This window comes from Brachybacterium ginsengisoli, from assembly GCF_002407065.1.
Lineage (GTDB): Bacteria > Actinomycetota > Actinomycetes > Actinomycetales > Dermabacteraceae > Brachybacterium > Brachybacterium ginsengisoli.
Map to the genome: position 1 here is coordinate 2903270 of NZ_CP023564.1, position 56071 is coordinate 2959340.

Here is a 56071-nt window from a genome sequence, read left to right on the forward strand (position 1 = left end):
ACCGCCTCGACCCACTGGCCCACGAAGGTCGCCGGCGGCTGCTGGTTGTCGCCGTCCGGGCCGAAGCCGTGCACTCCCCAGTCCCCGAACTCGCCCCAGGTGAGGTAGCCGTGCAGGTCCGACCAGAAGTGCATGCGCTGCTCGAAGACCTTCTGGTGCAGGCGGGCGCCGTTGAACCCCGCCTCGAGGGACAGGCGGATGTCGTCGGTCATCGCCGAGTCGGTCGGGGAGGTCATGAACGACTCCTCCCAGTAGCCCTGGTCGAGCACCAGGCGCTGGAAGACCTTCTCGCCGTTGATCCGGAACTCGTGGTCGCGCAGCGAGGTCGAGCGCAGTCCCGCATAGGAGCGGACCTCGTCGAGCGCGCCGCCGTCCGCATCGAGCAGACGCACGACGAGCGCGTAGAGCTCGGGCGCCCCGGGGCCCCACACGCGCACCGCGTCCTCGGGGATCACCAGCTCGAGGTGCGGTGCGAGGTCGAGATCGGCGCGCACCTCGGCGCGGGCCACCTCGTCCCCGCCGGGGACGGAGGCGACGACCTCGAGGCGGGTGCCCGCGGCGGTCCGGGCCAGCGGCACGTCGAGCGCGAAGGAGCGCCCGCCGAGGGAGGGCAGGATGCGCAGCGAGCGGATCTCGTCGGCCGGGACGCCCTCGAGCCACACGCTCTGCCAGATGCCGGTGGTGCGGTGGTAGTTCGCGGCGGTGGGCCGGAACTCGTGGGACTGCTTGCCGCGCGCCTGCGGGACGCCGTGGGGGTCCCGGGCGCGGACCACGATCTCGATCTCGGCGCCGGGGCCGACGCCCTCGACCCCCGAGAGATCCGCGGAGAAACCGGTGAAGCCGCCGCGGTGACGGGCGACCTCGACCCCGTTCGCCCAGACCGTCGCGTCCTGGTCCACGGCCTCGAAGCGCAGGATCGGGCGCAGGCCCTCCCACTCGGCGGGGACGGTGACGGAGCGGCGGTACCAGACCGCCTCGAGGTAGTCGCGGTTCCCGATCCCGGAGGCCTCGGTCTCCGGGGCGAAGGGCACCAGGATCTCGGAGTCCAGGTCGCGCTCGAGCAGACCGCGGTCACGGCCGGAGTCGCCCTGATCGATCTCGAACTGCCAGGTCCCGTTGAGGGTGAGCCAGGTGGGGCGGTGCAGCTGGGGGCGGGGATGCTCGGGCCGTGGCACGTCGGTCACCGCGGAGAGCGGCGCGTCCAGCTGGGCGGCGAGCTCGTCCGCGCGGGCGAACAGGGCGGCCAGGGGCTCGGGCAGGGAGGTGGGCTGTGCGGTCACGGGGCGGCTCCAGAGAGGGATCGGCACTGATCGTTCCCGGCCATTCCATCGCATCCACACCAGGATTGCAACGTGAGAATGCAGGGTGGTCCCGCTGCGCTCCTCCCGCTGGGATCAGCCGGCGGCCCCCGTCGAGCCCCTCTCCACGAGCCGGTGACCGACCACCGTCTCGACACCGGTGCCCGTGCCGTCCCCGGGCGCGCCGAGAGCGGCGTCCAGCGCGGCGGCGACGAGTCCCTCGAGGTCCGGGGCGACCGTGGTCAGCGAGGGGCGGGACCAGGCGGCCTCCGGGATGTCGTCCCAGCCCACCACTGCGACCTCGCCCGGGACGTCCACTCCGTGCGCGACGAGGGCCGAGAGGGCGCCGAGCGCCAGCAGGTCGTTCCCGGCCACCACCGCATCCACCTCGAGTCCCTGGCGCAGCACCTCCTCCATCACGTCGCGGCCGGACTCGCGATCCCAGTCCGCCGCGGGCCGGACCAGCTCGGGATCCAGCGAGAGCCCCGCGAAGCGCAGGGCCGCGCGCATGCCGGCCAGACGGTCCGTGGCCGTCGAGCGCACCTCCGACTCGCCGCCGAGGAACATCACCCGACGCCTGCCCTGGTCGACCAGGAGGTGGGCGATGTCCGCCGCGGAGGCGACGTTGTCGATCGCGACATGGGAGACCTCGGCCGCGGCGGGCAGTCGCTCACCGAGGAGCACCACCCGATGGGAGCCGGTGTTCTGCAGATCGGCCGGGGTGAGCGCCCCCGGGGAGATGATCACCGCATCCACCGGCCGCGGGGTGTGGCCGCGCACGTGGGCGCGCTCGGTCCCGGCGTCGCCGAAGGAGACCTCGACGCTGACCGTGTACCCGCGCTCCTTGGCCGCGCCCTGCATCCGCTCGGCGAGGCGCGCGAAGTAGGGGTTCTGCAGCTCCGGCACCACGAGGGCGAGGGCGCGGGTGGGCCCGCCGCGCAGCTCCAGGCCCGCACGATTGGGCACATAGCCCAGCTCCTCGATCGCCTGCTTCACCCGGGCTCGGGTCTCCTCGCGCACGACGGGTCGTTCGTTGACCACGTTCGAGACGGTCTTCCACGACACCCCGGCGCGCTGGGCGACGTCCTTGATGCTCACGCGGCGCGCCATGCGTCCTCCTGGGGGTTCGATCCGGGAGTCAGATTCCTGCTCCTGCGCTCGAGGATAGCGAGCCGGTGGTATGTCACAACGGCGCGCCGTGCCGTCGCCACCGCGATGACCGCCGCGTACTGTGACCCGCAGTGCCGTCCTCCCGCCGCGGCACAGGTCCCGAGCGGACAGCCCCGATCCGGCACGACGCCCCGCGTCCTGCGCCGCAGGTCGGCAGGCTCCGCTGCGGTGACAGCGTCGGCCGAGGAGCACTGCCCCGTGCAGCGCGCCCGACGACGCCCCGGGTGGGATTGCACCACAGAGAACGGATCACCTCACGTGACCACCCCTGACTTCGCACGCCTCGGCGTGCCCACCGCCCTCACCGCCGCCCTGGCGCCGATGGGCATCACCACCCCCACCCCGATCCAGGCCGCGACCCTCCCGGACTCGCTCGCCGGTCGGGACGTGCTGGGCCGTGGCCGCACCGGCTCCGGCAAGACCTACGCCTTCCTGCTCCCCCTGGTCGCGCGCCTGATCGCCGAGCCGCGCAAGCGCGTGGCCCGTCGGCCGCGCTCCCTCGTGCTCGCCCCCACCCGCGAGCTGGCCTCCCAGATCGCCGACTCGCTGAAGCCGCTCGAGGCGGCCGCGGGCCTGCGCAGCGCCGTCGTCTTCGGCGGAGTGGGCCAGAACCCCCAGGTCAAGGCTCTCGCCGGCGGCATCGACGTGCTCATCGCCTGCCCGGGCCGTCTCCTGGACCTCATGGGCCAGGGCCACGCGGACATGAGCGCCATCGAGATCACGATCATCGACGAGGCCGATCACATGGCCGACATGGGCTTCCTGCCCATGGTCCGCAAGATCCTCGAGAAGACCCCGCAGCGCGGCCAGCGCATGCTCTTCTCGGCGACCCTCGACTCCGGCGTGAACAAGCTCGTCAAGCAGTTCCTGCACGAGCCGGTCACCCACTCGGCGGATCCGGCCACCAGCCCCGTCGGCACCATGGAGCACCACGTGCTCGAGGTCGACTCCGCCGCGCGCTTCGACGTGCTGCGCGACCTCGCCGCCGCCCCCGGCCGCACCATCATGTTCACCCGCACCAAGTACGGCGCGAAGAACCTCGCCCGCAAGCTCGCCGCCCGCGGCGTGGACGCGGTGGACCTCCACGGCAACCTCTCGCAGAACGCCCGCACCCGGAACCTCGAGGCCTTCGGCTCCGGCGAGGCGACCACCATGGTCTGCACCGACATCGCCGCCCGCGGCATCCACGTCGACGAGGTGGCCCTCGTGGTCCACGCCGATCCGCCCGTCGAGCACAAGGCCTACCTGCACCGCTCGGGCCGCACCGCCCGCGCCGGCGAGTCCGGCACGGTCATCACCGTGCAGACCCCGGACCAGAAGCGCGATGTCAGCGACCTGATGCGCAAGGCCGGCATCACTCCCACCCACCACGCGCGAGTGACCATCACGAGCCCCGTGCTCGCCGACCTCGCGCCCGGCGAGCGGGTCGAGACCCATGAGCCGCGCCAGCCCGAGGCCCCGCTGGACGAGGCCCGCCTGAAGGGCGAGCGCGGCGGCGGCCGCGGCCGTTCCGGCGGTCGCTCCGACGGCCAGGGCGGCGGTCGAGGACGCTCCGGCGGCGGGCAGTCCGGCCAGGGCGGTCGCGGTCGCGGCGGCGAGGGCTCCGGTCAGGGCGGATCCGGCCGTTCCGGCGGCCAGGGCCGCTCCGGTGGTCAGGGCCGCTCCGGTGGTCAGGGCCGCGGCGAGGGCGGCGGCCGTCGCGGCGGCCAGGGCCAGGGCTCGGGCGGCGGACGCCGTCAGGACCGCTCCGCCCCCAAGACCTACTCGACCAGCTCCGAGGGCTCCGGCTCCGGCAACACCGTGGGCGGCGGCCTCGCGGCCTTCTCCTCCGGGCGTCGCGGATGACCTCTTCGGCGGACTCCGCCGGTCCGACGACGAGCGGTCGTCGTCGGGCCGGCGCCCCGCGGGCCCACGGGATCGACGAGATCCTCGCCGCGGCGCGCGAGGGCGTGGACCGGGTGGAGCCCGGCGAGCTCGCGGCGCTGATGGCCGAGGGCGCCCACGTGGTGGACATCCGCCCGGCGCGGACCCGGGAGCCCGAGGGGCACCTGCCCGGCGCGACGGTCATCGACCGGCTCGTGCTGGAGTGGCGGCTGGACCCCGCGAGCGCCCACCGCATGGAGGGCGGCCCCTCGTACGAGGACCTCGTCGTGGTGGTCTGCAACGAGGGCTACTACTCCTCGCTCGCCGCCCGCGACCTGCGCGATCTCGGCTTCTCGCGCGCCACCGACCTCGTCGGCGGCTTCCGCGCCCATGCGGCGGCGGGGCTGCCGACCCAGGCGGAGCCTGCGCGCGAGGTGCTCTGAGCGGGAGCCTCAGCTCAGCTCGCGCTTGAGGATCTTCCCGGTCGCGGTCATCGGCAGGCTGTCCAGCAGCACCACCTCGCGGGGGTACTTGTAGGAGGCCATCTGCTCCTTGGCCCAGTCGCGCAGCCCCTCGGCGGTGAGCGCGGCGCCCTGCTCGAGGATCACGAACGCCTTCACCTCCTCGCCGAGGGCCTCATGGGGCACGCCCACGACGGCGGCGAGCGAGACGTCGGGGTGGGTGATGAGAACCTCCTCGACCTCCCTCGGGTACACGTTGTAGCCGCCGCGCACGATCATGTCCTTGGAGCGGTCGACGACGAAGTAGAAGCCCTCCGCGTCCCGCCGGCCCAGGTCGCCGGTGCGGAACCAGCCGTCGCGGATCACCGCGGCGGTCGCCCCGGGGCGGTCCAGGTAGCCGGTCATCACGTTGTGCCCGCGCACCACGATCTCGCCGACCACGTCCGCCTCCTCGATCGGTGCCCAGTCCGGGTCCCCGGGATCGATGATCCCCACCTCGACGCCCCATACGGGGAAGCCGATCGAGCCGGGCCGGGGCCGGTCGGCACGGGAGAAGCACGCCACCGGCGAGGTCTCCGAGAGCCCGTAGCCCTCCATGATCGAGATGCCGAGACGTTCGCGGGCGGCGGTGAGGATCTCCACCGGCAGCGGGGCCCCGCCGGAGACACCGAGGCGGAGCGTCTCCGCGAGGGCCCCGGCCGCTGCATCGTCCTCCACCGCGTGCAGCAGTCCCCACCACATCGTGGGGACGCCCGCGAACACGGTCGCCCGGTGCTCGAGGAGCAGCGCGAGCGCCTGCTCCGCATCGAAGCGGGGCAGCAGCACGAGGGTGGCGCCCATGGAGAACCCGGCGTTCATGTCCACGGTCGCGCCGAAGGTGTGGAACAGGGGCAGCGCGACCAGGTGGGTGTCCTCCCCCGGCCTCGACCCGAACAGCCGATGGCAGGTCAGGGCGTTCATGAGCTGGTTGGAGTGGCTGAGCTCTGCGCCCTTGGGCTGCCCGGTGGTGCCCGAGGTGTACAGCACCACGGCGGTGTCGGTCTCGCGGCGCTGCACGGTCGAGAAGGTCTCCTCCATCCCCTCGAGCACCTCGGCGAGCGTGGGCACCTCCGGATCGGGGCTCGCGGCCGACGGGTCCGCGGTCATCATCACCACGCGCGGCGGGGCGGCCGCGGCGCGGGCGCCCTCGAGGCCGTAGCGGCCGATGGGCAGCTCCTCGGTGCCCTCGAAGCAGAACAGCGCGACCGCGGAGGAGTCGTCGAGGTAGTAGGCGACCTCGCGGGACTTGTTGAGCACGTTCAGCGGGACCACCACGGCGCCGACCTTGAGGATCCCGAAGTAGACGATCGGGAACTGCGGCAGGTTCGGGCAGCTCAGCGCCACCCGGTCCCCGGGACCCACGCCGTAGGTGACCAGCAGGTTCGCCACCTGGTTCGCGGCGGCGTCCACCTCCGCGTAGCTCAGGCGGGTCCCTCCCGCCACCAGGGCGGTGCGGTCGGGATCGGTGCGGGCGCTGTCCTCCAGCACCACGGAGAGGTTGTACATGGGGCGCTCCTCGGACGACGGTGTCACGAACTGCGCACACGATACGCCGGGAGCCGGCCGCTGCTGCGTCACACCTGCCACTTCGTCACTTGCGCGAATGACGAAACGTTCGGGAGGATGACCCCGTGACCACGCCACCGCAGCACTCCCCCACCGAGCCGCAGCTCGCCGCGGCGGCGGACACCTTCGCGATGCTCGCGAGCCCCGCACGGCTCCACCTCGTGCAGCTGATGAGCACCGGCCGTCACGACGTCGGCGAGCTGGCGGAGAAGGTGGGCCTGAGCCTGCCCACCACCAGCCAGCACCTGCGCAAGCTGCGCCTGACCGGGATCGTCTCCGCGACCCGCGAGGGCCGCCACAGCTACTACACCGTCGACGACCCGCACGTGGTCGAGCTCGTCGAGCAGATCTTCGAGCACATCGCCCCCGACGGCTCCCTCGCCCCCGATCCGCCCCGCAAGGACCCCCGATGACCTCCGCCGCACCCCGCCCCGAGAAGGTCGACCTGCGCAAGTTCGCGTGGCTGTCGATCGTCGCCGCCATCGTCACGATCACCCTGAAGACCGGCGCCTGGGTGATGACGGACTCCGTCGGCCTGCTCTCCGACGCCGCCGAGTCGACCGTGAACCTGGTCGCCGCGGTGGTCGCCCTCATCGCCCTCACTGTCGCCGCCCGCCCCGCCACCGAGCGGTTCCTCTACGGCCGTGCGAAGGCGGAGTACTTCTCCGCGGCGGTCGAGGGCCTGATGATCTTCGTCGCCGCCGCGGTCATCCTGGTCACCGCCGTCGAGCGGTTCCTCAACCCGCGCCCGCTCGAGAACCTCGGCATGGGTCTGGTCATCGTGGTGCTCGCCTCGCTGGTCAACGGCGGGGTCGCGCTCGTGCTGCTGCGCGCCGGGAAGGCGCACAACTCCATCACCCTGCGGGCCGACGGCAAGCACCTCATGACCGACGTGGTCACGAGCGCCGGCGTGCTGATCGGCGTCGCGCTCGTGGCCCTGACGGGCTGGGAGCGGCTGGATGCGCTGGTGGCCTTCGCCGTCGGCGTCAACATCATCGTCACCGGCATCGGGCTGCTCGGCGAGTCCGTCTCCGGCCTGCTGGACAAGGCGCTGCCGGACGAGGACCACGAGATCATCACCGACGTGCTGCGCCGCCGCACCGACGGGACCATCACCTTCCATGGCCTGCAGACCCGCGAGGCCGGCCAGCAGAAGTACATGAACGTCCACGTGCTGGTGCCCGACGAGTGGACGGTCAAGGCCGGCCACGACTACATCGAGGGCCTCGAGCAGGAGCTGCGCGACTGCCTGCCGGACCTCACCGTGCTCACCCACCTCGAGCCGATCTCGGATCCCGCCTCCTACGCGGACATCCCCGAGCAGCACGTGCCGATCCACGGCGAGGACCACGACCCGACCCGGCCACCCCAGGCCTAGGATGATCCCCAGGACCGCGCCGGGGGAACGGACCGGGCGCCGAGCAGGGGGAGCAGGACGATGACGCAGACGCCGCAGCAGGGCGGGCACGCGATCCCGGGCGAGGTGGGGGCGGTGGGACGTCACGACGGATCGGCCCGCAGCTACGACCCGCTCGCCGGACCCGGCGCAGGAGCGCCGGGCCAGGTCGTGGCGTGGCGGCCCGTCGCCCCGCCCCCGCCGAGGATGGCGCCCCTGCCGCCCGCGGCCGAGAAGAGCGTGGGCATCGCCTTCCTGCTCACCTTCCTCTTCGGCCCGCTCGGGATGCTCTATTCGACCGTCACGGGCGCGCTGGTGCTGATCGCGGTGACCGTGGTGCTGGCGATCGTCGTCGGGATCGTCGTGGGCCTCATCTCGCTGGCCACCTTCGGCTTCGGAGCCGTCCTGGTGGTGCTCGCGCCGCTCGCGGGCGCTCCGATCTGGATCGCGAGCATCATCTGGGGCTGCCTCGCGGCCTCCCGCCACAACGAGCGGGTGCGCGCCCAGCTCTCCGGGGTCGGCCGCGCCGGGTACTGACCGTTGACGGGTGGCGTCACACACCGCCCCTCAATGAACGCTTATGGCGATACCTACTTGCCATTATGGCGTCTGATGCTCCACGCTGAGCGAGGCCCACCCGCCCGCAGCGTTCAGGAGATCCGTGTGACGAGCACGCCCACCCCCGTACGATCCCGCGACCTCGCCGAGCTCGCCGCCCGGCTCGAGGCGGAGCTCGGCCCCGACGCGGTGACCTCCGCCGTCGTCGCGCAGGAGACTGGGGGCGAGGAGCGCTTCGCGGGTGACCGCTCCGGCTCCGCCGCCGCCGGGACCCGCTTCCTGGTGGTCCTCCCCCAGGACACCGCCGGCGTCCAAGCCGCCCTGCGCCTCGCCCACGCCACCGGCACCCCGGTGGTGCCGCGCGGCGCCGGCTCGGGCCTGTCGGGCGGGGCGATCCCCGTCGACGGCGGGATCGTGCTGGGCCTGGAGCGCCTCACCGCGGTGCGCGAGATCGACGTGCTCGACGAGGTCGCGGTCGTCGAGGCCGGGGTGATCACCGCGGACCTCTCCGCCGCCCTGGCACCCCACGGCTTCTTCTACGCACCGGATCCGGCCAGCGCCCGCCTCTCCACGATCGGCGGGAACATCGCCACCAACGCCGGCGGCCTGCACTGCGCGAAGTACGGCGTGACCCGCGAGTCCGTGCTCGCCCTCGAGGCCGTGCTGGCCGACGGCACGCTGCTGCGCACCGGACACCGCTCCCTCAAGGGCGTCACCGGGCTGGACCTCACCCAGCTGCTGATCGGCTCGGAGGGGACGCTCGCCGTGGTCACCGCCGCGACGGTGCGCATCCGCCCCCTGCCCGTCGCGCGCCGCACCGTGCTGGCCCGCTTCGCCTCCGTCGAGGCCGCCGCCGGCGGGGTGAACGCGATCTCCCGCAGCCCCGTCCGGCCCGCCGCGACCGAGCTGATGGACGCCGGCACCCTGACGGACATCGATGCCAGCACCGGCTCGCTCCTCGCCGAGGGCGCCAGCGCGATCCTGCTCGTCGAGCTCGACGGCTACGGGGTGGACGAGCAGGTCTGCGACCTGACCACCGCCCTCGTCGGCGCGGGCGGCACGGTGCGGGAGATCCCGGACGAGGACGAGGCGGAGCACCTGTGGGAGCTGCGCCGCAGCGGCCGCGGGTTCAGCCCCGAGGTGCTGCGCCTCGGTGAGGACATCGCCGTGCCCAAGTCGCGTCTCGCCGAGATCTTCACCGCCCTGACCGAGATCGGCGAGCGCCACGGCGTGCAGACCTCCGCCCTCGCCCACGCGGGCGACGGCAACCTCCACCCCTGCCTGGCTCTGCCGCGCGAGGAGGCCGGGGAGGGCATCGAGGACGGCGTGCTCCCCGCCCCGATCCTCGCCGCGGCCGACGAGCTGGTCCGCGCGGCCCTCGACCTCGGCGGCACCATCAGCGGCGAGCACGGCATCGGCACCGCCAAGCACCACTGGCTGGACCTCGAGCTCTCCCCCGCCTCGCGGGCGCTGCAGCAGCGCCTGAAGTCCGCCCTCGACCCCGACCACCTGCTCAACCCCGGGAAGGCCCTGTGATGACCACGACCACCCGCTCCGCTCCCCACGATCTCCTCTCCGCGCTCGGCGCCCGCGAGGACCTCTCCCGCGGCTTCGGGAAGGCGAGCACGAGCCTGCCCGGCGCGATCCCTCTGCTCGGCGGCGCCCCCAGCGCCGACCTCCTGCCCCTCGCCGAGATCCGCGACGCGGCCGCGGACCTCACCGCCGACACTGAGGCGCTCGTCGGCGCCCTGCAGTACTCCCTGCCCCGCGGGATCAGCGGGCTGCGCCGGTGGATCGCCGAGCGCGAGGGCGTGGACCCCGAGCGCGTGCTCATCACCAACGGCGCCTTCCACGGCCTGTCGCTGCTCTTCGACGCACTGCTCGAGCAGGGCGACGAGGTCGCCGTCGAGGACCCGACCTACCCCCTGATCTTCCGCTCCCTGCAGCACAAGCAGCCGCGCCTGCTGCCCCTCCCGCTCGACGCCGAGGGCATCGACGCCGGCGCCCTCGAGGCGCAGCTGAACGCGGGCGCCCGGCCCAAGCTGCTCTACACCGTGCCGGACTTCCACAACCCCACAGGGCTCGTCACCTCCGCCTGGCGCCGCGAGCAGCTGGTGGGGATCGCCGAGCGGCACGGCCTGGTCATCGTCTCGGACAACGCCTACGCCGGTCTCGGCTTCCCCGGCACGCAGGAGGTGGCCGACTACCCGCTGGACTCGGACCTCGTGGTCCACGTGCGCACCTTCTCCAAGGTGCTCGGCCCCGGACTGCGGCTGGGCTGGCTGGTGCTGCCGCCGTGGCTCGTGGGCCCCGTGACGCGGCTGCGCGCGAACCAGGACCAGCACTCCTCGGTGCCGATCCAGGCGATCGTGGAGCGGATCGTCGGCGCCGGGGAGCACAGCCCGCGCGGCGGCGGCTTCGACGCGATCGCGCAGCGCTCCGCCACCGCCTATGCGGAGCGCTTCGACCTCGTGCACGGGATCCTCGAGGAGGGCCTGCCGGACGGGATCGAGGTCACCCATCGCACCGGCGGGATCTTCCTGTGGGCCCGGCTGCGCGATGCCGGCATCGATCTCCGGGCCGCCCAGGAGCTGGCCCGCACCCGCTACGGCACCGACGCGGTGCTGGGACGCTTCTTCCACCTCGGCGACCCCACGGACGACCGCGGCAGCCTGCGCCTGGGCATCAGCCATCTCCCGCCCGAGCAGCTGCGCCGGGGCGCCGAGCGCCTGCTCGAGGCGCTCACCTCCCCGGAGGCCCGGCGATGAGCACGCTCCCCTCCCGTCGGCACCTGCTGCAGGCCACAGGCCTGGGCGCGTTGGGTCTGGCCGCCCTGCCGCTGGCCGGCTGCGCCGTCGACGGGGCCCGCGCCGAGGAGCCCGAGGACGAGCTGAGCTTCCTCATCTCGAACCTCGACGGCGGCTGGGTGCCCTCCAAGAGCGCGATCTCCAGCTACGAGGCGAACGTGTGGCAGCAGCTCACCGACAAGCTGGTCCACACCGACGCCGAGGGCGCGGTCACCCCGTGGCTCGCGACCTCCTGGGAGCAGAACCCGGAGTCCACCGAGTTCGTGCTGCATCTGCGCGAGGGCGTCACCTTCTCCGACGGCACCCCGGTGGACGCCACCGCGGTGCTCGCGAACCTCGAGGCCTGGGCCGTCGGCCGACCGGACGAGGGGCTGCCCGCGGTGGGCCTGTTCCCCGGCGGCACCTACGAGGGCGCCGAGGCGCTGGACGACCTGACCGTGCGGGTCACCTTCACCGCGCCGACCCTCTCCTTCCTGCCCACGCTCGGGTACCACGGCTGCCAGCTGATGGCTCCCTCGAGCCTCGCCGGGAGCCTCGAGGAGCAGTCCGATCTCGCGTTCCAGATCGGCTCGGGCCCCTTCGTGCTGGAGAGCTGGGCGGCGGGCGACCACGTGCGCCTGGTGCGCCGCGAGGACTACGACTGGGCGCCCGAGGCGCTCGGCGCGAGCGGCCCCGCCCGCCTCGCGGCGATCACCTTCACCGTGCTGCCGGACGACACGCTGCGCGCCTCCGCCGCCCGCGCCGGACAGACGGACATCTCCTACAACGTGAACCCGCAGGTGCTGGACGCCTTCACGGAGGCCGGATTCCACATCGAGGTCCCCCGCTACCTGGGCTTCGTGCACGGCTACAGCCTCCGCACGGACGTCGCCCCCTTCGACGACGTGCGCGTGCGCCGGGCCATCACCCGCGGCATCGACCGCGCCGAGATCCTGCGCACCGTCTTCACCGACGCCTGGGAGCCCGCGACCAGCTGGCTCCAGGCCGGGGTGCCAGAGACCACCGATCTCTCCGAGCTGTTCGACCATGACCCCGATCTGGCCGCCCAGCTCCTGGACGAGGCGGGATGGACGAGCCGCACGGCCGACGGGATCCGCACCCGGGACGGGGTCGAGCTCTCGTTCACGATCTTCCCCACCCCCTACCTCACCGGCTCCGTGCCGGAGGCGGAGCTGATCAGCCAGCAGCTGGGCCGGCTCGGGATCCGCGTGCACACCCAGAAGCTCGACATCCCCAGCTACACCGAACGGGTCACCAACGACCCCGCGCAGGGCCTGGTGGAGGTGACCCGCAGCTTCGTGGACGTGGGCACCGTGGCCGAGGTGATCACCGACCAGGGCGAGGACTGGTTCGCCGTCGGCTCCACCGACGCCGACCTGGTGCGGCTGCGGGACGAGGTCGCCGGCGCCGCCAGCCGGAAGGAGCGGGCGGGCCTGGTCGAGGAGCTCTCCCGCCACGTGCTCGAGCAGGCCTACTTCATCCCCCTCGAGCAGAACGTGCAGCGGATCTACGTGCAGTCCCCGCAGCTGCGCGGCGAGCGCTTCAACGCCGTCGCGATCCCCACGTACCACGCGGCCACCAAGGAGAAGCCATGAGCGCCGCCGTCTCCCCCACCGGTCTCGCCGGGACCGTGCCCGCCTCCGCCGCGGCCTCCGCCCGGCGCTACGGGGCCTTCGCGCTGCGCCGCACGGGGCGCGCGGTGAGCGTCGTCCTGCTCGCCTACGTCGCGGTGTTCCTGGTGCTCGCCGCGATCCCGGGCGATCCGATCTCCGCCCAGCTCGACAACCCCCAGGCCGGCTACACCGACGCGCAGAAGGAGCAGCTGCGCTCCTTCCACGGCCTGGACCGGCCGGTGCTGGTGCAGCTGCTGGTGGCGCTCGGCAACGCGGTGCGCGGTCAGTTCGGCCTCTCGCTGTCCACCTCGCAGCCGGTCACCACCGTCATCGGGGACGCGATCCCCTCCACCCTCGCCCTGGCCGGCACGGCGCTGCTGCTCGCGGTGCTGATCGCCGGGACGCTCGGCCTGCTCACCCGCCTGCTGCCGACGGGCCGGGTGAACGACCTGGTGCGCACCCTGCCCACCCTGTTCCTATCCACCCCGAACTTCCTCATCGGCCTCGTGCTGATCCAGGTCCTCGCCGTCCAGCTGGGCTTGTTCAGCCTGGTCGACGCCGACAGCCCCGCCTCCACCCTCGCCGCGGCGCTGACCCTCGCGATCCCCGTCTCCGCGCAGATCGCGCAGGTGCTCATCACGGCGCTCGACGACTCCGCCGCGCAGGACTACGCCGAGGTGGCGATCGCCCGGGGCCTGCCGCCGGGCCAGGTGGTGCTGCGGCACCTGCTGCGCCCCTCCCTGCTGCCGACGGTCACCGTGGTGGGACTCGTGATCGGGGAGGTGCTGGGCGGGTCGCTCATCACCGAGACGATCTTCGGCCGCACCGGGGTGGGCACCGTGGTGCAGAAGGCGGTCTCCTCCCAGGACGTCCCGGTGCTGCTGGTCGCGGTGGTGCTCTCCGCGACGGTGTTCGTGGTGGTGAACCTCGTGATCGACCTGCTCTACCCCCTGCTCGACCCCCGGCTGCGCACCTCGGAGGTGTCCCGATGACCACTGCCGCCCTGACCCCGCGCGCCGCCCGGATCACTCTCGAGCGCCGGGTGCCCGTGACCGTGCTGCTGGCCGGGGCGGTGCTCGCCGTGGTGCTGCTGTGGTCGCTGCTGCCGGGCCTGCTCACCACCCACGATCCCGCCGCCGGGAACCCCGACGACAAGTTCATCGCCCCCGGTGCCCAGTACTGGCTGGGCACGGACCACCTGGGCCGTGACCTGCTCACCCGGATCATCCACGGCTCCGCCTCGTCGATGACCAGCGCGCTGATCGCGGTGGGCATCGGGGTGGTGCTCGGCGGCCTGCTGGGCCTGCTGGGCGGCTATCTCGGCGGCTGGGTCGACGCGGTGATCGGCCGGGTCGTCGAGGTGCTGCTGGCGATCCCCGGGTTCCTTCTGGCCGTCGTGGTGGTGACCGCGCTCGGCTACGACACCCGCAATGCGGCGATCGCGACCGGGATCTCCGCCGTGGCGGTGTTCGCCCGGCTGATGCGGGCCGAGGTGCTGCGGGTGCGCACGAGCGTGTTCATCGAGGCCGCACGGGTCACCGGCGGCTCCGCGGCGCACGTGCTGCTGCGGCATGTGCTGCCCAATGCGCTGCGCCCGGTGCTCTCGCTCGCGATACTGCAGTTCGGGATCGCGATCCTGGTGATCGCGGGGCTCGCGTTCCTCGGCTACGGCGACCCGCCGCCCGCCTCGGACTGGGGACTGCTCGTCGCCGACGGCCGCGAGCACCTGCTGCACGCCCCCTGGCTCGTGATCGCCCCGGGCCTCGTCATCGCCGTCGTCGTGCTGTCCGTGAGCCGGATCAGCAGCTGGTTGGATCAGGAGAGGAACCGATGAGCATCGAGAAGACCCCCGCCCCCGCGGAGCCCGCCGCACCGCTCCTGCAGGTCGACGCGCTGAGCGTGGCCTACGGGCGCCACGAGGTGGTCCATGAGGTGTCCTTCGCCGTCGGCGCCGGCCGGGCGCTGGCCCTGATCGGCGAGTCCGGTTCGGGCAAGTCGACGATCGCCCGCGCCGTGCTGCGCCTGCTGGGCTCCCGCCGCGCGAGCGTCGAGGGCTCGATCGCGGTGCAGGGCCGGGAGCTGACCACGCTGCGGGAGCGGGAGTTCCTGCCGCTGCGCGGACGGGTGCTGGGCTTCGTGCCGCAGGATCCCGGCTCCTCCCTGAACCCGGTGCGGACCATCGGCGCGCAGGCGCTCGAGGCCGCGGCCCTGGTGCCCGGCGCGCGCACCCGCCAGGAGCGCGAGGCGCTCGTGGTGCGGGCGTTCGAACGGGTGGGGCTGCCGGATCCGGAGCGCCTCGGCACCGTGTTCCCCCACCAGCTCTCGGGCGGTCAGCTGCAGCGGGTGCTCATCGCGCTCGCGATCCTGCCCGGGCCGCGGCTGCTGGTCGCCGACGAGCCCACCAGCGCCCTGGACGTCACCGTCCAGAAGCAGATCCTGGACCTGCTGGACTCGCTGCGCACCGAGCTGGGCATCGGGATCCTCCTGATCACGCACGATCTCTCGATCGCCGCCGAGCGGGCCGACGAGGTGGTGGTGCTGCGCGAGGGCCGGGTGCAGGAGGCGGGTGCGACCGCCGAGGTGTTCGCCGCCCCGAAGACCGCGTACACCCGCTCCCTGCAGGCCGACGTGCCGGGGCTGAACCCGGAGCGCTGGGCGTCCGAGCGCGCCGAGCGGGACGCCCGCCACCCCATCGAGGACGCCCCCGTGCAGGTCTCGCTCGAGGGGGTCTCGCGCACCTTCCGCTCCCGCGACCGCACGGTGACGGCCCTCGCGGACATCTCCCTGTCGATCCCCCGCGGCCGCACCCATGCGCTGGTCGGCGAGTCCGGCTCCGGCAAGTCCACGGCGGCCCGGATCCTGCTGGGGCTCGAGCGGGCCGACGCCGGCACCCTGCACGTGGGCGGCCGACAGGTGGTGCCCGACGACGCCCGCTCCCTGCGGGAGCTGCGCCGCCACCTGCAGATCGTCCACCAGAACCCCTTCACCTCGCTCGACCCCCGCTTCACGGTGGAGCGCATCGTGCGGGAGCCGCTGGAGCGCTACCGGGTGGGCGACCGCGCCGAGCGCCACGAGCGCACCCGCTGGGCCCTCGCGGCGGTGGACCTCTCCGAGGAGCTGCTGGGCAGGCGCCCCGGCGCGCTCTCCGGCGGACAGCGCCAGCGGGTCGCGATCGCCCGCGCCCTCGCCCTGCGACCCAACGTGCTGGTGCTCGACGAGCCCACCAGCGCCCTGGACGTCACCGTGCAGGCCGGGATCCTCCAGGTGCTCTCCACGCTCCAGCGCGACCTGGGCCTGACCTACCTGTTCATCTCCCACGACCTGGGGGTGGTGCGGCAGTTCGCCGACACCCTCACGGTGCTGCGCCGCGGGGAGGTGGTGGAGTCCGGGCATGTCACCGAGGTGTTCGCCGCGCCCCGCGAGGAGTACACCCGCGTGCTGATGGCCGCCGTGCCGTCCCGGCGGGACCACGAGCACGGCCGGATCCTCCCGGCGGTGACCGCATGACCGAGAGCCTCACCTGGGAGCGCACGACCTGGGGCGATCCTCGCGCCGAGGTCCTGCTCGCGGCGATGGACGCCGAGATCTCCCCGCGCTACGCCGCGCTGCGCGGCACCGCCGCCCCACCCGCCCCGCCGAGCGGGGAGGACGTCGATCACGTGCTGCTGGCGCTCGTGGACGGCGTCCCGGCCGCGACCGGCACGCTACGCCGGCTGCCGGACCGCTGGGAGGTCAAGCGGCTGTTCATCGCCGCCGCCCACCGCCGTCGCGGACTCGCCGGCGCCGTGCTGGAGCGGCTCGAGGCCTCCGCCCGCGAGCTGGGCGCCCAGGAGGTGTACCTCCAGACCGGCAACCGCCAGCCCGAGGCGATCGCGCTCTACGAGCGGACGGGCTGGGAGCGCGTCGAGGTGTACTCCCCTTACGACCCGACCGACGGGATCAGCATCTGCTTCCGCAAGCCGCTCACGGCCGCGGTGCCCCGCTGAGGGCTCGGCTCCCTCAGCCCAGCAGCTTGATCAGCCGGGCGTCGGAGGCGGCGAGGGCGGAGCGGTCGTGGGTCGAGCCGGAGACGAGCAGCTCGTCGGCCGCGGTGCTCTCCTTCAGGGCGCCGACGCGCGCGCGGATCGTCGCCTCGGAGCCGGCCCACGCGGTCTCCAGTCCCTGCTCGAGCCGGGTGCGCTCGTGAGCGGAGAGGTCACGGACCTGGATCGCGGCCGGTGCCTCCAGGGGCGGGAAGGCGCCGGTGACCCGGGAGCGGACCATCGCCCAGACCTCCGGCAGGGCCAGCTCGCGGGCTTCGGCGTCGGTGTCCGCCACCAGCAGGTCCATCGACAGCATGACGTGCGGCGCGCTGCCCCGGTCAGGGCGGAAGGTGCGGCGGTACTCGTCCAGCCGTGCGGGGAGGTCCTCGGCCAGGAGCACCGGGCCGCCGAGCACCACCCCGAGCCCGAGCTGCGCCGCGGTGGCCAGCCCGGAGCCGGTGGCGAGCAGGTGGATCGGCGGCGGGAGCTCGGTCCGGGGTCGGGCGGTGACGGGAGCGGTGCCCGCGAGGTGGTCCCGCACCGCGCTCACCTCGGCCGAGAACTCCTCCTGGCTCGCCTCGAGCCGGCCCAGCGCCTCCCGCACCGGCGCCGTGTAGCCCAGCGACCTGCCGAGCCCCAGATCGATACGGCCGGGGAAGAGCGCCTGGAGCATGAGGAACTGCTCGGCGACCACGAGCGGACGATGGTTGGGGAGCATCACCCCGCCGGAGCCGAGACGGATCAGGCCGGTGCGCGAACCGATCGCGGCGAGCAGCACTGCGGGCGAGCCGCTGGCGATGCCCGGCACGGCATGGTGCTCGGCCACCCAGAACCGGTGATACCCCAGTTCCTCCGCAGCGATCGCCCGCTCGACCGAGTGCTGCAGGGCCTCGCCCTCCGAGTGCCCCTCGCGCGTGCGGGTGCGGTCGAGCAGGGAGAGCCTCATGCCGTGATCAACGCCGCCGCCGCCCGGATCCTTCCCCCGTGGGACGTCGAATGGATCTCACCGCCGGGAAGGACCATCACCCCAGGTCCGTGGATAGCCTGAGCGTCATGACCACCCCTCACGTGCCCCTGTCCCTCCTCGATCTCGTCCCGATCTCCGAGGGGATGAGCACCCGCGAGGCGATCGACGCCTCGATGGAGGGGGCCCGCGCCGCGGACCGCCTGGGCTACGAGCGGCTCTGGTACGCCGAGCACCACAACACCGCGAGCCTCGCCTCGAGTGCGACCTCGCTGCTCATCGACCGCGCCGCCTCGCTCACCGAGCGGATCCGCGTGGGCTCCGGCGGGATCATGCTCCCGAACCACTCCCCGCTCGCGGTGATCGAACAGTTCGGCACGCTCGTGCAGTTCCACGGCGAGCGCATCGACCTGGGCCTGGGCCGCGCGCCCGGCACGGATCAGCTCACCGCCCAGCTGCTGGCCCGCACCTCCGCGGAGCCGGCCGCGTTCGTGGCAGCGGTCGAGCAGATGCGCGCCTGGTCCCAGGAGGAGACCGGCGGCGGCCTGCCGATCACGGCGGAGGTCGCCCGCGGCACCGAGGTGCCGATGTGGATCCTCGGCTCGACCGCCAACGGAGCCCGACTCGCGGCCCAGCTCGGCATGCCCTTCTCCGTCGCCTCGCACTTCGCGCCCTTCCAGTACCTGCACGCACTGGACGTCTACCGCGAGGCCTTCGACCCCGACGCCGAGTCCGCCCAGATCGAGGCTCCGCGCACGATGGTGGGCGTGAACCTCGTGATCGCCGAGACCGACGCGGAGGCGCAGCGGCAGTTCAGCACGCTCCAGCAGATGTTCCTCGGCGTCGTCACCGGGCAGCGGCAGAAGCTCCAGCCGCCGCGGCCGATCGAGGAGGTCGCCGCCGGGCACCTGCTCTCCCAGGTCGAGCAGACCCTCTCGATCCGCGCCGTCGGCTCCCCCACCACCGTGGTGCGCCAGCTCGAGGAGATCGTGGCCGCCACCGGCGCCGACGAGCTGATCCTCACCGCCTACCACTACGACCCGGCGGACCGGCTGAAGGGCCTCGAGCTGCTGGCCGAGGCCTGGGGACTGTGAGGCAGGGGCCCGCGATCCGTCGCATACCGGCCCCATGCCCCCCGCGCCCCTGACCTCCTCCGTCGGCCGCGCCCGCGGCGGGCCTATGGCGACGTGAAGTGGCGATATAGCCAGCGCTCGCTGCTATCGGCCCTCCCACGACATCTCGCCGACCCGGGGGGCGACATGTGAGGTCCCTCAGCGGCGTCCGAGCCGCAGCCGGGCGGTGACCGTCGCGTGGTCGCTGGCCGCACGTCCCTCGAGGCGGTGGAGCCGGGCGGCGTACTGCTCGACCTCGAGGCCCTGGGCGAGGATCCAGTCGATCCGCACCGCGCCCACCTCGGGCTCGCCGTAGTCGGGGAAGGTGCCGATGTCCTCCCCGACGTGCTCCGCGGCGGTCTCGTGGGCGTCGCCGAGCCCGGCGTCCCGCAGCACGCTCCAGGGGGCGCTGTCCCCGCCCGCGGCGTTGAAGTCGCCCATCAGCACGATCGGTGCATCGCCCGCCGCCTCCCGCAGGCGCTCGGCGAGCAGCTCGGCGCCCTTCTCGCGCGCGACGGGACCGGCGTGGTCGAGGTGGGTCACCGCGATCACCAGCTCCGCGTCGCTGGCCCGGTCCCGCACCCGGGCCCAGACGGCGATGCGGGGGCAGTGCCCGTCCCAGCCGAGGGAGCCGATGAGGGCCGGCTGCTCCGAGAGCCAGAACTGGTCCCAGTCCAGCAGCTCGAAGCGGTCCCGGCGCAGGAACAGCAGGTTGTGCTCGCCGCGCCCGCCGCCCTCGCGGCCGATGCCGAGCCGCAGATGGGTCGCGCCGAGCGCCTCGTCGAGCACGGGGATCTGCGAGGCGAGGACCTCCTGGGTGCCCACCACGTCGGCGTCCGCCTCGCGCAGCAGGGATGCGAGCACCGGCGCCCGCTCGGCCCAGTGATCGGGCTCCCCGGGCCGGGTCTCCGTGCTGTGGTAGCGGATGTTCTGGGTGAGGATCGACAGGCTCATCCGGCCATCCTTCCGCACCGGGGTCCCGTGCGACAGGGGTCCTGCCCATCACGCGGGAAAGCACGTCGTCGGCGCGGGCCGAGGTCGCATACTTCTCCCATGAGCCCACTCGTCCTGCAGTCCGACTTCGGCCTCGACGACGGAGCCGTCAGCGCCATGTACGGCGTGGCCGTCGGCGTCTCCTCCACGCTGCGCATCCACGACGTCACCCACAACATCCCTCCCTACGACATCTGGGAGGGCTCCTACCGCCTCGCCCAGGTGCTCACGTACTGGCCGGAGGGCACGGTGTTCGTCTCCGTGGTGGATCCCGGGGTGGGCACCGAACGGCTCTCGATCGTGGCCCGCACCCGCACCGGGCACTTCGTGGTCACCCCGGACAACGGCACCCTCACGCACCTCGAGGCGATCTTCGGCATCGCGGAGATCCGGGAGATCGACGAGACCCGCAACCGCCGCCCCGGCTCCGAGGAGTCGTACACCTTCCACGGCCGGGACATCTACGCCTACACCGGGGCGCGCCTCGCCTCCGGCGCGACCACCTTCGAGGAGATCGGCCCCGGCGTCGACGTCTCCTCGATGGTGAAGCTGCCCGCGCACGCCCCCGAGCGGCAGGGCGAGAAGGTGGTCGGCATCATCGACACCCACGACGTGCGCTACGGCTCGCTGTGGACCTCGATCCCCCGCACCCTCTTCCGCGAGCTGGGCGTGGAGCACGGCGGGCGGGTCACCGTGCGGATCCAGCACCACGGCTCCGTGGTGCACGCCGCCCAGCTCACCTATGCGCACAGCTTCGCGGCGGTCGAGGTGGGCGAGTCGCTGCTGTACGTCAACTCCCTGGACCGCATGGCGATCGCCATCAACCGCGGCCACTACGCCCGCGCGTTCTCCCTGGGCAGCGGCGCCTCCTGGCACGTCAGCCTCGACGCCGCGCGCTGACCTCCCCTCCCCTCTCCCCGAAGGAACCCCCATGACCCGCACCTCCCCCGTGACCCAGGTGGTCGCGATCGGCATCGGCGCCGCGCTGTTCTTCGTGCTGGGCCGCTTCGCCGCGATCCCCTCGCCCGTCCCCAACACCTCGATCAACATCCAGTACGCGGTACTCGCCGTGTTCGCGGTGCTCTACGGCCCGCTGGTGGGCGCGCTGGCGGGCTTCATCGGCCATCTGCTCATCGACGTCACCGGCTACGGCGTCTGGATCAGCTGGGAGCTCGCCTCGGGCGTCTTCGGCCTGGTCGTGGGCGCGCTCCTGCTGCGCAACGCGATCCAGGACGGCGAGTTCAGCAAGGCCTTCGCCGTGCGTTTCTCCCTCGCGGTGGTGCTCGCCCATGCGGTCGCCTGGCTGGTGGTCGCCCCGCTCGGCGACGTGCTGTTCTACTCCGAGCCGGCGAACAAGGTGTGGGTGCAGGGCATCCTCGCGTTCTCGGTGAACACGGTGACGACCCTCGTGCTCGGCCTGCTCGTGCTGTCCGTCTACGCCCGCACCCGCACCCGCACCGGATCCCTGACGCACGAGCAGTGACCACTCCGCCGTCCCCACCGCTGATCGAGCTGCGCGGGTACTCCTTCCAGTACCGCGCGCAGTCCGAGCCGACCCTCCACGACATCGACCTGGTGATCCGTCGAGGGGAGAAGGTGCTGATCGTGGGCGCCTCCGGGTCGGGCAAGTCCACGCTGCTCAGCGCGATCAACGGCCTGATCCCCCACCACCATCGGGGCACCGCCACCGGCACCCTCCGGGTGGGCGGGACAGACCCCGCCGAGGTCCCGCTCGTGGAGACCGCGCGCGTGGTGGGGACGGTGCTGCAGGACAGCAACAGCCAGTTCGTGGGGCTCACCGTCGCCGAGGACATCGCCTTCAGCCTCGAGAACCAGCAGGTGCCGCGCAGCGAGATGCCGGAGCGGATCGCACGCGCCGCCGAGCTCGCCGGCATCGGCGACCGGCTCTCCGACTCCCCGCACGAGCTCTCCGGCGGGCAGAAGCAGCGCGTGGCCGTGGCGGGCGTGCTGGTCGACGACGTGGAGGTGCTGCTGCTCGACGAGCCGCTGGCGAACCTCGACCCGGCCAGCGGCCGCGGCGCCGTCGAGCTGATCGACGACCTCCATCGCGACAGCTCCCGCACCGTCGTGATCGTCGAGCACCGGCTCGAGGAGGTGCTGCACCGGGACGTGGACCGGATCGTGCTGATGGACGCGGGGCGCATCGTCGCCGACGACCCGCCCGCGGAGATCCTCGCCTCCGGGCTGCTGGAACGCCACGGCATCCGCCCCCCGCTGCACATCGCCGCCCTGCGCTACGCGGGGGTGCCGGTGCGCGCGGAGCAGCGGCCGGCGCGCAGCACCGACATGGAGCTCGACGAGGACCAGGTCGCGGCCGTGCGCCGCTGGGTCGCCGACGGACCGGGCCGCCGGGATCCCGTCGCAGTCGCCACCGGCGGCGCTCTGGACATGGACCAGCTGCGGTGCGAGATCCCCGTCGGCCCCGAGCGGACCCGACTCGCCCTGGCGGGGATCAACGCACGCATCACGCGCGGCGAGATGGTGGGGGTGCTCGGCTCGAACGGCGCCGGGAAGTCGACCCTGGCCCGGGTGATCTGCGGCTTCGAACGGGCGACCGGAGGGCAGCTCCGCATCGGCGGGATCGACGCCGGCGGATGGAGCCTCGCCGAGCGCGGGCGGCATGTGGGCTTCGTGCTCCAGGAGCCGGGGCAGATGATCTCCCAGCCGCTGGTCATGGAGGAGATCGGCCTGGGCCTGCGGGCGCAGGGCCTCGGCGAGGAGGAGATCACCCGCCGCACCGCCGCCGTCCTCGAGACCTGCGGGCTGCGCCCCTTCCGCTCCTGGCCGGTCTCCGCGCTCAGCCACGGGCAGAAGAAGCGCGTCACGATCGCCTCCGTGCTCGCCCTGGAGCCGGAGGTGCTGATCCTCGACGAGCCCACCGCCGGGCAGGACTTCGCCCACTACACCGAGTTCATGGACTTCCTGCGCCGCATCCACCACGCCGGGACCACGATCGTGCTGATCACGCACGACATGCACCTCGCTCTCGAGTACACCGAGCGCGTGCTGGTGCTCTCCGAGGGCCGTCTGCTGGCCGACGAGCACCCCGCCGTGGTCCTCACCGACCCCGAGCTCACCGCCCGGGCGGACCTGGTCACCACCGGGCTGCACGACCTCGCCCGACGCTGCGGGCTCGCCGACCCGGATCTGCTGGTGCGCCGCTTCGTCGCCGCGGATCGCACGGCGAGGGAGGTGGCTCCGTGAGCGCACCGCTGCTGGGCTACATCGACCGCCCCGGCCCCCTCCACGCCCTGTCCGGGGTGTCCAAGCTGATGCTGGCCCTGTCCGTGGTGATCGGGGCGATGACCGGCTTCGACCTGCGCTACCTGCTGGCCGTCTCCGCCGGGTCACTGGTGCTGTGGGGCATCTCCCGGGTGCGGCTGAAGGACCTCGCCGTGGTGCTGTGGCTGATCGCGCTGTTCATGGTCCTGAACAATATCGGGATCTTCCTGTTCGCCCCCGGCTACGGGGCCGAGCTGTTCGGGACCGAGCATGTGCTGCTGGACGGGCCCTGGCGCTGGGACGTGACCGCCGAGCAGCTGGTCTACCAGCTGGCGGTGACCGCGAAGTACTTCGCGGTGCTGCCCTCGGTGCTGCTGTTCGTGGCGACCACGCGCCCGCCGGAGTTCGCCTCGTCGCTGGCCCGGATCGGCGTGCCCGCCCGCTTCGCGTACGCCGTCTCCCTCGCCCTGCGCTACATCCCCGACGTCCAGCGGGAGTTCCGCACCATCTCCCAGGCCCAGCAGGCGCGCGGGATCGACACCTCTCGCGGGGTGGGGCTCGGCACCCGGATCCGGAACCTCTCCTCGATCCTGATGCCGCTGCTGCTGGGCACCTTCGACCGCATCGAGCAGGTCTCCGCGGCGATGGAGCTGCGCGGATTCGGTCGCAAGCGCGGCCGCACCTGGCTGGTGCGCACACCGCTGCGCGGCCGCGACGCGATGGTCATCACCGTCGCGGCGGTGCTGTTCGTGGCGCCGATCGTGCTGGTGGTGGTCGACGGCGGGCGGTTCTGGAACCCGTTCGTGTGAGCGGCCGGGGCTGACGCGTCGGCGCCACTCCGGCTCCTGATGGTCGGGAACGGGCGCTGGGGCGAGCACTGCGGCAGATATGGCATACCGGTCGCCCCTGCGCCACTTGTCGACCACAGCCTGTCGACCACAGCCTGTCGACCACGGCGCCAGCCGGCGCGGGCGTCTCCCGGGAGCGCCGGGAGCGCGTGGCGGCTCAGCCGGTCGCGAGCACGCCCCGGATCGCCTCGAGAGTGGCGGGGATGCCGGTGCGCGCGGCCTCCTGGCGCACCTGGATCTCCTCCTCCGCGCGGTCCCCGTACCGCTCGGCGAAGACCTCCTCGAAGTACGCGGTAGTGCGCGTGTACTCGGTGAGCTCGGTGCCGCCGTCGACCGCACGCATCCGGTAGCCCCACTCGGCGCGGCCGGGACCGACGGACCACCCGAAGTGCTCCCCGGGCACGTCCGCGATCACCTCGGAGACCGTCTCCCACTCCCGCTGCGGGGTGCGGTTGTGGCCCACGAAGCGCGCACCGCGCCCGCGCCGCTCGTCCTCCCACTCGCAGCGGTGGCACTGCGGGCTCCACTCCCCCGTCCGGGTGACGTCGCTGACCAGCGCGTGCACCTCCTCCGGGGTGGCGGGCACGATGATCGATTCCTGGAGCTCGTAGGTCATGGATCCATGGTGCACCGTCCGCACGCAGCGACGAGCCCCGACCCTCCGGAGAGGATCGGGGCTCGTGGCGGTCGGTGCGCTGCGCGTCAGAACGGGCAGGTGGACCGGACGTCGCTCCACGTGAGGCCCGCCTGCGGTCCCGGGCAGACGAACTGGTCGTAGCGGGTGTCGTCGTCCACGAAGCGCTTGAGCCAGGCGATGCTGGTGCTCGCGATGTCCGTGTTCGAACGGTTCGGCGCCAGGTGGGAGGCGCCGCGCAGCTCGACGTACGCCTTGTCGGTCGACTCCGGGATCCCCTCGTACAGCGGCACCGCGTGCGTGCGCACCGAGGCGACGGTGTCGTTCTGCGCGCCGATCACGAGGGTGGGCGTGGTGATCTCCGGCCAGGTCTTGTCGAGGTTCCACGGGGTCATCGCCACGGCGGCCTTCAGCTCCGGCCGATCCTTCGCGGCCTCGAGCGTCCCGCCCCCGCCCATCGAGTGCCCCATGACGGCGAGGCGCTGCGGATCGATGCGATCGCTCACGGAGCTGCTCCCGGTGAGGTGGTCCAGGGCGGCCAGCAGCTGGTCGCCGCGGGCGGCCGGCTGGTCGTAGCGGGAGTTCGTGTCGATGGTGAAGACGACGAAGCCCTGGGAGGCCAGGCGCGGCCCGAGCCAGGCGATCGACGACTCACCCGCGGTGTACCCCGGCGAGATCACGACCGCTCCGAACGTGCCCTCGGCGGTGCTGGTCGGGTAGTAGATCGTGCCGCCGCCGAAGCCGCGCACGCTCAGGGAGGAGACGCTCGTCGAGTCGACGTCGAAGCTGCCGCGCACGGCCTCGATGCTCGACTGCGTGGGATCGGGACCTCGCTGATGATCGTCGGCGGCGAAGGCGGCGGTCTGGGTCAGGGAGAGGGTGCCCAGCATGACGACCAGGGCGGCCATCAGGGTGCTGATCCTGCGGGTCTGTGCGTGCATGGATCCTCCTCGGAGGCTCGGGGAAAGGGGGTTCGGCCGGGACGCTCCGCGGTGCGACGCCGCGCCGGATTTAACTCTACCGAGTGGTAGAGCTAACCGCCAGGGGTGTCTCGGTGGTCGAGCGGGCGCTGCGGTGGTATATCGGGAGGATGACCGACAGCACCGACCGACGCCGGCTCCGCTTCGAGCATCGACGCGGGGAGATCCTCGAGGCCGCCACCTCGCACGTCCTCTCCCACGGCGTGGGGTCCCTGTCCCTGCGCCGGCTCGCCGAGGCGGTGGGCGTCAGCCATGCCACCCTGCTGCACCACTTCTCCCGCCGGGAGGTGCTGGTCGCGGAGATCGTGGACGCCGCGATCGCCGGCGCCCTGAACCAGCCGGACCTCGCGGAGAAGCAGGGAGGGGAGCCGCTGCGCGAGCTGTGGGCGAGGAGCCGATCGCCGCAGGGAGCCGCGTACGTGCGGCTGTTCATCGAGCTGACGGGCATCGCGGCGTACGGCGACGCCGTGGTCCGGGACGCGGTCTCGCGCTCGATGCGCGAGCGCGCGCAGACGATGGCGGCCGGGCTCCGCCGGGACGGCTGCCCTCCCGAGGAGGCCGAGGCGATGGCGGGCTGGCTGCTCGGCGCGATGCGCGGGCTCATGGCCCAGCTGCTCGTCACCGGTGACGAGCAGAGCGCGGATGCCGCCTTCGAGGACCTGCATCGGATGGTCCTGCTCCGGGCGTCCTCCTGGCGGGCCGACGGGAGCGCCTGAGAGCGTCGGCGCCCGCCCCGACGGCGACGAGCCCCGACCCTCCGGAGAGGATCGGGGCTCGTTCGGTGCTCGGGGGCGAGCGGCGGATGTCAGCCGTGAGGCTGAGTCGATCTGCTGGTCTCCTACCGGCTCGCTTCGCTCGCCAGCACGTCGACCAGCGAGATCACATCATGCCGCCCATGCCTCCCATGCCGCCCATTCCACCCATGTCGTCGCCGCCGCCGACCGGAGCGGGCTCCGGCTTGTCGGCCACGACGGCCTCGGTGGTGAGGAACAGGCCCGCGATGGACGCCGCGTTCAGCAGCGCCGAGCGGGTGACCTTGACCGGGTCGATGATGCCGGCGGCGAGGAGGTCCTCGTACTCGCCGGTCGCGGCGTTCAGGCCCTGACCGACGGGCAGGCCCTTGACCTTCTCCGCGACGACGCCGCCCTCGAGACCGGCGTTGACCGCGATCTGCTTGAGCGGTGCCTCGATGGCGACCTTGACGATGTTCGCACCGGTGGCCTCGTCACCCTCGAGGGTGAGCGTGCCGAAGGTGTCCGCACCGGCCTGCAGCAGCGCGACGCCGCCACCGGCGACGACGCCCTCGTCCACAGCGGCCTTGGCGTTGCGCACGGCATCCTCGATGCGGTGCTTGCGCTCCTTGAGCTCCACCTCGGTCGCCGCGCCGGCCTTGATGACGGCCACGCCGCCGGCCAGCTTCGCGAGGCGCTCCTGGAGCTTCTCACGGTCGTAGTCCGAGTCCGAGTTCTCGATCTCGGTGCGGATCTGGGAGACGCGACCGGCGATGCGCTCGGCGTCGCCGGTGCCCTCGACGATGGTGGTCTCGTCCTTGGTGACGACGATCTTGCGAGCCTGGCCGAGCTGCTCGAGACCGGCGGTCTCCAGCTTGAGGCCGACCTCCTCGGCGATGACCTGGCCGCCGGTGAGGATGGCCATGTCCTCCAGCATCGCCTTGCGGCGATCGCCGAAGCCCGGGGCCTTGACGGCCACGGACTTGAAGGAGCCCTTGAGCTTGTTGACGACCAGGACCGCGAGGGCCTCGCCCTCGACGTCCTCGGAGATGATCGCCAGCGGCTTGCCCGACTGGATGACCTTCTCCAGCAGCGGCAGCAGGTCCTTGACGGAGGAGATCTTGGAGGACAGCAGCAGGATGTACGGATCCTCGAGGACCGTCTCCTGACGATCGGCGTCGGTGACGAAGTAGGGCGAGATGAAGCCCTTGTCGAAACGCATGCCCTCGGTCAGCTCCAGCTCGAGGCCCATGGTGTTGGACTCCTCGACCGTGATGACGCCTTCCTTGCCGACCTTGTCGAGGGCCTCGGCGATGAGCTCGCCGATGGCCGGGTCGGCCGCGGAGATGGCGGCGGTGGAGGCGATCTGCTCCTTGGTCTCGATCTCCTTGGCCTGCGAGAGCAGGGTCTGGGAGACCGCGGCCACGGCCTGATCGATGCCGCGCTTGAGCGCGATCGGGTTGGCGCCGGCGGCGACGTTGCGCAGGCCCTCCTTGACCAGGGCCTGAGCGAGGACGGTGGCGGTGGTGGTGCCGTCGCCTGCGATGTCGTCGGTCTTCTTGGCGACCTCCTTCACCAGCTCGGCGCCGATCTTCTCGTAGGGATCGTCGAGCTCGATCTCCTTGGCGATCGACACGCCGTCGTTGGTGATGGTGGGTGCGCCCCAGGACTTCTCGAGCACGACGTTGCGACCCTTGGGGCCGAGGGTGACCTTGACGGCGTCGGCGAGCTGGTTCATTCCCCGCTCGAGGCCGCGCCGGGCCTCCTCGTCGTATGCGATGAGCTTGGCCATTGTGGAATCTCTCCCGTGTGGTGTGGTGTCCACCCGACCCTGTGCCCGCGACGGACGAGCACCACCGCCGTGTTCATGTCCCACGGCGACGACACCCTCACGGGGCCGGAATGTTCGTGGCCGGCGCGACGGTGTGCCGTCGGCCGATCATGCCTCCGGGAGCGGGAGCTGGGCGCGCGGGGCGCTGTCACTCTCGTTGCCCGAGTGCCAGAACATCATAAGCACTCGACGGCGGAGAGTGCTAACTCTGCGCTGACGGCGGACAGCGTCGGGGGATCAGCCCTCGCCGTCGTCCGCGCCCTCCTCGGGCATCTCGACGGACACGAAGGTCACTGCGGCGTCGTACTCGTCGCTCTGGCGCGCCTCGCCGGCGCCGACGGAGTCCGCGAGGGCCTGAGCGGTGCCCGCATCCGCCTCGTCGCGGTAGAACACCACGGACTCCTCCTGGGAGTTGTCGGCGGTGGAGAGGCTGATGTCCTCCCAGCCGTCCTCCTCGAGCGCGGACTCCCAGGCTCCGGCCAGCCCGTTGATCCCGCCGGCGTTGACCACGAGCACGGGGGTGGACTTGTCCGCCTCGGGGGCGGGCTCCTCGGAGGGCTCGGCCTCGGTCGCCTCGGCGGAGGACTCCGCCTCCTCGGACGCGGCGGCGGTGGGGTCGTCGGCCCGATCGTCGCCGTCGCCCCCCATGCTCCCGATGAAGAAGAGGAGCACCACCAGCAGCACCGCGGCGGCGCCGATGATGATGATGTACAGCAGGTTCTCCCGCCAGAACGGCAGCTCGGCACGATGCGCGCCGTGGAAGGACACGGCGTCGGCCTCGTCGTCGAAACGGTCCGGGGGGTACGGATACTGGGAATCAGCCACGGACCCATTAAACCCGCTCCGGCGGACCCGAGCGGGGAGCACACGCCCTGGAACCCTGACGCTCACGCCACGCGGTGGCTTCCATCGGCGCCCGCGGCACCGGTTCCGGAGGTGCGCCGGCCGCGCAGGCGGTGCACGAGAGCTGGGGCGGCGCGCAGCGCGGACGGCTCGTCGAGCAGGGTGTTCAGCCGCACGTAGTACGCCACCTTGGAGATGCCGATCTCCTCACGGATCGCCCGCTCCTTCGCTCCGACGTAGCGGAAGGTCCTGGACTCCAGGTCCAGGATCCGACGATCGCGCGCGCTGAGCTCGTCCGCCTCACCGGGCGGACCGGAGGGGTCGGCGCACGGGAGCCGTTCGGCGGGATCTGCGGGCATGGAACGAGACTACGACCTGCGGCGGGCCTGGTCCGAGGGGCGCGCCGGATGCGAGACTGGGGTCATGCCGACGCCCCTTCCCGAGACCCTCTCCCCCGACTGGGCCGAGGCCCTGGCCCCCGTCGAGGGCCGGCTGCACGAGCTCGGGGGCTTCCTCCGCGCCGAGGTCGAATCCGGCCGCGGCTACCTCCCCGCCGGGGAGCTGGTGCTGCGCGCCTTCACCCGTCCGATGGCGGAGGTGCGGGTGCTGATCGTGGGCCAGGACCCCTACCCCACCCCGGGGCATCCGATCGGGCTGTCCTTCGCGGTGGCCCGCGAGGTGCGCCCGCTCCCCCGTTCGCTGGGCAACATCTACACCGAGCTCGAGAGCGACCTCGGGATCCCCCGCGCGCCGCACGGGGACCTCGGCGCCTGGCAGGACCAGGGGGTGCTGCTGCTGAACCGCGTGCTCACGGTCGAGCCGGGCGCGCCCGCCTCGCATCGTCGGCGTGGCTGGGAGGAGATCACCGAGCACGCTCTGCGCGCCCTGGTGGCCCGCGGCGGACCGCTGGCGGCGATCCTGTGGGGCCGCGATGCGCAGTCCCTGATCCCGCTGCTGGGCGATGTGCCGTATGTCGCCAGCCCCCATCCGAGCCCGCTGTCGGCCTCGCGCGGGTTCTTCGGGTCCCGCCCCTTCTCACAGGTGAACGCCCTGCTCGAGCAGCAGGGAGCGGCCCCGATCGACTGGCGGATCCCCGACTGACGCCGCACGTCGCCGGGCCTGGGAACCCGTCAGAACGCGGATCGACGGGCCGTGAGATGTGCCCGAGGGCACTTCTCCCCCGTGTGCGCCCGAGGCTCGATGTGCCATTCTCAGGGGTCGGCACGCGCCCCGGGCACCGGATCCGGGAGCGGCCGGAAGCACGTGACGAAGGGAGACCGCGGTGGCAGAGCCCCGTTCAGCGGCACAGGAGGCGAGCGATCCGAGCACCAGACCAGAGCGCCTCGTCGAGCTCACCGAGAAGCATCCGCAGCTGCAGAAGCTGATCGTCCTGAACCCGTCGTGCCCGGAGGTGGCGCGTCAGTGGATCCTGGCGACCAACCCCTGGGCGAAGCAGGCCTACGAGGCGAGCCTCGCCTCCGAGCAGGAGGAGCCGGACGAGCCGGAGCCCGACGAGTCCTCCGTCTGGGGCGACCTCGGCGCGAGCTCGGCCGCCGTCACCGACACGGCCCCGCAGGAGATCCCGGAGGAGGCACCGACCTCCTCGGTGCGCATCGCCCCGGATGCCGGGGTGGTGCCGCTCGGCGCGTCCTCCCCTGTCTCCCCGGCACCGGTGTCGCCCGCCTCCGCCCCGCCGCCCGTCGCGGCAGCAGCGCCGACGAGCAGCACCGCTCCTGTCGCCGCTGGCGCCGCGGGCGGCGCAGGGGGCGCCGTGGCATGGACGCCCGAGGGCGAGCCGGACGACGGCTCCCGCACTCGTCGCCGCACCTGGTACGCCTGCGGCGGCTGCCTGCTGCTCGCGCTGCTCCTGGTGATCCTCATCGCGCTCGTCGGCCGTGCCTGGCTGGGCGGGGACGACGACGAGTACCAGCGCGACAGCTCCACCACCGCCCAGGAGTCCCCCTCCGAGGAGCCGACGGAGAAGCCCACGACAGCGGAGAGCACCACCCCGGATCCCGTCTCCCCCGCCCCTGAGGACGCGCGCGAGATGACCGAGCTGCGCTCCCCGACCGGAAACATCTCCTGCATGCTCGAGAAGGATTCCGTGGCCTGCTCCGTCAAGGAGCGCGACTACGGGCAGAACGGTCAGGAGGACTGCTCCGAGGGCCCGTTCTCGGTCCAGGTCTCCGGCGGCGAGACCTCTGCGGCCTGCGGCTCCTCGTTCCTGAGCGACTCCGCCGAGACCCTGCAGTACGGGGAGAGCGCGAAGAACGGCTCCATGGCCTGCACCAGCCGCTCCGAGGGCATGACCTGCTGGAACACCATCACCGGCAAGGGCTTCATGGTCAACAGGGCCGAATACGACACGTTCTGACCCGGCGCGGTAGGCACCGCGCACAGAACTACAGCAGCCCCTCGCCGGGGCGCATCCGCAGGGATGCTCCTACCGGTGAGGGGCTGCTTCTCGAGCTGGAGACGGGAATCGAACCCGCAACCACCTGTTTACAAGACAGGTGCGCTACCGTTGCGCCACTCCAGCGAGCGGGACCGGCCGACGGATCGACCGGTCCCGACGAGTGTAGAGGGCTTGCTCAGCCCTGACCGCCATCGGACGCGCCGCCCGCATCCGAGGCGCCGCCCGCGTCCGAGGCCGACGAGCCGCCGGCCTCGAGCACGGCCTTGCGCAGAGCGCCCTGCTCGTTCCACGTCTCGAACTGGGTGCCGTCGATCTCGACGTAGGGGGTCCCGCTGGCCTTGTCCGCCGCATACGGCTCGGCGACCTTGCGGACCCACGGCATGTACTTCTTCGAGTCGACCGCGTCCTTGGCGGACTCGTCGGCCCCTGCCTCCTGGGCGTAGGACCAGAGCTGATCATCGGTCAGCCCCGCCGAGCCCTCCGCCGGCTGGTTCTGGAAGAGCAGCTGCTGGAACGTCCAGGCCGCCGCGGGGTCCTGCTCGTAGATCGCCACGAAGGTGCTGGCCGCTCGGGACGAGTAGTCGCCGGTGGTCGACTGGGGATCCAGGAACCGTCGCGGCACGATGTGCACGGTCGCCTCCTCGTCCTCGACGATCGTCTGGAGGTCCTCGCCGTTGAGCTGCTCGAACTGCCCGCAGACCGGGCACATGAAGTCCAGGTGGATCTCGAGGACCGGCTTCCCGGAGCCCTCGGGCGCCCCGAAGCTCAGGTAGGTCTGGTCCTCGCTCATCCCGGCGGGCGACGCGATCGGGCCGGCGGGCCGGGTCGCCTTGTACACGTAGTACCCGGCGATCGAGAGGAGCAGGAGGGCGATCACGGAGATCACCGCGATCACGACGATGCGCACTGTGCGCTGCCGGGAGAGCTCAGCCTGGCGCTGCTTGCGCAGGGCCTCGCGCTGCGCTTCGCGGCGCTCCTGCACTGACTGGGACGGACCGGAGGCGGCCATGGAATCTCCTCGACCCGGACGGGCTGCGATGGGTGACGTGACGGGCTGAGCCTACCGGCCGATGTCTGGGAGCACCTGGGTGTCGTCGGCCACGTCCGGCGCCGGTGAGCTCACCGTCTCCAGATCGCGATGTCGTCCAGCCGGGGACCGTTCGGGAAGGGGAAGTAGTCCACCATCCCCTCCCTGGCCAGCACCGTCGTGATCACGGCACCGAGCAGCAGGAGCAGCAGCACCAGCACCACGGAGCCCCACAGACGGTCCGGCGCGGCGGCGTCGAGCATGCGATGGGCGCCGTTGCGGGTGGTGAGGCTTCCCAGCCCCACCCAGGTGATCACGAGCGTGATGAGCATCGCGAGCGCGAAGACCACCCCGTTCGGCGGCGGCGTGCCGCGCAGCAGGGTCCACCCCGCATCGAGCGCGATGCCCACCAGCAGCCCGAGGATCAGCGGCAGCAGCGCCTGCAGCGCGATCTCCAGCAGGGCGAGGCAGGCGCGGAACGGGCTGGCCAGGCCCGCGGCCCAGCTCGGGCCGGAGCCGGTCGCGCCGCGCATCCGCTTGGCGCTCACGCTGCGGTGGGTCCGCTCCCAGGTGCGGGCCATGGTGCCCAGCACCAGCAGCAGGACCAGGGACATGTAGGGGGCCACCGCGGCGAGTGCCACGATGAGCAGGTGCCCGAGCCACACCAGCAGCGGCCGGCGCGGCGGCGGCTCGGGCCAGACGCCCTGCATCCCCGCCGGGCCGGCGACCTGAACCTGCCCGCCCGGACCCCACTGCGCGGGCGCGGGCTGCTGGGCGTGCAGGTTCTGGGCATGCAGGTTCTGGGCATGCGGCTGCTGGTCGTACGGGTTCTGGTGCGGCTGCGTCTGCAGGTGCTGGGGGGACGACTGCTGGGGCTGCGGCGGGGAGTGCTGCGGCGGCACCACGGGCAGCGCCATGGTGGGCGGCCCCATCACCGGCAGCGCCTCGGTCACGGGCTCCGACGGCGTGGCGATACGTGGCAGCGCCTCGGTGGGCTGGTCCGCGGGGGCGGCGGACCCGGCGCCGGCGGAGCGGCCGGGCGGGGCGGGCGGGGCGGGCGGGCCGGAGGGAGTGGACGAGGCCGCGTCGACGGCGGGCAGCACCGCGGTGCGCTCCTGGTGGTCCTCCACCGGCAGCACCGTCGTCTCCGGGTCCGCGTCCTCCGCGCTCTCCTCGCGCTCCGCCACGGGCAGGGCGGTGGTGCTCGATCCGGTCTGCAGCATCTCGGTGTCGCCGGGGTCGTCGTAACGGGTCAGGTCGAGCGCGGCGAGGCCCTCGAGCAGCTCGGCGGGAGCGGTGCGCTGCGCGGGATCGGCGTGCAGCGCTCCGCGCAGCCAGGCCGCGAGCTCGGTGGGGACGCCGTCCACGTCGAGCTCCCCGCGGTCCGCGCGCAGGAACACCAGATCGGCCCGGCCGCTGCCGTAGGGCTCCCGCCCGGTGGCGGCGAAGGACAGCAGCGCCGCCCAGGCCCACCAGTCCCCCGCCTCGCCGGTGTGGTCCGTGCGGATCACCTCGGGGTCGAGGTAGGCGGCGGTGCCCATCACGAGGCCCGTCGAGGTCAGCCGTGACTCCTCCGCGGCGATCGCGATGCCGAAGTCGATGATCACGGGGTCCAGCCGGTCGCCGTCGGGGTCGAAGCCGGCGAGGTCGTGCTCGGTGGCGCCGCGCAGCATGACGTTGCTGGGCTTGAGATCGCGGTGGATCACCCCGGCGTCGTGGATGGCCCGCAGGGTGTCCCCCATGACCAGGCCGATCTCGCGCACCGCCTCGGGATGCAGGCCGCCGTGGGAGCGCACCGCGTCCTCGAGGGTGGGGCCGGGGATGAACTCGGTGACCACGAAGGACTCGGAGGAGTCGAGCTCCGCATCCAGGATCCGCACGATGTTGTCGTTGCGCACCAGCTTCTGAGCCGTGACCTCGCGGGCCAGCCGTTCGCGGGCGCGGGCGTCATCGGCGATCTCGTGGCGCAGCAGCTTGATGGCCACATCGTTGCCGTCGGCGTCCTGCGCCCGGTAGACGATCCCCATCCCGCCCGTGCCGATGCGGCCGAGGATCTCGTAGCCGGATTCCTCGGCGAGCGCGGCCAGGCGCGGATCGCGCTCGGCGCGTCGGGGCGTGCGGGGCGTGGGCATGACCGCCATGCTACGAGGCCCCGGCTCCGGGGAGGGCCGGCTTCACCGCTCCCCCACACAGTGCGCACGCGCTCCTGACCACCTGAGGCCCTCCCCACGGGCCCGGCATCATGAGACGATCAGCCCGCGGCGCGGTGGGCGCCGCTCCGCCGAGGCCGAGCCGCCCGGCGGCCACGAGCCACGGAAGGCCCCGATCTCATGCGTTCGAATCTCTTCGATGCGTCCAACCAGGAGCGCCAGACCACCGACCGGTGGGCGCTGCAGTCCAACAAGATGCTCCGCTGCTCCCTGACCCCGCAGTCCCCGGAGATCATCTCCTCGGCGGGCGCAATGGTCGCCTACCAGGGGCAGATGGACTTCTCGTACCAGGGCTCCGGCGGCGGCATGAAGCTGCTGAAGAAGATGGCCACGGGCGAGGGCGGCAACATGATGCGCACCCGCGGCCACGGCGAGATCTTCTACGCCCGTCAGGCCAACGAGATCTTCCTGATCCAGCTCGAGGGCGAGGCCCTCACCCTGAACACGAAGAACATGCTCGCCTTCGACAGCTCCATCCAGTGGGACATCAAGTCCCTGGGCGGCGCGGGCTTCATGGCCGGCGGCCTGTTCAACCTCTTCCTCCAGGGACAGGGCATGGTCGCGGTGACCTCCGACGGCCCGCCGATGCTCCTGGACTGCTCCCAGCAGCCCACCTTCGTGGACCCGCAGGCGGCGGTCTGCTGGTCCGCGAACCTCCAGCCGCAGATCAAGAACGACTTCAAGATGGGCTCCCTGATCGGACGCGGCTCCGGCGAGTCCTTCCAGCTGGGCTTCCACGGCCCGGGCTTCGTGGTCGTCCAGCCCTCCGAGGGCATGCCGGTCACCGCCGCTTCCTGAGCACGGGGCCGCGACCCCGTGTCTACGATATCCCGGTGACCTCCACCCCTCAGGCCCTGGTCGACGAGCTCGCCGCTCTCGGCCCCCGGGGTCGACGGCGCGCGGCCGAGGCGTCGGAGACGATGATCGCCTCCGACGTCTCCGCCGCGCCGCCCTCCCTGGACCCCGTGCCTGTGGTCCTGGACGACGCGTCCTGGACCGAGCTCTCCTGCGGGCTCGTGCAGCGGGTGCGGCTGCTGGATGCGCTGTACGCCGATCTCTACGGCCCCCGGACCGTCCTGGCCAGCGACGTCGCCCCCGTGGGCGAGCTGCTGGGCGATCCCGGCTACCTCCGCTCGGCCCTGGGGATCCCGGCCCGCGGCGCCCACCATCTCTTCGCGCTGACCAGCACCGTGGCCCGCACGGCCGACGGCGCCTGGGTGGTGCTCGAGGACACCGTCGACGTCCCCGACGGCGCCGGCCTCGCCCTCGAGCTGCGGCGCGTGCTCTCCCGCTGTGCGCCGAGCCTGTACCGCAGCACGGAGCTGCGCCGCCTGCACCCCTTCTTCGACACGGTCCGCACCACCCTGCACGACCGCATCCGGGCCGACGGGCGGGCAGGTCGCACCGTGGTCCTGACCCGCGACGACGCCGATCCGATGCGTGCCTTCGACCACAGCTGGCTCGCGAACCTGCTGGGCGCCCCGGTGGTCTCCGTCGCGGATCTGCGCACCGGCACCGGGGCGCTCACCCTGCGCCTGCCCGGCCAGGACTCCGACCACGGCGACGCGGTCGACGCGGTCCTGCGACTGATCCCCTCCCCGCTTCTGGACCCCCTGGATCTCGGGCCCACGCCGCTGGGCGGCGTGACCGGTCTCGTCGAGGCGGCGCGCTGCGGCGACGTGGAGGTCCTCAACCCCCTCGGCGCCGGCCTGCTCGAGAGCCCCGCGCTGCGCGCCGCCCTGCCCGACCTGTGCCGGGAGCTGCTCCACGAGGACCTGCAGCTGCGCCCGGCCGACCCCTCCGAGGAGCTCGAGCTCGCGGGCGCGCTCAGCCTGGATCCGGCCGGGGGCGACCAGCTGGTCGAGCGCCCCGTGACGCTGCGCATGCTGGTGATGGCGGGCCCCGACGGCTACGAGGTGCTGCCCGGCGGCGTCGCCACCACCGTCGACGACGGACCCGCCGTGCTCAAGGACGTCTGGGTCACCGTGCCCGAGACCTCGGCGACCCCGGGACGAGAGGAGGCGGGCGGCCGGCTCGACGAGGCGCTCGCGCCGTCGGCCGTGCTCGCCTCCTACCCCGCCATGACCCGGTCCATCGGCTCGGACCTGTTCTGGTTCGGCCGGTACCTCGAGCGGGTGGACGCCACCGCGCGGCTGCTGCGCACCGTGCTGGACACCTCCAACGACCTCGGATCCGAGCGCAGCCCGTCGGCCCGCACCGCCCAGCAGGTCCTGCTCGGCGCCGTCACCGACATCACCGCCACCGCCCCCGGCTTCCACGCCCTGGACGTGCGCGACGCGGAGCAGATCCTCACCGAGATCTCGGGGCTGCTCACCGATGTGGGCCGTCCCGGCTCCCTGGCGCAGTCCTACGCCGCGCTCGCGCAGACCACCCGCACCCTGCGGGATCTGATCTCCGACGACGTCTGGCCCGTGATCGCCCGGATGCGTGGACGCTTCCGCACCTTCGACGGCGCCGATCAGGCTCCGCTGGAGCAGGGGCTCACCGACATCGTCGACGGCTGCCTGACCCTCTCGGGCGCGGTCGCCGACTCGATGCCGCGCACGCTCGGCTGGGACCTGATGGAGGCGGGACGCAAGATCGAGCGGACGCTGAGCCTGCTGGCGCTGCTGCGCGCCACCCTCGGGCATCGGCGCACCCGCGCGACGGAGGCCCGGATCGCCGGGGCGGTCGCCCAGATCACCGAGTCGGGCGCGAGCTACCGCCGCACGTACCACGCGGCCGTGCAGGCGGAGCTGCTCCTCGAGCTGATGCTCGACGACTCCACCCTGCCGAGGTCGATCGCCTTCCAGCTCGACCGCCTCAGCGGCGCCCTGGACCGGCTGCCCGAGGTGAGCCCGGCCCCCGACCTGCGCGCCCCGCTCATCGCGCTGCGCAGCCGGATCACGTCGTGGGAGCCGCGCGAGCTGCTGCGCCGCCTGGAGGAACCCGGGGAGGTCGCGGGATCCGCGGCGCCGACGGTGCTGCTCGCCGAGATCGACGCCGCCACCGACTCCCTGCGCGAGCTGGCCACCGCGCTCGAGAACCGCTTCTTCCACCCGTCGGAGTCCACCTCACCGTGGGGAGTCGATGATGTCTGAGACGCACGGACACGCACCCGAGGGGCCCGCCCGGCATCGGCCGCTGATCCCTCTGCGCGAGGAGGGCGCGGAGGCGATCGAGCCGATCCACTACCGGGTCCATCACCTCACCTCCTACCGCTACGCGAAGCCCGTCTCGCGCAACTTCGGCCGCGCCCATGTGGAGCCGCGCGCCACCCCGTACCAGCGGGTGCTGTCCCACGAGGTGGTGGTGGACCCCGCGCCCGCACGGCTGACCGCGCACACCGACTTCTACGGGAACTCCTCCACGTACCTGCTGGTGGACGCCCCGCACGACCATCTCGACGTGCACTCCCACGCCCGGGTCACCGTCGCCGAGCGGCGGTACCCGCTGGAGCAGATGTCCCGGCCCTGGGAGCTGTGCACGCCCGAGCACTGGGGCCCGCTGATGCCGATGGACGCTCTGGACTTCGTCCATCCCTCGCCGCGGATCCCCGCCGGGACCGCGGCCCGCGAGATCACCGAGCAGGTGTTCACCCCGGGCCGTCCGATCGGCGAGTGCCTGGCGGAGCTCACCGCGCTGATCCACTCCGACTTCACCTACGCCTCGGGCGCCACGACCGTCGCCTCCACCCTCGAGGAGGTGCTCGCCGCACGGCACGGGGTCTGCCAGGACTTCTCGCACGTGGGCGTGGCGGCGGCGCGCGCGGCCGGGCTCGCGGCCCGGTACGTCTCCGGCTATCTGCGCACGGCGCCCTCGGCCGAGGGAGCGCTGGGCACGCAGCCCGCCGGGGAGATGGTCGGTTCCGCCGCCTCGCACGCCTGGCTGAGCGTGCTGGTGCCGGGCACCGGCTGGGTCGACATCGACCCCACCAACCGCACCTTCGTCGACCAGCGCTTCGTCACCACCGCCTGGGGGCGCGACTACGCGGACGTGCCGCCGCTGAAGGGCATCGTGGTGGGCCCGCCCGGGGCCACGAGCACGCTCGGCGTGGCCGTCGGCGTGGTGCCCGAGCCGGCACCGGGCGGCCCGGCGGACTGAGCCGCCCCGGGCACGTCGGGACCCTCACACCGGCCGGGCCCGCCGCGATTTTCGCGTATAGAGTGGTGCGGAAATCTGTGCAGTGCGGTGCAGGGTCCCTCCAGGCGGGGCCCGCACCCGACCCCCGGCGCCGACGCGCCACGAGACCGAGGTGAGATGTCCTCCTCCCAGCAGCCCTTCCGTCTGGCCGTGATCGGCTCCGGCCCCGCCGGCGTGTACGCCGCCGAGACCCTGCTGCGCACGCCGCAGGTCAAGAACGGGGAGCTCGAGGTCTCCATCGATCTGTTCGACCGCCTCCCGGCGCCGTTCGGCCTGATCCGCTACGGCGTGGCCCCGGACCACCCGCGGATCAAGGGCATCATCACCGCGCTGCAGCGCATCCTGGGTCGCGGCGACATCCGCTTCCTGGGCGACGTCGAGTTCGGCACCGATCTCACCGCCGAGGACCTCCGCCGCCACTACGACGGGGTCATCTTCGCCACCGGCGCGCTCAAGGACGCGGACCTCGACGTACCCGGCATCGAGCGGGAGGGATCGCACGGCGCCGCGGACTTCGTGGCCTGGTACGACGGCAACCCGGACTACCCCCGCACCTGGGAGCTGGACGCCGAGCAGGTCGCCGTGATCGGCAACGGCAACGTCGCCCTCGACGTGGCGCGCGTGCTGTCCAAGAGCGCCGACGAGCTGCTGCGCACCGAGATCCCGGCGAACGTGTACGAGGGCCTGCAGGCGGCGGCGACCACCGACGTGCACGTCTTCGGCCGGCGCGGCCCCGCCCAGACCAAGTTCTCCCCGCTCGAGGCCCGCGAGCTCGCCCACCCCCGGGGCCTGCAGGTGGTCATGGACCCGCGCGATCTCGAGCAGATCACCGAGGCCGAGTGGGCCGCGATCACGGCCGACAAGCGCACCGACCAGGTCGTGCAGACCTTCGTGGGCTGGCTCGAGGAGCAGCAGCGCCGCGAGGCCGCCGGCGAGGAGCCGACGGACCGCGAGGGCGGCCCGGTCAGCCGTCGCCTGCACATGCACTTCTGGCACCGCCCCGTCGAGGTCCTCGGCGAGGACGGCGAAGGCGGCCGCGTCACCGGCATGCGCTTCGAGCGCACCCGGCTGGACGCCGAGGGTCGCGTCGAGGGCACCGGCGAGATGGTCGACTACGAGCTCGGCGCCGTCTACCGCGCCGTCGGCTACCACGGCTCCGAGCTGCCCGGCATCCCCTACGACGCCGCGCGCGGCGTGATCACCAACGCCGCCGGTCGCGTCACGGGCGCCGACGGCGCCGTGATCCCCGGCGTCTACGCCAACGGCTGGATCAAGCGCGGCCCCGTGGGCCTGATCGGCGCGACCAAGTCCGATGCGCTGGAGACCATCGCCTCCCTGCTCGAGGACATCGACGCCGGGACCCTGCCCGTCGCCCCGGAGCGCGAGGAGGACGCGATCCTGCGCCTGCTCGAGGACCGCGGCGTGCAGTACACGACCTGGGACGGCTGGACGGCGCTGGACGAGCACGAGAAGGCGCTCGGCGCCGCCGCGGTGGACGCCGACGGCGAGCCCCGCGCCCGGATCAAGGTCGTCGAGCGCGAGGAGATGGTGCGCGTCTCCCGCGCCGGGCAGCCGCAGCCCGCCGACGTCTGAGACCTGCCCCACCGCACCCACGAGCGGGGACCGCGCCGCCTGCCGGCCCGGTCCCCGCTCGTCGTCGTCCTGATCACAGCCGCTCTTGTGCCATGGTGCGGAACCACTATTGTGGAGTGAGTATTCCACTACAGAGAGGTCCCTCATGCGCAGCGTGTCCTACACCGAGTTCGGCGAGCCGGCCAATGTCCTGACGACCCTCGAGGCCGACACCCCCACCCCCGGAGCCGGCGAGGTGCTGCTCCGCCTCGCGCTCAGCCCGATTCACCACCACGACCTGTGGACGATCCGCGGCACCTACGGCGTGCGCCCCGAGCTGCCCGCCGTCCCGGGCAGCGAGGCCGTGGCCGTCGTCGAGCGGCTCGGCGAGGGCGTCGACTCCGTCGCCGTCGGCGACCGCGTGGCCGCCACCGCGACCCCCGGCACCTGGTCCGAGCTGTTCCTCGCCCCCGCCACCTCGCTGCTCCCCCTCCCCGCGGAGCTGCCCGACGAGGCTGCCGCCCAGCTCGTCGCCATGCCCTTCAGCGCCCTGTCCCTGCTGGAGCACCTCGACCTCGCCCCCGGCCAGGTGCTCGTGCAGAACGCGGCGACCGGCGCCGTCGGCCGACTGGTCGCCCAATTCGCCCGCGCCCGCGACCTGCGCGTGATCAGCCTGGTGCGCCGCAGCAGCGGCATCGAGGAGCTCGCGGCACAGGGCATCGGAGACGTCGTCGCCACCGACCAGGAGGACTGGGAGGAGCAGGCCCGCACCCTGATCGGCGACGCGCACGTCGCGGCCGGCCTCGACTCCGTGGGCGGCGAGGCCGCCTCCCAGGTGCTCTCCCTGCTGGGCCAGGGCGGACGTCTGGTCGTCTTCGGCGCGATGGGCGGCACCACCATGGCGCTCCCCTCCGGACCGATCATCTTCCGCGATCTGAAGGTCGAGGGCTTCTGGGGCGCCCAGGTCTCCGCCGCGATGAGCACCGAGACCCGTCGGCGCCTGATCGGCGAGATCATCGCCCGCCTGCTCTCCGGCGAGGTCACCCTGCCCACCGCCGGCGTCTTCGGCCTCGACGAGGTCGTCGCCGCCGTGGACGCGACCCTCACGGACGGCCGTCAGGGCAAGGTCCTGCTGCGCGCCTGAGCGCGGCGCACGGACGAGGGCCCCGCCGGGAGCGATCCCGGCGGGGCCCTCGTGCTCGCCTGCGAGCTCAGTCGTCGGAGACGGTGACCGTCACCGGGATGTTGCCGCGGGTGGCGTTGGAGTAGGGGCACACCTGGTGGGCGGCGTCGGCGAGGGCCTGGGCGGTGTCGTGATCGAGATCGGGCACGACGACCTCGAGCTCGACGGCGAGCGAGAAGCCGCCGGCGTCCTCGGAGCCGATGGTCACGCGGGCGCCGACGCTCGAGCCGTCGATCGCGACCTTCTGCGAGCGGGCGACGGACAGCAGCGCGGAGTGGAAGCAGGCCGCGTACCCGGCGGCGAAGAGCTGCTCGGGGTTCGCGCCTGCGCCGCTGCCACCCATCGCCGTCGGGACCGCGAGGTCCAGGGCGAGGGAGGAGTCGACGACGTCGACGTGGCCGTCGCGGCCGCCGCCGGTGGCGAGGGCCTCGGTGGTGTAGAGGGGCTTCATGGGGTGTCCTCGTTCTCGAGATGGGAGAGGGCGGCATCGAGGGCGGCGAGCGCCGCTCCGGTGTCCACCCGGGTCATGGCCAGCGCGCTGATCAGCAGCGACACGCAGGTCTCGACCAGACGCTCGCGCTGTGCGGGCGTCTGGTGGGGATTCCGGGCCTGCACGCCGCGCGAGAACGCGGCCTGCAGCTCGGCGCGGTAGGCGCGCACCACCTCGGCGACCCCGCCGTCCCGGGCGACCCCGGCGCAGGCGGTGTTCACCAGCAGGCAGCCGTCGACGACGGTGCGGCCGGACGGATCCGCGAAGCGCTCGCGCGCCGCACGGAAATAGGCGACGAGGGCGCCGGGGGCGACCTCGGGGCCGGTGAGCGGGACGAGGCCGGGTCGCACCACCTGGTCGAGGTAGTCCTCGATCGCGGCGTCGAACAGCCCGCGCTTGGAGCCGAAGGCGTGGTAGAGGCTGCTCGCGCTGAGGCCGGTGGCCTGCTGGAGCGAGGCCATGGAGGCGGTCTCGTAGCCCTCGCTCCAGAACACGTCGCGCGCCGCGCGCACGGCCTCGGCGCGGTCGAAGGCGGCGGGTCGCCCCATGGTCCCTCCCGGTGTGCTCGTCCCTGTCGATGCCGACGGCGCCTTCCCCGGGCCCGACCGGGGCGGGAGGATGGCGTCGTGGCCTGATCGCCACTATACTGGAACGGTTACTTCAAAACTAGCCCCTGACCCACCCCGGAGGTTCCCGTGGTCATCCTCGGATCCGTGCTCGCCCTGGCGGCGGCCGCCCTGCACGTGCTGATCTTCGCCCTGGAGTCCCTGCTCTGGGGTACTCCGCGCGCCCAGGCCGTCTTCGGCGAGCAGAGCCCGCAGGAGGTCACGGCCACCCGCGCGATGGCGTTCAACCAGGGCTTCTACAACCTGCTCCTCGCCGTGCTGGCGGCGCTCGGCGCCGTGCTGCTGCTCGCGGGCACCACGGCCGTCGGGGCGTCGCTGGCCCTCGCCGGCACCGGCAGCATGCTCGCCGCGGCGCTGGTGCTGCTGCTCTCCTCCCCCGCGCACCGCGCGGCGGCGACCAAACAGGGCACGCTCCCGCTGCTCGCGGTCCTCGCCCTGGTGGTGGGCCTGGCTCTCTGAACCGGAGGGCGCTCAGCGGCGGATCGAGGCGAGGTGGTCGGCGATGCGGTCCACCGCGTCCGCCAGAATGTCCGCCGGCGGCAGGGTCACCAGGCGCAGGTGGTCGGGCTCGGGATAGTTGAAGCCCGTGCCGTGGTTGACCAGCAGCTTCTTCGAGCGCAGCAGGTCGTAGGCGAACTGCTCGTCGTCGTCGATGCGGTACATCTCCCGGTCGATGCGCGGGAACATGTACAGGGCGCCCTGCGCCTTGACCACGCTGACCCCGTCGATCGCGCTGAGCCCCTCATAGGCGACATCGCGCTGCTCGCGCAGGCGCCCGCCGGGCAGCAGCAGCTCCTGCACGCTCTGCCGGCCGCCCAGGGCGGTGGCGATCACGTGCTGGGCGGGGACGTTGGGGCACAGGCGCATGTTCGAGAGCACGTCGAGTCCCTCGATGAAGCTCGTCGCGTGATCCTTGGGCCCGTACAGGGCCATCCATCCGGCCCGGAACCCGGCCACCCGATAGGCCTTGGACAGGCCGTTGAAGGTGATCGTCAGCAGGTCCGGCGCGAGCTTCGCGATGTGATGGTGGACCGCGTCGTCGTAGAGGATCTTGTCGTAGATCTCGTCGGCCAGGATCATCAGCCCGTGCTTGCGGGCGACCTCGACGATCTCGCGCAGCACGTGCTCGGGGTAGACCGCACCCGTGGGGTTGTTGGGGTTGATGACCACGATGGCCTTGGTGCGCGGGGTGATCCTGTCGGCGATGTCCGAGACGTCCGGCCACCACTGCTGCTCCTCGTCGCAGCGGTAGTGCACCGCGCGACCGCCGGCGAGCGCCACGGAGGCCGTCCACAGCGGATAGTCCGGCGCGGGGACCAGCACCTCGTCGCCGTCGTCCACGAGCGCCTGGCACACCATCTGGATCAGCTCGGAGACGCCGTTGCCGAGGTAGATGTCATCCAGCTCCATCCCCGGCATGCCCTTGGTCTGGTAGTACTGCGCGACCGCCCGACGCGCGGAGACGATCCCCTTGGAGTCGGAGTAGCCCTGCGCGGTGGGCAGGGTGCGGATCATGTCCACGAGGATCTCGTCGGGCGCCTCGAAGCCGAACGGGGCGGGGTTGCCGATGTTCAGCTTGATGATCTTGTGCCCCTCGGACTCCATCCGAGCGGCCTCTGCGGGCACCGGTCCTCGGATCTCGTAGCACACGTCGCGCAGCTTCGAGGACTGGGTGAAGATCATGCGGGGCTCCTGGCCTGGTCGGGTAGAGGGTCAGGGTAGCGGGGAGCGGCCGACGACCGCACACGGGCATCGCGCGGCGAGACGGCACTTGACACGGCACGGATTACTTTCATACTTTCAGTAAAGCGAGGGCGCCGCGGCCCTCCCCGACCGCTCACGCGCCCCTGGAGGCCCCCTTCGATGTCCCCGCGCCGTCTTCCCGTCGACACCACCGTCACCGCGCCGCACCCCGGTGCGACCCAGCGCCTCCACCTCAGCACCGCCGGCGTCTCGGTGGTCCTGGACATCACCGACGGGCGGATCCCGGCGATCGCCCACTGGGGCGCGACGCTCGGCGAGCTCGGTGCCGACGGCCTGGACGCCGTGTGCGAGGCGGCGGTGGACCCCGTCCCCCAGAACGGCGTGGACGTCCCGGTGCGCATCGGGCTCCTCCCCCAGCAGTCCGACGGCTGGATCGGCCGGCCCGGGCTCTCCGGCGCCCGCCCCGACGGCTCCGGCTGGGTCACGCGCCTGGCGACCGAGGCGATCACGCTCGACGGCGCCCCGCTGACCGCGCCCCACACCGAGACAGGCCCCGCCGAGGTCCGCTTCTCCCTGGCCGACGCGGAGCAGTGCCTGGAGGTCGGGATCGAGCTCGAGCTGCTGCCCAGCGGCCTGCTGCGCCTGCGCGCCGCGCTCACCAACACGGGGACGGCGCCGTATGCGCTGGACGAGCTGACCCTCGCCCTCCCGGTCCCGGCCGACGCCGACGAGCTGCTGGACTTCGCCGGCCGCTGGACCAAGGAGCGCACCCCGCAGCGCCGCGCCTTCACCGTCGGCACCCACCTGCGCGAGAACCGCCGCGGGCGCACCGGCGCCGATGCCGCCCATGTGCTCCACGCCGGCCGCCCCGGCTTCGGCTTCCGCACGGGAGAGGTGTGGGGCGTGCACACCGCCTTCTCGGGCAACCACCGTCACCTCGCCGAGCAGATCAGCACGGGCCGACGGGTGCTCGGCGGCGGCGAGCTGCTGCTGCCCGGCGAGATGGTCCTCGCCCCCGGCGAGCAGTACGAGGGCCCCTGGCTGTACGCGTCCCACGGCGAGGGCCTGGACGCCGTGGCCTCCCGATTCCACCAGCACCTCCGCGCCCGCGAGCACCACGTCTCGACGCGCCGCCCGGTCACCCTGAACGTGTGGGAGGCCGTCTACTTCGACCACGACCTCGAGCGGCTCACCGACCTCGCCGAGCGGGCCGCCGCCCTCGGCGTCGAGCGGTACGTGCTGGACGACGGCTGGTTCGGCTCCCGCCGCGACGACTTCTCCGGACTCGGCGACTGGGTCGTCTCAGACGAGGCCTGGCCGGGCGGTCTGGGCCCCCTCGTGGAGCAGGTCTCGGACCTCGGCATGGAGTTCGGCCTGTGGTTCGAGCCCGAGATGGTCAACGAGGACTCCGACGTCGCCCGCGCCCACCCGGAATGGATCCTCGGCCCCTCGGCCTCGGCGCTGCCGCTGGAGTCCCGGCACCAGCAGGTGCTGAACCTGACCATCCCCGAGGCCTACGCCCACGTGCGCGACCAGATGCTCGCCGTGCTGGACGCGCACCGCATCGGCTACCTCAAGTGGGACCACAACCGCGACCTGCTCGAGGCCGCGACCCGCGGCACCGGCCGGGCGGCCGTCCATGAGCAGACCCTGGCCGCCTACCGGCTCATGGACGAGCTGCGCGCCGCGCATCCCGGCCTCGAGATCGAGTCCTGCTCCTCCGGCGGGGCCCGGGTGGACCTGGAGGTCCTCGAACGCACCGACCGCGTGTGGGTCTCCGACTGCATCGACCCGCTCGAGCGCCAGCAGATGAACCGGTGGACCGCCCAGCTGATCCCGCTCGAGCTGATGGGCAGCCACATCGCCTCCGGCCGCTCCCACACCACCGGGCGCCTGCACACCCTCGCCTTCCGCGCCCACTCCGCCCTCTTCGGCCACCTCGGCATCGAATGGGACCTCGCCGAGGCGGGCGAGGAGGAGCTCGCGCAGCTGCGCGACTGGATCGCCCTCTACGTCCGGCAGCGGGACCTGCTGTTCACCGGCGACCTGGTGCGGGCCGACCGCGGGGAGAGCACCCAGTGGCTCCAGGGCGTCGTCTCGCCCGACCGGGGCGAGGCGCTGTTCGCGCTGTCGACCGTCGGCCGCTCCGCGACCTCGCAGGACGAGCGGCTGCGCTTCCCGGGGCTCGACCCCGCCGCGTCCTACCGGCTGCGCCCCGTGCTGATCGGTGAGCGCCCCTCGAACCTCATCCCCCCGCCGTGGCTCGACCGGGCGCTCGCGGAGGACGGTCTGGTCCTGCCGGGCGCCGCCCTGGAGCGCTCCGGCCTCACCGCCCCGCTGCTCGATCCCGAGCAGGGGCTCCTGTTCTCCCTCGTCCGCGAGTCCGCGCCCCGGCGCTGACCCGTTCCGCACCTCCGACCCCCATCGAAAGAAGGAAGCCATGTCCACCGCGACGACGTCGACGCGGTCGGCCCCCACCACGAGGCGCCGCCGGAAGGACGACACGAAGCTCGCGCTGCTGTTCATCGCGCCCGCCTCCGTCGGCCTGCTGGTGTTCCTCGTGTGGCCGCTGCTGACCGGCATCTACTACTCCTTCACGGAGTACACGACCCTCACCCCGCCGCAGTGGGTGGGGCTGGAGAACTACACCCGGCTGCTGGACGACCCGGTGTTCTGGACCTCGCTCAAGGTGACGCTCTGGTACGTGGTGCTGAACATCGGCATCCAGACCGTGGTGGCCCTGGTCATCGCCGTGCTGATGCAGCGGCTGACCCAGTCCACGCTCCTGCGCTCGCTGGTCCTCGCCCCGTACCTCGTCTCCAACGTGGTCGCCGCGATCGTGTTCCTGTGGATCCTGGACACCCAGATGGGCGTGTTCAACATCTTCCTGCAGTGGATCGGCCTCGACCCGATCGCCTTCTGGGCCTCCGAGACCTGGGTGATCCCCACGGTCGCGCTGGTCAACGTGTGGCGGCACATGGGCTACACCGCGCTGCTGCTGTTCGCCGGCCTCCAGTCGATCCCGTCCCACCTCTACGAGGCGGCCCGCACCGAGGGCGCCGGAGAGGTGGCGATGTTCCGCCGGATCACCCTGCCGCTGCTGCGCCCGATCCTTGCCCTGGTGCTGATCATGTCGATCATCGGCTCGTTCCAGGTGTTCGACACGATCTCCGTCACCACCGGCGGCGGGCCCGCGGACGCCTCCAAGGTGCTGCAGATGTACATCTACGAGAACGCCTTCGGCCAGTACCAGTTCGGCTACGCCTCGGCGCTGTCCGTCGCGCTCCTGGTGATCCTCATGATCGTCACCTTCGCGCAGTACTGGATGACCCGTGCCGGCCAGTCGGATCTGGACTGAGAGGACGATCCCATGACCACCACCTCTGCCACCGCACCTGCCGTCACCGCAGCCACCCGACCGCGCAGGCCGTTCCCCTGGGGGAAGATCCTCGCCTGGGCGGTGATGATCCTCTTCCTGCTGATCACCCTGTTCCCCTTCTACTGGATGCTGCGCACGGCGCTGTCCAGCAACAACGCCCTGGCCACCGATCCGGCGAGCCTGCTCCCGGTGGGCATCAGCACCGGCGGCTTCGAGCGGGTCTTCGGCCTCCAGGATGTCGAGACCGCGATCTCCCAGGGCGGCTCCGGCGCATCCATCAACTTCTGGCGCTACCTGCTGAACTCGGTGATCGTGGCCACCACCATCACCGTGGTCCAGACCTTCTCCTGCGCCATGGCGGCCTATGCCTTCTCCCGCCTGCGCTGGCGCGGCCGGGAGGTGGTGTTCATGATCTTCCTGGGCTCGCTGATGATCCCGGCGATCTTCACCCTGCTGCCCAACTTCATCCTCATCAAGAACCTGGGCCTGGTGGACACCCTGCTCGGGATCATGCTGCCGGGGCTGTTCATCTCGAGCTTCGCGATCTTCTTCCTGCGGCAGTTCTTCAACAACATCTCCCGCGAGGTGGAGGAGGCGGCGCTGATCGACGGCGCCGGCAAGGTCCGGGTGTTCTTCACCCTGATCCTGCCGCTGGCGAGCGCGCCCCTGGCCACCCTCGGCCTGCTCACCTACATGAGCGCCTGGAACGAGTACTTCTGGTCGCTGATGGTCAGCTACACCGACCAGTCCCGGGTGCTCACCGTGGCCCTGGGCGTCTTCCGCGCCCAGTCGCCGGGAACCGGGCCCGACTGGTCCGGACTGATGGCCGCGACGCTCGTCGCCGCCGCTCCCATGCTGATCCTCTTCGCGCTGTTCGCGAAGAAGATCGTCAACTCCATCGGCTTCAGCGGGATCAAGTGAGGTCAGCCATGAACACCGAAGCACACTCCCCCCTCCCCTCCGTCTCGCGCCGCCGGCTGCTGCAGGGCTCCGCGGTGCTGGCCGCCGGCGCCGCAGGTGCCGGAGCGCTGAGCGCCTGCGGCGGCGCCGCCGCCCCGTCGGGCGCCACCCAGATCGACTACTGGCTCTGGGACGCCAACCAGCTGCCGGCCTACTCCGCGGCGATCGACCTGTTCATGTCGAAGAACCCGGACATCTTCGTGCGGATCACCCAGATGGGCTGGGACGACTACTGGACCAAGCTCACCGCGAGCTTCGTCGCCGAGGCCGGGCCCGACGCCTTCGCCGACCACCTCGCCCGCTACCCCGAGTTCGTGAACCTCGGCGTGCTCGCCCCGCTCGACGGGCTCGCGCCGCTCGAGGACATCACGGCGGACCGCTTCCAGGACGGCCTGCAGGAGCTGTGGAGCGACCAGGGAGGAACCCGCTACGGGATCCCCAAGGACTACGACACCATCGCGGTGCTCTACGACAAGAACATGCTCGCCGAGGAGGGCCTCACCCCCGAGGACCTCGAGGACCTGGACTGGAACCCCGAGGACGGCGGCACCTTCGAGAAGATGCTGGCCCGGCTCACGAAGGACAAGAACGGCGTGCGCGGGGACGAGGAGGGCTTCGACCCCGAGAACATCGCACGCTACGGCCTGGGCGGCGATGGCGGCACCGACTACACCGGCCAGACGAGCTGGTCCCCCTTCGCCCTCTCCACGGGGTGGACGTTCACCGACGCGGACACCTGGGGCTCCCGCTTCAACTACGACGACGAGCGCTTCGCCGCCACCATGGACTGGTACTTCGGGCTGGTCGACAAGGGCTTCTTCCCGCCCTTCGGCACCTTCGGGGACTCCTCCCCCGCCCAGTCCCAGATGCAGTCCGGCGTCTCGGCGCTGGCCACGGTGGGCTCCTGGATGATCAGCACCTACGCGGGCATGGAGGGCATGGACGTGGGGATCGCCCCGCTGCCGAAGGGCCCGGTGGGAACGCCGGTCTCGATGTTCAACGGTCTGGGCGACTCGATCTCGGCGCAGTCCGAGAAGAAGGAGGAGGCCGCCCGGCTGATCGCCTTCCTCGCCTCCGACGAGGCGCAGGAGCTGATCGGCGGCCGGGCCCCGTTCTTCCCGGCGACGGACGCCGGCACCGAGGCGGCGATCGCCTCCTATGCCGAGAAGGGGCTGGACGTCACCCCGTACACCGACCGGGTGGCGAACGGGGAGACGGGGCTGTATCCGCTGGTGGAGAACTCCGCGGAGATCGCCACGATCATGCAGTCCGCCTTCGACCAGTGCTGGATGCGCAAGCTCGACGGCGCGGACTTCGCCGCGTACAACGAGCGGGTCAACGCCCTGTTCCAGTGAGCTCCGCGCCGGGGTCGCGCCTCAGGGCGCGGCCCCGGCGAACTCCTGGATCGCGATCACGGCGACCCCTCGCGCCCAGTCGTCGAAGTCGCCGCTGAGGGTGCGCACCACGAGGTCCCGCTGTCCGTGGCCGCTGCGGAGGCGGAGGGCCGCCTCGACGTCCGGGGCGGCGGCGCGCACCAGGTCCACGTTCTCCCCGCCGAGCACGATCGCCTCGGGGTCCATCACCGCGACCAGTCCGGAGACGGCGGTGGTGACCGCCCGGGCCGTCGTGCGCGCGATCTCGAGGGCTCCGGCGTCCCCTGTCGCGAGGAGGGCGCGCAGCTCCTCCATGCCGCCGTCGGGGCCGAGCACCCCCTGCTCGCGAGCCCGGCGGAGCACCGCCGCGGTGCTCGCGACGTCCCGGAGGGCGACCGGCTCGCCGTCCGGCCCGACGCCGACGGGGAAGCGGCCGGTCAGCCCCGCCATGTGGTGGCGGCCGCGGATCACCCGGCCGTCGACCACGGTCGCGACGCCCACGCCCGCGCCGACGGTGAGCACCGCGAAGGAGTCGTAGGCGCGGCCGATCCCGAACCAGTGCAGGCCGTCCACCATCGCCACCAGGTCGTTCTCGACGACGACGGGGACCCGCACGCGGGATTCCAGCGCCGCGGCGAGCTCGACCGGCTCCCGCCAGCCCAGCAGGTGCGAGGAGACCACGGTGCGGCGCTCGGCGACCGGTCCGCCGAGGCCCACCCCGATCCCGGCGACGTGGGGATGCGCGGCGATCATCGCCTCGACCGCGATCAGCAGGGTCTCCTGCACGCTGCCGGGATCGGTGGCGCCCAGCGGCAGCACGAGCTCCTCGAGGACCACGGCGCGGGCGGTGGTCACCACGGCGTGGACCTCGTCGGCCGTGACCTTGACCCCGATGAATCGGGGGCCGCGGTTCTCCTCGATGTCCAGCGGCTCGTGCGGGCGCCCCTTGGCTCGCGGCACGGCGGTGAGCGCGTGGAGCAGATCGCGCTCGAGGAGGTCCCGGGTGACGCGGGTGACGGTGGGGGCGGAGAGCCGCAGCCGCTGGGACAGCTCGCTGCGGGAGCGGGGACCGAAGCGCAGCAGGTCCCGGTAGACGGCGCGCGTGCTGTCCCCACCGAGCTCGATCACCGGCGCGGCGCAGGCGTCGGTGCCCCGGTCGGTGTCGGCGAGTTCGTCCCCCTGCATGCCCCGAGCATATCCGCGACCTGCCCGGCACGACTGGTCAGAGGCTCGGGGAACAGGTGGAGCGGAGGGCCCGTTTCTGACATGCTTCCGATGTCACTTCCTCCGGGCGCCGACCGCGGCGCCCGGACCGCGCCACCCAGGGGGACCCATGACCGAGACCACGGCCGCCGCGACCGACGAGCAGGTCACGATCTACACCGCGTACGAGCTCGACTTCATGCTCGGCCTGCGCGACACGGAGAACGGGCGGATCACCCGCGACCAGATCGGGCTGCGCAGCGCCCCTGAGGCCGCCCAGGAGTTCGTCACCGCCGCGGTCACCTCCGGTCTCCGCGCCCGCGGCAAGGTGGAGCGCTCCGAGGACGGCCAGTGGCTGCTGGGCCAGGAGGGCCAGGTGGTCGCGACCGCGCTGACCGCCGCTGACCGCTGGCTGGGGATCGCCCTGGCCGAGGGCGAGGCGATGCGCATGGCCTTCATCATCAAGGCCGACGAGGCGATCATCATGCTCACCCAGGACGAGCTGGACTCCTTCGTGGTCACCGCGCTGCCCGGCCCGGAGCAGGTGCCGGCCTCGGTCTCGGACATCGTCGTGGCCTTCCTCGAGGAGGGCAACGAGCGCACCGTCTCGCTGCGCCGCACCGACCTCTCCGCCCCGGGCGATCAGATCCCGCTGATGTTCCACGTCGAGGCGGACTCCACCTGGAAGGCCGGCCACCTGCCTCTGGACGAGGAGGGCGTGCTGACGGTCTCGACCGCCGACGCGGGCTCCGTCACCGAGTCGGTGCGCGCCCTGTGGGAGGACGGCGAGAGCCGCGCCAGCGCCTGAGCAGGACCCAGCAGGACCCTTCGAGCGGCGCCGGTCCCCCGGTCTCAGACCACGGGGCCGGCGCCGTCCGTCTGCCCGGCGCGGCGGGCCCGTGCGGCGGCGAGGCGCCCGCGCAGGTCCCGATAGGTGCGCCGCAGCCGCACCATGAGGTAGATCCCGGCTCCCAGCAGCCCCAGCGCGAGCACGGCCGCGAGCGCCGGCAGCAGGACCGTCAGAAGGCCCATCACCACGACGGCGCCGTCCTCGGCGGTGGAGACCAGCACGTTGGAGACGGGCTCGGGCGAGACGTTGACGGCGGCCCGTGCGGTGGACTTGGCGGCGTGGGCCCCGAAGGCGGTCGCGGCACCGATCACCGCCATCACGATCGCGGTGGTGGTGTCCGTCTCCCCGCCCAGCAGGTAGCCGATCGCCGCGCCCGCGATGGGCCGGATGACGGTGTGCAGCTGGTCCCAGAAGGAGTCGAGGAAGGCGATCTTGTCCGCCGCGAGGTCGACCAGCAGCAGGATCCCGGTGATCACCAGGAGATCGGTGCGCTGGAGCACGTCGGGCACCTGCTCGAGGTCGAAGAGCCGGCCCGTGATCCCCAGCAGGAACAGCATGAAGTAGGGCCGGACCCCGCTCACCCAGCCCGAGCCCAGCGTCATCAGCAGTGCTTCCACGGTGGTCCTCCTGGTCGGTTCCTGCTCGGATCGTGCACGGGCCCGCTCAGGGGCGAGCGGCGGCCGCCTTCTCCCGTCGATGCAGCTCGATGCGCAGGGCCCGGATGTCCTGGCCCGACGCCTGTCCGTAGGTCCAGACATGGCGGTCGAAGGCGGGCATCACCACGCGCGAGCCGTCCCGCAGGCGCAGCGCCGCGGTGAGCCAGTGGACGGGATGCACCACGCGGGACTCGACGGCGAGGACGTCGCGCCACTCCACCCGCCGCGACCTCAGCCCCCCGACCACGTGCAGGCCGTCCTCGGTGATCTCGACCCGGGAGCGGGCGGTGCCGAGGGCGACGATGGCGAAGCGGATCCCGAGCAGCAGCAGGATCACGCCGAGGGCCCCGATGCCCAGCATCAGCAGCAGCATCCACAGGCCGGGTGCGTGCCCGTCCTCGAGCGTGACCAGCAGCAGCACGATCCCGACCGCGGCGATCACCGCTCCGCCCAGCAGCAGCGCCGAGAGCACCGCGCGCAGCACCGTGTCGCGGGTGGCGGCGGCGGGGAACAGGGCCCGCACCGTGCCCGCGGAGCGGCGGGTGGGACGGGAGCCGCGGTGCAGCTCGGAGACCATCCGCTCGACCGTCGAGCTGCTGCGCGCGTAGTCGGGCAGGGCCGTGCGGGGCCCGGTCTCGGGGCCGATCTGCCGGGGGATCGTCATGGACACAGCGTAGTGCGGGGCCGGGAGCACGGCGCGTAGTGTGCGGAGCATGTCCTCGCACGGCTCCTCCGCTCCTCGTTTCCGCCGCCCCGCCCCGCTGTTCGCCTCGGTCGCCGACAGCATCCCGGGTGATCCCGATCCCGCGACCTCGTCGGATCTCGCCCACGACTCCGCCCGGGCCCTCCTGGACGGGGTCTTCCACAGCGCGGATCCGGAGGTGGTCCAGCGCGTCCTGACGCTGGCCGCGGACGACGGGCTGACGGATCTGGCGGCGCTGTGGTCCGGCGCGCCCGCCACCTCCCTGCCCGGAGCCCTCTGGAGGCTGTACGTGCTGCACACCTGGTCGCAGCTGAACGGCGAGGACATGGTGCGCCGGTACCGGGCCGGTTCACGCACCGTCCCCGGGCTGCGCTACCTCTCGGGATTCGCGGAGCCGCCGGACGTCGAGCAGGTCCACCGCACGATGGATCAGATCCTGCGGGGCGCCTTCACGGGTGACCTCGGCCTCGCGCTGCGCCGCGCCGGGGCGGTGGCCACGATCGTGGCCCACGGCACCGCGCATCTGGCCGACGAGGACGACGAGGCCCACCGCACCCGACAGGCCGAGCGCCTGCTGAGCACCGGCGAGGACCTGACCGCCGCCGGCCGTCACGCGGAGGCCGGCACCCTGGACTGAGGCCCACACCATTCCACGGCGGCCCGGGCTTGCCCCGGCCGTCCTGTCGTGCCCTACGATGGGGGCGCGCCGGGCCGCGGTTGCCCCGGGCTCCAACATCTGCCGCTTCGAGCGGCCTTCGCGCCGACAGGCGCATCCCGGTCCGGCGCCTCAGCACACCGTCGCCTCCGCCTCGCAGGGCATCAGCGGCATCAAGCCCCTGCGGCGAGAGGAGACGACCCGAGGTGGCGCAGTTCTTCGCCCGGTTCTTCCCTCAGCGCAGCGAGCGCCCCCTGTACGACCTCTTCGCGGAGCTCGCCGAGCTGCTGGTCCAGTCGGCGGACACCCATTCGAAGGTGCTCGGACACGGCTACCGCGAGCGCACCCGCATCGCTCCGCGCCTGCACGAGCAGTCCACCGTCGCCGAGGAGCTGTGCCGCCGCATCGCCCAGCGGCTCGCCCATTCGCTGATCACGCCCTACGAGGCGGAGCTGCTCTACGACCTCGCCCTGACCATCGCCGACACCATGGACTCCATGGAGCACACGGTCGAGCTGCTGGTCATCTCCAAGGTCGGCTCCGTGCCCACTCCGCTGCTCGAGGCCGCCAAGGGCATCGAACGGGCCTCGGAGCTGACCGTCGCCGTCACCTGGAAGCTCGCCGCCGTGCGGGACCTCGGCGATCACTACGAGCAGATCCGCAAGCTCAAGCGCCAGGGCGAGCGCCTGGTGCGCAGGGCGCACGGCGAGCTCTACTCGCGCGGCGGCTCGACCCAGGAGCTGCTCCCCCTGCACGACATCACGGAGTCGATCCGGGAGACCATCACCCTGCAGGAGCGCAGCGCACGGATCGCCGACCTGCTGCGGGTCAAGGACTCCTGAGTGTCCGCCACCCTGCTGGTGCTGGTCGTCGTCGTCGCGCTGGTGATGGCGTACGTGAACGGCTTCCACGACGCCTCCAACGCCGTCTCCACCACGATCGCCACGAGGACCCTGCGGGAGTCGACGGCGCTGGCCATGGCCGCGCTGCTGAACCTTCTCGGCGCGCTGCTGGGGATGGCCCTGCTGGTGCTCACGGCGGACTGGGCGGTGCACCTGCTGGGGATGATGCCGCTCGCCGAGGCGACGGCGCAGGATCCGGACCTGCTCGCGATGGCGCTGCTCGCGGTCATGGGGACGACGGTCTTCTGGGATCTGCTGACCTGGCGGCTGGGCATGCCGGCCTCGACCTGGCACGCGTTCATCGGCGCGACCCTCGGGGTCACCCTGGTGATCGGGGCGGCCGCGAACTGGGAGCGGCTCGGCCTCCTGCTGCTGGTCTCGCTGGCGGGACCCTTCCTCTCGGCGGGGATCGCGTTCGCTCTCATGCACGGCCTGCTCCGGCTGGGCCGGCATGAGCTGGTCCAGCGCGGCCACCTCCGCTTCGCCCAGACCCTCTCCGCCGGCGCGGTCGCGACGGGGCACGGGATCAACGACTCCCGTCTGCCGCTCGCGGTGGTGGTGGTCGCGGCCTCGTCCGGAGGCATCGCGCCGTCGAGCCTGACCGGGATCATGGTCGCCGTCGCGGTCGCGATGGGGGCGGGAACGCTGATGGGCGGCCACCGGATCATCCGCACCCTGGGGCGGCATCTCACTGACCTGTCCGTCGCCCAGGGCCTGGCCGCCGAGGTCTCGGCGGCCACGACGATGTCGCTCAGCCTGTTCGGGATCAGCTCCCCGATCTCCACCTCCCACGCCCTGGCCTCCAGCGTGGTCGGCGCGGGCGCCGCGCGCGGGCTGCGCACGGTGCGCTGGAAGGTCGCTCTGCAGATCGGGGTGACCTGGCTGATCACTCCCCTGGCATCCGCCGTCATCGGCGCCGCCGTGATCGGTGTGATCCGGGAGCTCATGGCCCCCTGACCGCGCCGCGTTCACCCGGGAACCTCGGAGGAAGGGCCAGTACGCTGGGGGGATCCGAGTCGTGAAGGAGTCCTGATGACCGACGGCGAG

At 72.5% G+C, this 56071-nt stretch carries 53 protein-coding genes and 1 tRNA gene (2 of these 54 cut by a window edge); 35 read left to right on the forward strand and 19 right to left on the reverse strand.

Annotated features, from left to right (window positions below; genetic code table 11):
• Together CFK41_RS12985 and CFK41_RS12990 are read right to left on the reverse strand one after the other, a co-directional pair.
• Window positions 1-1280: the 5' portion of a glycoside hydrolase family 2 protein gene (locus CFK41_RS12985; RefSeq protein ID WP_096800043.1), read on the reverse strand. 676 nt of this gene lie to the left of the window's left edge; the window shows 1280 of its 1956 coding nt (coding positions 1-1280); it begins with the start codon at window positions 1278-1280; the stop codon falls past the left edge of the window.
• 114 nt (window positions 1281-1394) lie between these two features.
• Window positions 1395-2408 carry a LacI family DNA-binding transcriptional regulator gene (locus CFK41_RS12990; protein ID WP_096800044.1) on the reverse strand — a complete coding sequence of 338 codons (1014 nt, stop codon included), beginning with the start codon at window positions 2406-2408 and terminating at the stop codon, window positions 1395-1397.
• 318 nt (window positions 2409-2726) lie between these two features.
• Between CFK41_RS12990 and CFK41_RS12995 the strand changes: the two genes are divergently transcribed.
• Complete coding sequence (locus tag CFK41_RS12995) at window positions 2727-4313, forward strand: DEAD/DEAH box helicase (RefSeq protein WP_096800045.1); 1587 nt, start codon at window positions 2727-2729, stop codon at window positions 4311-4313.
• Window positions 4310-4774, forward strand: coding sequence for a rhodanese-like domain-containing protein (locus CFK41_RS13000; protein ID WP_096800046.1), 465 nt, complete (start codon window positions 4310-4312; stop codon window positions 4772-4774). The genes CFK41_RS12995 and CFK41_RS13000 overlap by 4 nt, the downstream gene beginning before the upstream one ends.
• Before the next feature lie 9 nt (window positions 4775-4783).
• Here the strand turns inward: CFK41_RS13000 and CFK41_RS13005 are convergent, their stop codons facing one another.
• On the reverse strand, window positions 4784-6337 hold the full coding sequence (locus CFK41_RS13005; RefSeq protein ID WP_096800047.1) for a long-chain-fatty-acid--CoA ligase: 1554 nt from the start codon (window positions 6335-6337) through the stop codon (window positions 4784-4786).
• Window positions 6338-6462: 125 nt separating this feature from the next.
• Between CFK41_RS13005 and CFK41_RS13010 the strand changes: the two genes are divergently transcribed.
• From CFK41_RS13010 to CFK41_RS13055, 10 genes are all read left to right on the forward strand, one after another.
• A complete protein-coding gene (locus CFK41_RS13010) occupies window positions 6463-6810 on the forward strand; it encodes an ArsR/SmtB family transcription factor (protein ID WP_096800048.1) in 348 nt (115 codons plus the stop codon).
• On the forward strand, window positions 6807-7775 hold the full coding sequence (locus tag CFK41_RS13015; RefSeq protein WP_096800049.1) for a cation diffusion facilitator family transporter: 969 nt from the start codon (window positions 6807-6809) through the stop codon (window positions 7773-7775). The genes CFK41_RS13010 and CFK41_RS13015 overlap by 4 nt, the downstream gene beginning before the upstream one ends.
• Before the next feature lie 60 nt (window positions 7776-7835).
• Window positions 7836-8330, forward strand: coding sequence for a hypothetical protein (locus tag CFK41_RS13020; RefSeq protein ID WP_227873076.1), 495 nt, complete (start codon window positions 7836-7838; stop codon window positions 8328-8330).
• A gap of 126 nt (window positions 8331-8456) precedes the next feature.
• Window positions 8457-9887: an FAD-binding oxidoreductase gene (locus tag CFK41_RS13025; RefSeq protein WP_227873077.1), complete on the forward strand. Its 1431-nt coding sequence runs from the start codon at window positions 8457-8459 to the stop codon at window positions 9885-9887.
• Complete coding sequence (locus CFK41_RS13030) at window positions 9887-11119, forward strand: aminotransferase-like domain-containing protein (protein ID WP_096800051.1); 1233 nt, start codon at window positions 9887-9889, stop codon at window positions 11117-11119. Before CFK41_RS13025 ends, CFK41_RS13030 begins: the two co-directional genes overlap by 1 nt.
• A complete protein-coding gene (locus tag CFK41_RS13035; RefSeq protein ID WP_096800052.1) occupies window positions 11116-12753 on the forward strand; it encodes an ABC transporter substrate-binding protein in 1638 nt (545 codons plus the stop codon). Before CFK41_RS13030 ends, CFK41_RS13035 begins: the two co-directional genes overlap by 4 nt.
• Window positions 12750-13763 (forward strand): ABC transporter permease, encoded by a 1014-nt coding sequence (locus CFK41_RS13040; protein WP_096800053.1) that lies wholly within the window; start codon window positions 12750-12752, stop codon window positions 13761-13763. The genes CFK41_RS13035 and CFK41_RS13040 overlap by 4 nt, the downstream gene beginning before the upstream one ends.
• Window positions 13760-14605 carry an ABC transporter permease gene (locus CFK41_RS13045; protein WP_096800054.1) on the forward strand — a complete coding sequence of 282 codons (846 nt, stop codon included), beginning with the start codon at window positions 13760-13762 and terminating at the stop codon, window positions 14603-14605. Before CFK41_RS13040 ends, CFK41_RS13045 begins: the two co-directional genes overlap by 4 nt.
• The gene (locus tag CFK41_RS13050) at window positions 14602-16278 is read left to right on the forward strand and encodes a dipeptide ABC transporter ATP-binding protein (protein WP_096800055.1); all 1677 of its coding nucleotides are present in this window, start codon (window positions 14602-14604) and stop codon (window positions 16276-16278) included. Before CFK41_RS13045 ends, CFK41_RS13050 begins: the two co-directional genes overlap by 4 nt.
• The gene (locus CFK41_RS13055; RefSeq protein ID WP_096800056.1) at window positions 16275-16757 is read left to right on the forward strand and encodes a GNAT family N-acetyltransferase; all 483 of its coding nucleotides are present in this window, start codon (window positions 16275-16277) and stop codon (window positions 16755-16757) included. Before CFK41_RS13050 ends, CFK41_RS13055 begins: the two co-directional genes overlap by 4 nt.
• A gap of 13 nt (window positions 16758-16770) precedes the next feature.
• On the opposite strand, the gene CFK41_RS13060 is transcribed toward CFK41_RS13055, so the two are convergent.
• Complete coding sequence (locus CFK41_RS13060; protein WP_096800057.1) at window positions 16771-17739, reverse strand: MsnO8 family LLM class oxidoreductase; 969 nt, start codon at window positions 17737-17739, stop codon at window positions 16771-16773.
• Between the two features lie 107 nt (window positions 17740-17846).
• On the opposite strand from CFK41_RS13060, the gene CFK41_RS13065 reads away from it, so the two are divergent.
• The gene (locus CFK41_RS13065) at window positions 17847-18851 is read left to right on the forward strand and encodes an LLM class flavin-dependent oxidoreductase (RefSeq protein ID WP_096800058.1); all 1005 of its coding nucleotides are present in this window, start codon (window positions 17847-17849) and stop codon (window positions 18849-18851) included.
• 177 nt (window positions 18852-19028) lie between these two features.
• On the opposite strand, the gene CFK41_RS13070 is transcribed toward CFK41_RS13065, so the two are convergent.
• Complete coding sequence (locus CFK41_RS13070; protein ID WP_096800059.1) at window positions 19029-19823, reverse strand: endonuclease/exonuclease/phosphatase family protein; 795 nt, start codon at window positions 19821-19823, stop codon at window positions 19029-19031.
• A 99-nt stretch (window positions 19824-19922) separates the two neighbouring features.
• Between CFK41_RS13070 and CFK41_RS13075 the strand changes: the two genes are divergently transcribed.
• From CFK41_RS13075 to CFK41_RS13090, 4 genes are read left to right on the forward strand one after another with little or no spacing between them, the layout of a single operon-like run.
• Entirely contained in the window at window positions 19923-20762 is an 840-nt protein-coding gene (locus tag CFK41_RS13075) for an SAM hydrolase/SAM-dependent halogenase family protein (protein ID WP_096800060.1), read from the forward strand.
• A 31-nt stretch (window positions 20763-20793) separates the two neighbouring features.
• Window positions 20794-21345: an ECF-type riboflavin transporter substrate-binding protein gene (locus tag CFK41_RS13080; protein WP_096800061.1), complete on the forward strand. Its 552-nt coding sequence runs from the start codon at window positions 20794-20796 to the stop codon at window positions 21343-21345.
• On the forward strand, window positions 21342-23087 hold the full coding sequence (locus tag CFK41_RS13085) for an ABC transporter ATP-binding protein (RefSeq protein WP_096800062.1): 1746 nt from the start codon (window positions 21342-21344) through the stop codon (window positions 23085-23087). Before CFK41_RS13080 ends, CFK41_RS13085 begins: the two co-directional genes overlap by 4 nt.
• Window positions 23084-23914, forward strand: a complete 831-nt coding sequence (locus CFK41_RS13090) for an energy-coupling factor transporter transmembrane component T family protein (protein WP_096800063.1) — start codon at window positions 23084-23086, stop codon at window positions 23912-23914. The genes CFK41_RS13085 and CFK41_RS13090 overlap by 4 nt, the downstream gene beginning before the upstream one ends.
• 196 nt (window positions 23915-24110) lie before the next feature.
• On the opposite strand, the gene CFK41_RS13095 is transcribed toward CFK41_RS13090, so the two are convergent.
• Both CFK41_RS13095 and CFK41_RS13100 read right to left on the reverse strand, forming a co-directional pair.
• Window positions 24111-24569 carry an SRPBCC family protein gene (locus CFK41_RS13095; protein WP_096800064.1) on the reverse strand — a complete coding sequence of 153 codons (459 nt, stop codon included), beginning with the start codon at window positions 24567-24569 and terminating at the stop codon, window positions 24111-24113.
• Window positions 24570-24655: 86 nt separating this feature from the next.
• Window positions 24656-25528 carry an alpha/beta hydrolase family protein gene (locus CFK41_RS13100; protein ID WP_096800065.1) on the reverse strand — a complete coding sequence of 291 codons (873 nt, stop codon included), beginning with the start codon at window positions 25526-25528 and terminating at the stop codon, window positions 24656-24658.
• A 149-nt stretch (window positions 25529-25677) separates the two neighbouring features.
• Here CFK41_RS13100 and CFK41_RS13105 point away from each other — a divergent pair, with 149 nt between their 5' ends.
• Window positions 25678-26283 carry a TetR/AcrR family transcriptional regulator gene (locus CFK41_RS13105; protein ID WP_096800066.1) on the forward strand — a complete coding sequence of 202 codons (606 nt, stop codon included), beginning with the start codon at window positions 25678-25680 and terminating at the stop codon, window positions 26281-26283.
• Between the two features lie 163 nt (window positions 26284-26446).
• Here CFK41_RS13105 and groL read toward each other — a convergent pair whose 3' ends face one another.
• The 3 genes from groL to CFK41_RS13120 form a co-directional block, all read right to left on the reverse strand.
• On the reverse strand, window positions 26447-28090 hold the full coding sequence (gene groL, locus CFK41_RS13110; protein WP_096800067.1) for a chaperonin GroEL: 1644 nt from the start codon (window positions 28088-28090) through the stop codon (window positions 26447-26449).
• A gap of 276 nt (window positions 28091-28366) precedes the next feature.
• Window positions 28367-28954, reverse strand: a complete 588-nt coding sequence (locus CFK41_RS18240) for a LytR C-terminal domain-containing protein (protein ID WP_096800068.1) — start codon at window positions 28952-28954, stop codon at window positions 28367-28369.
• Window positions 28955-29016: 62 nt separating this feature from the next.
• Entirely contained in the window at window positions 29017-29331 is a 315-nt protein-coding gene (locus CFK41_RS13120) for a DUF3263 domain-containing protein (RefSeq protein WP_096800069.1), read from the reverse strand.
• 64 nt (window positions 29332-29395) lie between these two features.
• Here CFK41_RS13120 and CFK41_RS13125 point away from each other — a divergent pair, with 64 nt between their 5' ends.
• Both CFK41_RS13125 and CFK41_RS13130 read left to right on the forward strand, forming a co-directional pair.
• Window positions 29396-30073, forward strand: coding sequence for a uracil-DNA glycosylase (locus tag CFK41_RS13125; protein ID WP_096800070.1), 678 nt, complete (start codon window positions 29396-29398; stop codon window positions 30071-30073).
• 181 nt (window positions 30074-30254) lie between these two features.
• Entirely contained in the window at window positions 30255-31346 is a 1092-nt protein-coding gene (locus tag CFK41_RS13130; protein WP_096800071.1) for a variant leucine-rich repeat-containing protein, read from the forward strand.
• A gap of 93 nt (window positions 31347-31439) precedes the next feature.
• Here CFK41_RS13130 and CFK41_RS13135 read toward each other — a convergent pair.
• The 3 genes from CFK41_RS13135 to CFK41_RS13145 all read right to left on the reverse strand — a co-directional run bounded on the left by CFK41_RS13135 (window position 31440) and on the right by CFK41_RS13145 (window position 34547).
• A tRNA-Thr gene (locus CFK41_RS13135) sits at window positions 31440-31511 on the reverse strand.
• Window positions 31512-31563: 52 nt separating this feature from the next.
• The gene (locus CFK41_RS13140) at window positions 31564-32397 is read right to left on the reverse strand and encodes a DsbA family protein (RefSeq protein WP_096800072.1); all 834 of its coding nucleotides are present in this window, start codon (window positions 32395-32397) and stop codon (window positions 31564-31566) included.
• Between the two features lie 110 nt (window positions 32398-32507).
• Complete coding sequence (locus CFK41_RS13145) at window positions 32508-34547, reverse strand: serine/threonine-protein kinase (RefSeq protein ID WP_227873078.1); 2040 nt, start codon at window positions 34545-34547, stop codon at window positions 32508-32510.
• A 198-nt stretch (window positions 34548-34745) separates the two neighbouring features.
• Here CFK41_RS13145 and CFK41_RS13150 point away from each other — a divergent pair, with 198 nt between their 5' ends.
• The 5 genes from CFK41_RS13150 to CFK41_RS13170 all read left to right on the forward strand — a co-directional run bounded on the left by CFK41_RS13150 (window position 34746) and on the right by CFK41_RS13170 (window position 41484).
• Window positions 34746-35423 carry an AIM24 family protein gene (locus tag CFK41_RS13150; protein ID WP_096800074.1) on the forward strand — a complete coding sequence of 226 codons (678 nt, stop codon included), beginning with the start codon at window positions 34746-34748 and terminating at the stop codon, window positions 35421-35423.
• A gap of 35 nt (window positions 35424-35458) precedes the next feature.
• A complete protein-coding gene (locus tag CFK41_RS13155; RefSeq protein WP_227873079.1) occupies window positions 35459-37726 on the forward strand; it encodes a circularly permuted type 2 ATP-grasp protein in 2268 nt (755 codons plus the stop codon).
• On the forward strand, window positions 37719-38729 hold the full coding sequence (locus CFK41_RS13160) for a transglutaminase family protein (RefSeq protein ID WP_096800075.1): 1011 nt from the start codon (window positions 37719-37721) through the stop codon (window positions 38727-38729). Before CFK41_RS13155 ends, CFK41_RS13160 begins: the two co-directional genes overlap by 8 nt.
• Before the next feature lie 156 nt (window positions 38730-38885).
• Complete coding sequence (locus CFK41_RS13165; RefSeq protein WP_096800076.1) at window positions 38886-40361, forward strand: FAD-dependent oxidoreductase; 1476 nt, start codon at window positions 38886-38888, stop codon at window positions 40359-40361.
• Between the two features lie 145 nt (window positions 40362-40506).
• Window positions 40507-41484 carry a zinc-binding dehydrogenase gene (locus CFK41_RS13170; protein WP_096800077.1) on the forward strand — a complete coding sequence of 326 codons (978 nt, stop codon included), beginning with the start codon at window positions 40507-40509 and terminating at the stop codon, window positions 41482-41484.
• 67 nt (window positions 41485-41551) lie between these two features.
• On the opposite strand, the gene CFK41_RS13175 is transcribed toward CFK41_RS13170, so the two are convergent.
• On the reverse strand, window positions 41552-41974 hold the full coding sequence (locus tag CFK41_RS13175; protein ID WP_096800078.1) for an organic hydroperoxide resistance protein: 423 nt from the start codon (window positions 41972-41974) through the stop codon (window positions 41552-41554).
• Window positions 41971-42561, reverse strand: a complete 591-nt coding sequence (locus tag CFK41_RS13180) for a TetR/AcrR family transcriptional regulator (RefSeq protein ID WP_096800079.1) — start codon at window positions 42559-42561, stop codon at window positions 41971-41973. The genes CFK41_RS13175 and CFK41_RS13180 overlap by 4 nt, the downstream gene beginning before the upstream one ends.
• Window positions 42562-42708: 147 nt before the next feature.
• Between CFK41_RS13180 and CFK41_RS13185 the strand changes: the two genes are divergently transcribed.
• The gene (locus CFK41_RS13185; protein ID WP_096800080.1) at window positions 42709-43098 is read left to right on the forward strand and encodes a DUF1304 family protein; all 390 of its coding nucleotides are present in this window, start codon (window positions 42709-42711) and stop codon (window positions 43096-43098) included.
• 12 nt (window positions 43099-43110) lie between these two features.
• On the opposite strand, the gene CFK41_RS13190 is transcribed toward CFK41_RS13185, so the two are convergent.
• Window positions 43111-44322: a pyridoxal phosphate-dependent aminotransferase gene (locus CFK41_RS13190; protein WP_096800081.1), complete on the reverse strand. Its 1212-nt coding sequence runs from the start codon at window positions 44320-44322 to the stop codon at window positions 43111-43113.
• 180 nt (window positions 44323-44502) lie between these two features.
• On the opposite strand from CFK41_RS13190, the gene CFK41_RS13195 reads away from it, so the two are divergent.
• The 4 genes from CFK41_RS13195 to CFK41_RS13210 are packed head-to-tail and all read left to right on the forward strand — an operon-like array spanning window position 44503 to window position 50037.
• On the forward strand, window positions 44503-46743 hold the full coding sequence (locus tag CFK41_RS13195) for an alpha-galactosidase (protein WP_096800082.1): 2241 nt from the start codon (window positions 44503-44505) through the stop codon (window positions 46741-46743).
• A gap of 40 nt (window positions 46744-46783) precedes the next feature.
• On the forward strand, window positions 46784-47701 hold the full coding sequence (locus CFK41_RS13200) for a carbohydrate ABC transporter permease (protein WP_096800083.1): 918 nt from the start codon (window positions 46784-46786) through the stop codon (window positions 47699-47701).
• Between the two features lie 12 nt (window positions 47702-47713).
• A complete protein-coding gene (locus CFK41_RS13205) occupies window positions 47714-48643 on the forward strand; it encodes a carbohydrate ABC transporter permease (RefSeq protein ID WP_096800084.1) in 930 nt (309 codons plus the stop codon).
• Window positions 48644-48651: 8 nt separating this feature from the next.
• A complete protein-coding gene (locus CFK41_RS13210; RefSeq protein ID WP_096800085.1) occupies window positions 48652-50037 on the forward strand; it encodes an ABC transporter substrate-binding protein in 1386 nt (461 codons plus the stop codon).
• A 21-nt stretch (window positions 50038-50058) separates the two neighbouring features.
• Here the strand turns inward: CFK41_RS13210 and CFK41_RS13215 are convergent, their stop codons facing one another.
• Window positions 50059-51240 (reverse strand): ROK family protein, encoded by a 1182-nt coding sequence (locus CFK41_RS13215; protein WP_096800086.1) that lies wholly within the window; start codon window positions 51238-51240, stop codon window positions 50059-50061.
• Between the two features lie 148 nt (window positions 51241-51388).
• On the opposite strand from CFK41_RS13215, the gene CFK41_RS13220 reads away from it, so the two are divergent.
• Window positions 51389-52066 (forward strand): hypothetical protein, encoded by a 678-nt coding sequence (locus tag CFK41_RS13220; RefSeq protein ID WP_096800087.1) that lies wholly within the window; start codon window positions 51389-51391, stop codon window positions 52064-52066.
• A 44-nt stretch (window positions 52067-52110) separates the two neighbouring features.
• On the opposite strand, the gene CFK41_RS13225 is transcribed toward CFK41_RS13220, so the two are convergent.
• Together CFK41_RS13225 and CFK41_RS13230 are read right to left on the reverse strand one after the other, a co-directional pair.
• Window positions 52111-52725: a DUF4126 domain-containing protein gene (locus tag CFK41_RS13225; protein ID WP_227873080.1), complete on the reverse strand. Its 615-nt coding sequence runs from the start codon at window positions 52723-52725 to the stop codon at window positions 52111-52113.
• Window positions 52726-52771: 46 nt separating this feature from the next.
• Entirely contained in the window at window positions 52772-53428 is a 657-nt protein-coding gene (locus CFK41_RS13230) for a PH domain-containing protein (RefSeq protein ID WP_096801084.1), read from the reverse strand.
• Window positions 53429-53477: 49 nt separating this feature from the next.
• Here CFK41_RS13230 and CFK41_RS13235 point away from each other — a divergent pair, with 49 nt between their 5' ends.
• The 4 genes from CFK41_RS13235 to CFK41_RS13250 all read left to right on the forward strand — a co-directional run.
• Window positions 53478-54104, forward strand: a complete 627-nt coding sequence (locus CFK41_RS13235; protein ID WP_096800088.1) for a hypothetical protein — start codon at window positions 53478-53480, stop codon at window positions 54102-54104.
• 224 nt (window positions 54105-54328) lie between these two features.
• On the forward strand, window positions 54329-54964 hold the full coding sequence (locus CFK41_RS13240) for a DUF47 family protein (protein ID WP_096800089.1): 636 nt from the start codon (window positions 54329-54331) through the stop codon (window positions 54962-54964).
• Window positions 54965-55981: an inorganic phosphate transporter gene (locus CFK41_RS13245; RefSeq protein ID WP_096800090.1), complete on the forward strand. Its 1017-nt coding sequence runs from the start codon at window positions 54965-54967 to the stop codon at window positions 55979-55981.
• A gap of 75 nt (window positions 55982-56056) precedes the next feature.
• Window positions 56057-56071 carry the 5' end (the start) of a hypothetical protein gene (locus CFK41_RS13250; RefSeq protein ID WP_096800091.1) on the forward strand. It continues 732 nt past the right edge of the window, so 15 of the gene's 747 nt are visible here — the first part of the coding sequence; it begins with the start codon at window positions 56057-56059; its stop codon lies off the right edge, out of view.

Coding starts and splice junctions, on each gene's coding strand:
- CFK41_RS12990 (WP_096800044.1), bottom strand. CDS start 2,408: ATGGCGCGCCGCGTGAGCATCAAGGACGTCGCCCAGCGCGCCGGGGTG.
- CFK41_RS13000 (WP_096800046.1), top strand. CDS start 4,310: ATGACCTCTTCGGCGGACTCCGCCGGTCCGACGACGAGCGGTCGTCGT.
- CFK41_RS13005 (WP_096800047.1), bottom strand. CDS start 6,337: ATGTACAACCTCTCCGTGGTGCTGGAGGACAGCGCCCGCACCGATCCC.
- CFK41_RS13015 (WP_096800049.1), top strand. CDS start 6,807: ATGACCTCCGCCGCACCCCGCCCCGAGAAGGTCGACCTGCGCAAGTTC.
- CFK41_RS13020 (WP_227873076.1), top strand. CDS start 7,836: ATGACGCAGACGCCGCAGCAGGGCGGGCACGCGATCCCGGGCGAGGTG.
- CFK41_RS13030 (WP_096800051.1), top strand. CDS start 9,887: ATGACCACGACCACCCGCTCCGCTCCCCACGATCTCCTCTCCGCGCTC.
- CFK41_RS13035 (WP_096800052.1), top strand. CDS start 11,116: ATGAGCACGCTCCCCTCCCGTCGGCACCTGCTGCAGGCCACAGGCCTG.
- CFK41_RS13040 (WP_096800053.1), top strand. CDS start 12,750: ATGAGCGCCGCCGTCTCCCCCACCGGTCTCGCCGGGACCGTGCCCGCC.
- CFK41_RS13045 (WP_096800054.1), top strand. CDS start 13,760: ATGACCACTGCCGCCCTGACCCCGCGCGCCGCCCGGATCACTCTCGAG.
- CFK41_RS13050 (WP_096800055.1), top strand. CDS start 14,602: ATGAGCATCGAGAAGACCCCCGCCCCCGCGGAGCCCGCCGCACCGCTC.
- CFK41_RS13055 (WP_096800056.1), top strand. CDS start 16,275: ATGACCGAGAGCCTCACCTGGGAGCGCACGACCTGGGGCGATCCTCGC.
- CFK41_RS13060 (WP_096800057.1), bottom strand. CDS start 17,739: ATGAGGCTCTCCCTGCTCGACCGCACCCGCACGCGCGAGGGGCACTCG.
- CFK41_RS13065 (WP_096800058.1), top strand. CDS start 17,847: ATGACCACCCCTCACGTGCCCCTGTCCCTCCTCGATCTCGTCCCGATC.
- CFK41_RS13070 (WP_096800059.1), bottom strand. CDS start 19,823: ATGAGCCTGTCGATCCTCACCCAGAACATCCGCTACCACAGCACGGAG.
- CFK41_RS13075 (WP_096800060.1), top strand. CDS start 19,923: ATGAGCCCACTCGTCCTGCAGTCCGACTTCGGCCTCGACGACGGAGCC.
- CFK41_RS13080 (WP_096800061.1), top strand. CDS start 20,794: ATGACCCGCACCTCCCCCGTGACCCAGGTGGTCGCGATCGGCATCGGC.
- CFK41_RS13095 (WP_096800064.1), bottom strand. CDS start 24,569: ATGACCTACGAGCTCCAGGAATCGATCATCGTGCCCGCCACCCCGGAG.
- CFK41_RS13100 (WP_096800065.1), bottom strand. CDS start 25,528: ATGCACGCACAGACCCGCAGGATCAGCACCCTGATGGCCGCCCTGGTC.
- CFK41_RS13105 (WP_096800066.1), top strand. CDS start 25,678: ATGACCGACAGCACCGACCGACGCCGGCTCCGCTTCGAGCATCGACGC.
- groL (WP_096800067.1), bottom strand. CDS start 28,090: ATGGCCAAGCTCATCGCATACGACGAGGAGGCCCGGCGCGGCCTCGAG.
- CFK41_RS13120 (WP_096800069.1), bottom strand. CDS start 29,331: ATGCCCGCAGATCCCGCCGAACGGCTCCCGTGCGCCGACCCCTCCGGT.
- CFK41_RS13125 (WP_096800070.1), top strand. CDS start 29,396: ATGCCGACGCCCCTTCCCGAGACCCTCTCCCCCGACTGGGCCGAGGCC.
- CFK41_RS13140 (WP_096800072.1), bottom strand. CDS start 32,397: ATGGCCGCCTCCGGTCCGTCCCAGTCAGTGCAGGAGCGCCGCGAAGCG.
- CFK41_RS13145 (WP_227873078.1), bottom strand. CDS start 34,547: ATGCCCACGCCCCGCACGCCCCGACGCGCCGAGCGCGATCCGCGCCTG.
- CFK41_RS13150 (WP_096800074.1), top strand. CDS start 34,746: ATGCGTTCGAATCTCTTCGATGCGTCCAACCAGGAGCGCCAGACCACC.
- CFK41_RS13160 (WP_096800075.1), top strand. CDS start 37,719: ATGTCTGAGACGCACGGACACGCACCCGAGGGGCCCGCCCGGCATCGG.
- CFK41_RS13165 (WP_096800076.1), top strand. CDS start 38,886: ATGTCCTCCTCCCAGCAGCCCTTCCGTCTGGCCGTGATCGGCTCCGGC.
- CFK41_RS13170 (WP_096800077.1), top strand. CDS start 40,507: ATGCGCAGCGTGTCCTACACCGAGTTCGGCGAGCCGGCCAATGTCCTG.
- CFK41_RS13175 (WP_096800078.1), bottom strand. CDS start 41,974: ATGAAGCCCCTCTACACCACCGAGGCCCTCGCCACCGGCGGCGGCCGC.
- CFK41_RS13180 (WP_096800079.1), bottom strand. CDS start 42,561: ATGGGGCGACCCGCCGCCTTCGACCGCGCCGAGGCCGTGCGCGCGGCG.
- CFK41_RS13190 (WP_096800081.1), bottom strand. CDS start 44,322: ATGATCTTCACCCAGTCCTCGAAGCTGCGCGACGTGTGCTACGAGATC.
- CFK41_RS13195 (WP_096800082.1), top strand. CDS start 44,503: ATGTCCCCGCGCCGTCTTCCCGTCGACACCACCGTCACCGCGCCGCAC.
- CFK41_RS13200 (WP_096800083.1), top strand. CDS start 46,784: ATGTCCACCGCGACGACGTCGACGCGGTCGGCCCCCACCACGAGGCGC.
- CFK41_RS13205 (WP_096800084.1), top strand. CDS start 47,714: ATGACCACCACCTCTGCCACCGCACCTGCCGTCACCGCAGCCACCCGA.
- CFK41_RS13210 (WP_096800085.1), top strand. CDS start 48,652: ATGAACACCGAAGCACACTCCCCCCTCCCCTCCGTCTCGCGCCGCCGG.
- CFK41_RS13215 (WP_096800086.1), bottom strand. CDS start 51,240: ATGCAGGGGGACGAACTCGCCGACACCGACCGGGGCACCGACGCCTGC.
- CFK41_RS13220 (WP_096800087.1), top strand. CDS start 51,389: ATGACCGAGACCACGGCCGCCGCGACCGACGAGCAGGTCACGATCTAC.
- CFK41_RS13230 (WP_096801084.1), bottom strand. CDS start 53,428: ATGACGATCCCCCGGCAGATCGGCCCCGAGACCGGGCCCCGCACGGCC.
- CFK41_RS13235 (WP_096800088.1), top strand. CDS start 53,478: ATGTCCTCGCACGGCTCCTCCGCTCCTCGTTTCCGCCGCCCCGCCCCG.